The organism is Brevibacterium sp. VCM10 (assembly GCF_000583215.1).
Taxonomy (GTDB): Bacteria; Actinomycetota; Actinomycetes; order Actinomycetales; family Brevibacteriaceae; genus Brevibacterium; species Brevibacterium linens.
Genome location: NZ_JAJB01000049.1, coordinates 1 through 57671 on the forward strand (window position 1 = coordinate 1; position 57671 = coordinate 57671).

Annotated in this window: 51 protein-coding genes, 1 tRNA gene and 1 pseudogene (1 of these 53 running past the window's edge); 16 read left to right on the top strand and 37 right to left on the bottom strand. The window is 66.2% G+C overall.

What is annotated here, in order from left to right; all coding sequences use genetic code 11:
- The coding region (locus AD89_RS20185) for a hypothetical protein (protein WP_025780057.1) at positions 1-390 on the top strand (390 nt) is incomplete at its 5' end.
- The gene (locus AD89_RS0114430) at positions 390-1673 is read left to right on the top strand and encodes a polyprenyl synthetase family protein (protein ID WP_025780059.1); all 1284 of its coding nucleotides are present in this window, start codon (positions 390-392) and stop codon (positions 1671-1673) included. The genes AD89_RS20185 and AD89_RS0114430, both read left to right, overlap by 1 nt.
- Positions 1674-1715: 42 nt before the next feature.
- On the opposite strand, the gene AD89_RS0114435 is transcribed toward AD89_RS0114430, so the two are convergent.
- Positions 1716-2066 (bottom strand): Rv2175c family DNA-binding protein, encoded by a 351-nt coding sequence (locus tag AD89_RS0114435; protein WP_025780061.1) that lies wholly within the window; start codon positions 2064-2066, stop codon positions 1716-1718.
- Positions 2067-2196: 130 nt separating this feature from the next.
- On the opposite strand from AD89_RS0114435, the gene AD89_RS0114440 reads away from it, so the two are divergent.
- On the top strand, positions 2197-3297 hold the full coding sequence (locus tag AD89_RS0114440) for a lytic transglycosylase (RefSeq protein ID WP_025780063.1): 1101 nt from the start codon (positions 2197-2199) through the stop codon (positions 3295-3297).
- The gene (locus AD89_RS0114445; RefSeq protein ID WP_025780065.1) at positions 3294-5396 is read left to right on the top strand and encodes a protein kinase domain-containing protein; all 2103 of its coding nucleotides are present in this window, start codon (positions 3294-3296) and stop codon (positions 5394-5396) included. Before AD89_RS0114440 ends, AD89_RS0114445 begins: the two co-directional genes overlap by 4 nt.
- 135 nt (positions 5397-5531) lie before the next feature.
- Here the strand turns inward: AD89_RS0114445 and AD89_RS0114450 are convergent, their stop codons facing one another.
- The 4 genes from AD89_RS0114450 to gcvH are packed head-to-tail and all read right to left on the bottom strand — an operon-like array spanning position 5532 to position 8850.
- Complete coding sequence (locus tag AD89_RS0114450; protein ID WP_025780067.1) at positions 5532-6926, bottom strand: class II 3-deoxy-7-phosphoheptulonate synthase; 1395 nt, start codon at positions 6924-6926, stop codon at positions 5532-5534.
- A gap of 10 nt (positions 6927-6936) precedes the next feature.
- Entirely contained in the window at positions 6937-7422 is a 486-nt protein-coding gene (locus AD89_RS0114455; RefSeq protein ID WP_025780069.1) for a bifunctional nuclease family protein, read from the bottom strand.
- 10 nt (positions 7423-7432) lie between these two features.
- Positions 7433-8446: an FHA domain-containing protein gene (locus tag AD89_RS20575; protein WP_025780071.1), complete on the bottom strand. Its 1014-nt coding sequence runs from the start codon at positions 8444-8446 to the stop codon at positions 7433-7435.
- Positions 8446-8850 carry a glycine cleavage system protein GcvH gene (gene gcvH, locus AD89_RS0114465; protein ID WP_025780073.1) on the bottom strand — a complete coding sequence of 135 codons (405 nt, stop codon included), beginning with the start codon at positions 8848-8850 and terminating at the stop codon, positions 8446-8448. Before gcvH ends, AD89_RS20575 begins: the two co-directional genes overlap by 1 nt.
- A 230-nt stretch (positions 8851-9080) precedes the next feature.
- Here gcvH and AD89_RS0114470 point away from each other — a divergent pair.
- Positions 9081-9157: transfer RNA gene (locus AD89_RS0114470), tRNA-Pro, on the top strand.
- 84 nt (positions 9158-9241) lie between these two features.
- Here the strand turns inward: AD89_RS0114470 and AD89_RS0114475 are convergent.
- From AD89_RS0114475 to AD89_RS0114490, 4 genes are all read right to left on the bottom strand, one after another.
- The gene (locus AD89_RS0114475) at positions 9242-10480 is read right to left on the bottom strand and encodes an MFS transporter (RefSeq protein WP_025780074.1); all 1239 of its coding nucleotides are present in this window, start codon (positions 10478-10480) and stop codon (positions 9242-9244) included.
- Complete coding sequence (locus AD89_RS0114480; protein WP_025780075.1) at positions 10477-11868, bottom strand: sodium:proton antiporter; 1392 nt, start codon at positions 11866-11868, stop codon at positions 10477-10479. The genes AD89_RS0114475 and AD89_RS0114480 overlap by 4 nt, the downstream gene beginning before the upstream one ends.
- A 219-nt stretch (positions 11869-12087) precedes the next feature.
- Positions 12088-12591, bottom strand: a complete 504-nt coding sequence (locus tag AD89_RS0114485) for a DedA family protein (RefSeq protein ID WP_025780077.1) — start codon at positions 12589-12591, stop codon at positions 12088-12090.
- A gap of 260 nt (positions 12592-12851) precedes the next feature.
- Positions 12852-14066: a metal-dependent hydrolase family protein gene (locus tag AD89_RS0114490; protein ID WP_025780079.1), complete on the bottom strand. Its 1215-nt coding sequence runs from the start codon at positions 14064-14066 to the stop codon at positions 12852-12854.
- A gap of 148 nt (positions 14067-14214) precedes the next feature.
- On the opposite strand from AD89_RS0114490, the pseudogene AD89_RS0114495 reads away from it, so the two are divergent.
- Both AD89_RS0114495 and AD89_RS18760 read left to right on the top strand, forming a co-directional pair.
- A pseudogene (locus AD89_RS0114495) lies at positions 14215-15966 on the top strand (amino acid adenylation domain-containing protein); the annotation flags it as partial.
- A gap of 7 nt (positions 15967-15973) precedes the next feature.
- Positions 15974-16675: a M1 family aminopeptidase gene (locus AD89_RS18760; protein ID WP_331279729.1), complete on the top strand. Its 702-nt coding sequence runs from the start codon at positions 15974-15976 to the stop codon at positions 16673-16675.
- Here AD89_RS18760 and AD89_RS19375 read toward each other — a convergent pair.
- Both AD89_RS19375 and AD89_RS0114510 read right to left on the bottom strand, forming a co-directional pair.
- A complete protein-coding gene (locus AD89_RS19375; RefSeq protein ID WP_025780086.1) occupies positions 16603-17505 on the bottom strand; it encodes a GNAT family N-acetyltransferase in 903 nt (300 codons plus the stop codon). The genes AD89_RS18760 and AD89_RS19375 overlap by 73 nt on opposite strands.
- Entirely contained in the window at positions 17502-18818 is a 1317-nt protein-coding gene (locus AD89_RS0114510; protein WP_025780087.1) for an MATE family efflux transporter, read from the bottom strand. The genes AD89_RS19375 and AD89_RS0114510 overlap by 4 nt, the downstream gene beginning before the upstream one ends.
- Positions 18819-19186: 368 nt before the next feature.
- On the opposite strand from AD89_RS0114510, the gene AD89_RS20190 reads away from it, so the two are divergent.
- Entirely contained in the window at positions 19187-22084 is a 2898-nt protein-coding gene (locus tag AD89_RS20190) for an HNH endonuclease (RefSeq protein WP_025780089.1), read from the top strand.
- 222 nt (positions 22085-22306) lie between these two features.
- Here the strand turns inward: AD89_RS20190 and AD89_RS0114520 are convergent, their stop codons facing one another.
- The gene (locus AD89_RS0114520) at positions 22307-23506 is read right to left on the bottom strand and encodes an acetyl-CoA C-acyltransferase (protein ID WP_025780091.1); all 1200 of its coding nucleotides are present in this window, start codon (positions 23504-23506) and stop codon (positions 22307-22309) included.
- 51 nt (positions 23507-23557) lie between these two features.
- Complete coding sequence (locus AD89_RS0114525) at positions 23558-24301, bottom strand: SDR family oxidoreductase (RefSeq protein ID WP_025780093.1); 744 nt, start codon at positions 24299-24301, stop codon at positions 23558-23560.
- A 447-nt stretch (positions 24302-24748) separates the two neighbouring features.
- On the opposite strand from AD89_RS0114525, the gene AD89_RS0114530 reads away from it, so the two are divergent.
- From AD89_RS0114530 to AD89_RS0114550, 5 genes are all read left to right on the top strand, one after another.
- The gene (locus tag AD89_RS0114530) at positions 24749-25966 is read left to right on the top strand and encodes an ABC transporter substrate-binding protein (RefSeq protein ID WP_025780094.1); all 1218 of its coding nucleotides are present in this window, start codon (positions 24749-24751) and stop codon (positions 25964-25966) included.
- An 87-nt stretch (positions 25967-26053) separates the two neighbouring features.
- Entirely contained in the window at positions 26054-26920 is an 867-nt protein-coding gene (locus AD89_RS0114535) for a branched-chain amino acid ABC transporter permease (RefSeq protein WP_025780096.1), read from the top strand.
- A gap of 5 nt (positions 26921-26925) precedes the next feature.
- Positions 26926-28032 (top strand): branched-chain amino acid ABC transporter permease, encoded by a 1107-nt coding sequence (locus tag AD89_RS0114540; RefSeq protein ID WP_231488710.1) that lies wholly within the window; start codon positions 26926-26928, stop codon positions 28030-28032.
- Entirely contained in the window at positions 28029-28802 is a 774-nt protein-coding gene (locus AD89_RS0114545) for an ABC transporter ATP-binding protein (RefSeq protein ID WP_197021774.1), read from the top strand. The genes AD89_RS0114540 and AD89_RS0114545 overlap by 4 nt, the downstream gene beginning before the upstream one ends.
- Positions 28802-29506, top strand: a complete 705-nt coding sequence (locus AD89_RS0114550; protein WP_025780102.1) for an ABC transporter ATP-binding protein — start codon at positions 28802-28804, stop codon at positions 29504-29506. The genes AD89_RS0114545 and AD89_RS0114550 overlap by 1 nt, the downstream gene beginning before the upstream one ends.
- A gap of 184 nt (positions 29507-29690) precedes the next feature.
- On the opposite strand, the gene AD89_RS0114555 is transcribed toward AD89_RS0114550, so the two are convergent.
- The 24 genes from AD89_RS0114555 to AD89_RS0114675 all read right to left on the bottom strand — a co-directional run bounded on the left by AD89_RS0114555 (position 29691) and on the right by AD89_RS0114675 (position 54755).
- Positions 29691-30317: an L-threonylcarbamoyladenylate synthase gene (locus tag AD89_RS0114555; protein WP_025780104.1), complete on the bottom strand. Its 627-nt coding sequence runs from the start codon at positions 30315-30317 to the stop codon at positions 29691-29693.
- Positions 30318-30458: 141 nt separating this feature from the next.
- Positions 30459-31880 (bottom strand): AI-2E family transporter, encoded by a 1422-nt coding sequence (locus tag AD89_RS0114560; RefSeq protein ID WP_231488713.1) that lies wholly within the window; start codon positions 31878-31880, stop codon positions 30459-30461.
- Positions 31881-33392 (bottom strand): ribosome biogenesis GTPase Der, encoded by a 1512-nt coding sequence (gene der / locus AD89_RS0114565; protein ID WP_025780108.1) that lies wholly within the window; start codon positions 33390-33392, stop codon positions 31881-31883.
- A complete protein-coding gene (cmk, locus tag AD89_RS0114570; protein ID WP_025780110.1) occupies positions 33389-34048 on the bottom strand; it encodes a (d)CMP kinase in 660 nt (219 codons plus the stop codon). The genes der and cmk overlap by 4 nt, the downstream gene beginning before the upstream one ends.
- Positions 34045-35133: a prephenate dehydrogenase gene (locus AD89_RS0114575; protein WP_025780112.1), complete on the bottom strand. Its 1089-nt coding sequence runs from the start codon at positions 35131-35133 to the stop codon at positions 34045-34047. The genes cmk and AD89_RS0114575 overlap by 4 nt, the downstream gene beginning before the upstream one ends.
- The gene (locus tag AD89_RS0114580) at positions 35130-35990 is read right to left on the bottom strand and encodes a pseudouridine synthase (RefSeq protein ID WP_025780114.1); all 861 of its coding nucleotides are present in this window, start codon (positions 35988-35990) and stop codon (positions 35130-35132) included. Before AD89_RS0114580 ends, AD89_RS0114575 begins: the two co-directional genes overlap by 4 nt.
- Positions 35991-36007: 17 nt before the next feature.
- Positions 36008-36673, bottom strand: a complete 666-nt coding sequence (gene scpB, locus AD89_RS18775) for an SMC-Scp complex subunit ScpB (RefSeq protein ID WP_025780116.1) — start codon at positions 36671-36673, stop codon at positions 36008-36010.
- Positions 36670-37488 (bottom strand): segregation and condensation protein A, encoded by an 819-nt coding sequence (locus AD89_RS0114590; RefSeq protein WP_025780117.1) that lies wholly within the window; start codon positions 37486-37488, stop codon positions 36670-36672. The genes scpB and AD89_RS0114590 overlap by 4 nt, the downstream gene beginning before the upstream one ends.
- Positions 37489-37556: 68 nt before the next feature.
- On the bottom strand, positions 37557-38426 hold the full coding sequence (locus tag AD89_RS0114595; RefSeq protein ID WP_025780119.1) for a ParA family protein: 870 nt from the start codon (positions 38424-38426) through the stop codon (positions 37557-37559).
- A gap of 38 nt (positions 38427-38464) precedes the next feature.
- Complete coding sequence (gene xerD / locus AD89_RS0114600) at positions 38465-39415, bottom strand: site-specific tyrosine recombinase XerD (RefSeq protein ID WP_025780121.1); 951 nt, start codon at positions 39413-39415, stop codon at positions 38465-38467.
- Between the two features lie 6 nt (positions 39416-39421).
- A complete protein-coding gene (locus tag AD89_RS18780; RefSeq protein WP_081770500.1) occupies positions 39422-40204 on the bottom strand; it encodes an NUDIX domain-containing protein in 783 nt (260 codons plus the stop codon).
- Positions 40205-40322: 118 nt separating this feature from the next.
- Positions 40323-42002, bottom strand: a complete 1680-nt coding sequence (locus AD89_RS0114615) for a CTP synthase (protein WP_025780125.1) — start codon at positions 42000-42002, stop codon at positions 40323-40325.
- 8 nt (positions 42003-42010) lie between these two features.
- Entirely contained in the window at positions 42011-43147 is a 1137-nt protein-coding gene (locus AD89_RS0114620) for a glycosyltransferase (protein WP_025780127.1), read from the bottom strand.
- A 33-nt stretch (positions 43148-43180) separates the two neighbouring features.
- A complete protein-coding gene (locus tag AD89_RS0114625; protein WP_025780129.1) occupies positions 43181-44329 on the bottom strand; it encodes a glycosyltransferase family 4 protein in 1149 nt (382 codons plus the stop codon).
- Positions 44326-46107, bottom strand: coding sequence for a murein biosynthesis integral membrane protein MurJ (gene murJ, locus AD89_RS0114630; protein WP_025780131.1), 1782 nt, complete (start codon positions 46105-46107; stop codon positions 44326-44328). The genes AD89_RS0114625 and murJ overlap by 4 nt, the downstream gene beginning before the upstream one ends.
- Positions 46104-46973, bottom strand: a complete 870-nt coding sequence (locus AD89_RS0114635) for a hypothetical protein (RefSeq protein WP_025780133.1) — start codon at positions 46971-46973, stop codon at positions 46104-46106. The genes murJ and AD89_RS0114635 overlap by 4 nt, the downstream gene beginning before the upstream one ends.
- On the bottom strand, positions 46970-47962 hold the full coding sequence (locus AD89_RS0114640; protein WP_025780135.1) for a copper transporter: 993 nt from the start codon (positions 47960-47962) through the stop codon (positions 46970-46972). The genes AD89_RS0114635 and AD89_RS0114640 overlap by 4 nt, the downstream gene beginning before the upstream one ends.
- Positions 47959-49194, bottom strand: a complete 1236-nt coding sequence (gene steA, locus AD89_RS0114645) for a putative cytokinetic ring protein SteA (protein WP_025780137.1) — start codon at positions 49192-49194, stop codon at positions 47959-47961. The genes AD89_RS0114640 and steA overlap by 4 nt, the downstream gene beginning before the upstream one ends.
- A 15-nt stretch (positions 49195-49209) precedes the next feature.
- Positions 49210-50913, bottom strand: coding sequence for a DNA repair protein RecN (gene recN / locus AD89_RS0114650; protein WP_025780139.1), 1704 nt, complete (start codon positions 50911-50913; stop codon positions 49210-49212).
- On the bottom strand, positions 50914-51855 hold the full coding sequence (locus AD89_RS0114655; RefSeq protein WP_025780140.1) for an NAD kinase: 942 nt from the start codon (positions 51853-51855) through the stop codon (positions 50914-50916).
- A complete protein-coding gene (locus AD89_RS0114660; protein ID WP_025780142.1) occupies positions 51852-52658 on the bottom strand; it encodes a TlyA family RNA methyltransferase in 807 nt (268 codons plus the stop codon). Before AD89_RS0114660 ends, AD89_RS0114655 begins: the two co-directional genes overlap by 4 nt.
- The gene (locus AD89_RS0114665; protein WP_025780143.1) at positions 52655-52873 is read right to left on the bottom strand and encodes a hypothetical protein; all 219 of its coding nucleotides are present in this window, start codon (positions 52871-52873) and stop codon (positions 52655-52657) included. The genes AD89_RS0114660 and AD89_RS0114665 overlap by 4 nt, the downstream gene beginning before the upstream one ends.
- The gene (locus AD89_RS0114670) at positions 52870-53847 is read right to left on the bottom strand and encodes an HAD-IIA family hydrolase (RefSeq protein WP_025780145.1); all 978 of its coding nucleotides are present in this window, start codon (positions 53845-53847) and stop codon (positions 52870-52872) included. Before AD89_RS0114670 ends, AD89_RS0114665 begins: the two co-directional genes overlap by 4 nt.
- Positions 53844-54755, bottom strand: a complete 912-nt coding sequence (locus tag AD89_RS0114675; RefSeq protein ID WP_231488715.1) for a hypothetical protein — start codon at positions 54753-54755, stop codon at positions 53844-53846. Before AD89_RS0114675 ends, AD89_RS0114670 begins: the two co-directional genes overlap by 4 nt.
- Between AD89_RS0114675 and AD89_RS0114680 the strand changes: the two genes are divergently transcribed.
- The 3 genes from AD89_RS0114680 to AD89_RS0114690 form a co-directional block, all read left to right on the top strand.
- The gene (locus tag AD89_RS0114680) at positions 54687-55436 is read left to right on the top strand and encodes a hypothetical protein (RefSeq protein ID WP_025780149.1); all 750 of its coding nucleotides are present in this window, start codon (positions 54687-54689) and stop codon (positions 55434-55436) included. The two genes, AD89_RS0114675 and AD89_RS0114680, sit on opposite strands and share 69 nt — an antisense overlap.
- 674 nt (positions 55437-56110) lie before the next feature.
- On the top strand, positions 56111-57589 hold the full coding sequence (locus AD89_RS0114685; protein WP_025780151.1) for an aldehyde dehydrogenase family protein: 1479 nt from the start codon (positions 56111-56113) through the stop codon (positions 57587-57589).
- A 46-nt stretch (positions 57590-57635) separates the two neighbouring features.
- Positions 57636-57671, top strand: partial view of a GMC family oxidoreductase gene (locus tag AD89_RS0114690; protein WP_025780153.1) — the start only. 1527 nt of this gene lie beyond the right edge of the window; only the first 36 of its 1563 coding nucleotides appear in the window; the start codon lies at positions 57636-57638; the stop codon falls past the right edge of the window.

Below are 57671 nucleotides of genomic sequence, written 5' to 3' on the forward strand. Positions count from 1 at the left end.
TCGGCCGAAGCGTCGACCGAGGCCACGGGTTCGGATCCTGATACATCGAACGATGTCAAGGATCTGCCCGAGTACATCAAGCCGTACCCGGATTCCGAGGTGCTCTCCGCGTCGATCGTCAAGGCCCACAACGACAAGGACAAGAAGCTGCCCGAACAGGTCAGCCTCACCCTCCGCGCCGAGGCCGATGCCAAGGACGTCTTCGCGTTCTACGAGAAGGAGCTCGGCAAGGCCGACTTCGAACGCCTCGGGGATGAGGTGAAGACGAAGAGCGCCCGTGTGGTCAACTTCAAACACAAGGACAATGACAGCGTCCTCGTCGTCACGGTCGCCGAGGATTCCGAGGACAAGGCGAATTCGATCGTCACCGTCGGCGGAAACATCGGTTGATGACCTCACATCGTTCTGCGACGCCCGGAGACTCCCCCGAGTCCGCTCCGTCCGCTGCGCCCTCGTCGACGGCCGCGCCCTCGTCGTCCGCGGCGACGGGTGCCCCTCCCGCCGTCGTCGAGTCCCTCGACTCTCCCGAATCCATCGCCGCCGAGGTGTCAGTCCAGCTCGAGGCCTTCCTCGCCGAGAAGGCCGCAGAGTTCGAGGCGATCTCACCCGATGCGACAGCGATCGGCGACGCTCTCATCGAGTTCACCCGCGGCGGCAAGAGGATCCGTCCCGTCCTGCTGTGGTGGGGCTTCCAGCTCGCCGGCGGAGACGTCCGCGCCGGCGCGGACACCGGCCCCTCCGCCGACGTCATCGCGGGCCTGGCCCAGGCGGCAGGGTCGCTCGAGCTGCTCCATGCCGCCGCGCTCATCCATGATGACGTCATCGACAATTCGGACACCCGGCGCGGCCGGCCCGCCCTGCACCGTCAGTTCGAGGCCCGCCATCAGCGCTCCGGCTTCCACGGCGACGGCGCCTCCTTCGGGGTCTCCGCCTCCATCGTCATCGGCGATATCTGCCTGGCCCTGAGCGAGGAGCTCTTCGAACGCTCGCAGGAGAGCCTGGGCGACAGCGCCTCGGCACGCGAACTGCGCGCGGTCGTGCGCCGCGACGTCATGGTCGGCCAGTACCTCGATGTGCTCGCCGAGGTCATCCCCCTCGGCGACGCCCGGATCGCCGATCGCGCGTGGGAGGTGCTCAGCTTCAAGTCCGCGAAGTATTCGGTCGAGCAGCCGCTCCTGCTCGGCGCGGCCCTGGCGGGAGCGGACGATCGGCAGCTGGCGGAGATCTCCGCTTTCGGTCTTCCCCTCGGTCAGGCGTTCCAGCTGCGCGACGATGTCCTCGGCATCGCCGGTGACCCCGAGGCCACGGGCAAACCCGCCGGCGACGACATCCGCGAGGGCAAGCGGACCGTGCTCATCGCCGAGACGGCCTCTCGGATCCCAGCGGACCGGCTCGAGGTCCTCGCCGCACGGTTGGGCGATCCGGATCTCACCGACGCCGAGGTGGCCGAATGCGTCGGCATGATCACGGACTCGGGCGGTCTCGCCGCCGTCGAATCCTTCATCGCGGACAAACATGCCCACGCGGCGACGATCGTCGATACGTGGGCAGGAGACGGCGCGGCGACCGATTCAGCGACCGGGGCGGCCGCCTCGGCGCCAGTGCGCATCGGTCCGGCCGCACAGGAGCGGCTCAAGGCATTCGCGAGGGCGCTGAGCTACCGCTCCAGCTGAACCCGACGAACGGGCCTGCTCACCTCGAGCGGGCGGCGCAGATCAGAACGCCAGCGCCTGAGCGCGGCGGCGGACTTCCTTCTTGTTGCCGGCGCGAAGCAGGTCGATGGGCCGGCCCGGCAGGGAATCGTCGTGGGTGAAGAGCCACACGATGGCTTCCTCGTAGTCGAATCCGGCGTCGTAGAGGGTATGCAGAGTGCCCTTGAGCGGTTTGACGACCTCACCGTCGACGAAGAAGGCCAACGGGACCCGCAGAACCTTCGGATCGCCGATCTTGATTCCGCAGATGGCGCCGTCTTCGAGCAGCCTCCGTACCTGGGAGATGCCGAGCCCGGTGAGTTCTGCGATGTCGGGCAGCGGGGCCCAGTCCTGAACGAGTTCTTCGGTATTCACGCCCCCAAGCGTAGCAATATTCGGCAGAAACACCCCGCCATGCGGCGCCGAATGCTCGGGTCGAGCCCGCCCACTCGTTAGGCTGGGAATCGCAGCTTCCCCCATTCGACATGAAGTCAACAGGTGACAGATGACACGACCGCGACGGCACAGGCCCGTCACCGCCGCTCCTGACATCCGCGCCGCATCGAAGGTGAATTCGACCGGTCCGATCCCAGGAGCCGAACGGGTCGACCCCGAAAACGAATCCCCCACCGAGGTGGCCCCCACCACCGAATCCGACCACGACTCCGATGACGACGCGGACACGGCTGCCAGCACCGGCCCACAGTGGATCTCGGGGACCGCGAGTGCGACCGTGCCCGTCTCCCACGGCGGCCGCACCTACAAGGTCAAGCAGGGCGACACCCTCTACGCGGTGGCCAGCAAACACGGCGTCTCCGTACCCGCACTGGCCGAACTCAACCGCATCTCGCCGCGTCAGAACCTTCACCAAGGGCAGGTTCTGTCTCTGCCGGAGAAGAACGATCTGCCCGATGATGATCCCTCGCACGTCGTCGCCCCCGGTGAGACCCTGCAGGGAATCGCCGCGCGCCACGGAATCTCTCCGGCAACCCTGCGGCGGGCAAACGCCATGGGCGATGACTCGCTCATCACGGTCGGTGAACTCCTCCTGTTGCGCCCGTCGACGGCGCGCCCGCGTCGCACCGCACCCGAAGCCCCGCGTGACATCCCCCGCGTCGCCGCCGGCGCGCAGGTCGAGGGCATCCGCCCCGCGGTGCTCCACGCGGCACGGCTGAACAAATACACCCTGCTGCACCGTCGCCATCCGGCACCGGCGCAGGCGAAGCTGCTCGTCGCCTCGCTGGCCGCCGAGCTCGGTGCCGATCCTGCCCTCATGCAGGCCGTCGCCGCTGCCGAATCCGGTTTCCAGCACACGACCGTCTCGGCCGGCAATGCGATCGGCATCATGCAGATCACTCCCCGTTCCGGTCGCTGGGCGTCCGATATCGTCGGCCGCGGACTCGATCTGCTCGACATCGAAGACAATATCGTCGCCGGCACCGTCATCCTCGGCTGGCTGATGGAAACCGCCGAGTCGGAGAACGAAGCCATCGCCGGCTACTACCAGGACCTGCGCTCGGTTCGCGCCGACGGACTGCTGCCGGAGACGAAGGCCTTCGTCCGCGGTGTCCAGCTGCAGCGTGCACGTCTGCAGGAGGCCCTGTGACAGCCCGCCGAGATCCCCTCATCGGCACGGTGCTCAACGACCGATACCGCATCGATGCCAAGATCGCCCGCGGCGGCATGGCCATGGTCTACCGCGGCACCGACCTGCGTCTCGACCGTGAGATCGCGATCAAGGTCATGCACGAACACCTCATCTCCGATGACACCTTCGTCGAACGCTTCCGCCGGGAGGCCATCAACGCCGGTCGCCTCACCCACCCGAACCTCGTGGCCATCCATGATCAGGCCCGCGACGGCGATATCGTCTACCTCGTCATGGAGTACCTGCCGTCGGTGACGCTGCGCCGTGAGCTCAAGCACCGCGGCAGCTTCACCCCCAGACAGGCGATCGTCGTTCTCGACGCGATCCTCGCCGCACTCGAGGCTGTGCATTCGACGGGCATCATCCACCGTGACCTCAAACCCGACAATGTGCTGCTGGGCACCGATGGACAGGTCAAGCTCGCCGACTTCGGTCTGGCGCGCGCCGTGACCACGGCGACGACGACGAAGACCCTCATCGGCACCGTCGGCTATGTTGCACCTGAGCTCGTCACCCGGGCCGGAGCCGATGCCCGCACCGACCTGTACACGGTCGGCATCATGTTCTACGAGATGCTCACCGGCGCTCAGCCCTACACCGACGATGTGCCGATCCAGGTCGCCTACCGGCACGTCCACGACACGGTTCCGCCGCCGTCGGAGGTCGTTGCCCGCCTGAGCCCGCGCCTGGACGCGCTCGTGCTGTGGGCGACGTCGAAAGATCCCGAGGACCGCCCTGCCGATGCCGCCGAGTTCCGACTGGCGTTGGCCGAAGCACGTGCGGAGATGACCGAGGCCGAGCTCGACCTCGGAGATCCGCAGGTCTCGGCCGGTGAGCATTCTCCCATGCTCACCGCGAGCATCGATCTCGGCGAGGAAGTGCCGAAGGAGAAGCGCTCCCGCACCGACGAGATCCCGTATCTCGAAGGCGAAGAAGAGGACGACGCCGAGGCGGACACCGGTGACACCGATCCCGACGAAGGAGACGACGACCCGGACGATGCCGCCGCAGCGCCTGCCATGACTGCGGCCGGAGCCGTCGGTGGCGGTGCCGCAGCGGCAGCAGCCGGAGTCGGCGCCACCGCCGACTCCCCCGACTCCGATGCTGCGGACTCCGCCGTTGCCGACGAGCCTGCCGACTCGGACGATTCCGGTGATCGAGACGACTCCGAGGCCGAGCAGGAATCGGAGGATTCGGAATCCGATCGGCGTGGCCCGGCTGCGGTCGTCGCCGGCTCCGCGGCCGCCTCGGCGAGTCAGTCCCCTGTCCGACGTCGCCGACGTCGCGTGCTGACGGGACTCGTCGCCGTCGTCGCGGTTCTCGCTCTGGTCGCCTGGTTCGTCATCGCGAACCTGCCGGCACCGACCTCCATCGTCCCCGGCGAACTCGCCGGCAAACCCGTGGACGAGGTCACCTCGCGGTTGGAGGACAACGACCTCAGGGCCGAGCCCAAGGAGGTCTTCGACGACAAGGTGCCCGCCGGTACGGTCATCGGCACCGAACCCGTCAGCGGTGCAGAGCTCGCCCCCGACTCATCCGTCACGGTCGTCGTGTCCAAAGGTGAGGAGAAGTTCGCTGTGCCGAAGCTCCCAGGCATGAGCCGCGACGAAGCAGAGGACGCGCTGCAGAAGGTCAACCTCGCCGTCGGCAAGGTCGAGGAGGAGTACAGCGACACGGTCGCCGAGGACACCGTCATCTCGGCGTCGCAGAAAGCCGGGACGAAGCTGTCGAAGGGCGAGAAGATCGACCTGGTCGTGTCCAAGGGCGTCGCTCCGATCCCGGTTCCCAACGTCGAGGGGCTGACCTTCGACGCTGCCTATGCGACCTTGGCCAAGCGCGGATTCCGCGTCGGCAAGGACGAGGTGTTCTCCGACGACGTGCCCAAGGGCAAGGTCGTCTCTCAGTACCCGAAGAGCACCGAGGCGAAGCCGGCGAATTCGCTCATCATCGTCCGCGTCTCCAAGGGCAAGGAGAAGACGGACGACTCCGATTCGAAGGATGACAAGAAGGACGATTCGGCGGACACGAAGTCCGAGGACGAGAAGAAGGACGACTGAGCCACATCGGACTCGTCGGTCAGGCACGACGATCAGTCGGACGACGATTCCCGTCGGCCGAACGCGTGGCCACAGAGATGCCGGGGGCTGCGCAGAATCTCTGCGCAGCCCCCGGCATTGTGTCAGCTGTGGCCGTTACTTCCGGCGAGTCAGGTATTCGGCGACCTGGAAGGCCATCTCCAGCGACTGATCGTGGTTGAGACGCGGGTCGACGAGGGTCTCATAGCGGCGACGCAGACCTTCGTCGTCGATCTCCGTGGCTCCGCCCATGATCTCGGTGACGTCATCACCGGTGAGTTCGATGTGCAGACCACCGGGGATCGTGCCCGCATCGGCATGGGCGGTGAAGAATCCCTCGACCTCGGCCATGACGTCTTCGAAGCGACGGGTCTTGTACCCGGTGTTCGAAGTGATCGTATTGCCGTGCATCGGGTCGCAGACCCAGGTCACGTGCGGCAGGCGGTCGCCGATTCCCGACAGCAGAGCCGGCAGCGACTCACCGATCTGGCCGGCACCCATGCGGGTGACGAAGGTCAGGCGGCCCGGCTCGGCGTCCGGATCGAGCTTCTCCGCCAGCGCCAGAGCGTCGTCTGCCGTGGCCGTCGGCCCGAGCTTGACGCCGATGGGGTTGCGCACCTTCGACAGGAAGTCGACGTGGGCACCGTCGATCTCGCGGGTGCGCTCACCGATCCACAGGAAGTGGCCGGAGACGTCGTAGGCTTCACCGGTGCGCGAGTCGATGCGGGTCAGTGCCCGTTCGTATTCGAGCAGCAGCGCCTCGTGGGCGGCGTAGAACTCGGTGGTCTTGAGCGCGTCGAAGTCGGCTCCGCAGGCATCCATGAAGCGGATGGCACGATCGATCTCGGCAGCGGTCTGCTCGTAGCGCTGGTAGCCGGGATTCGAGGCGAGGAAACCGCGGTTCCAATCGTGGACGAACCGCAGATCGGCGAAGCCGCCCTGGGTGAACGCACGGATGAGATTCAGCGTGGAGGCGGAGATGTGGTACGCCTTGAGCAGACGCTCCGGATCGTGACGGCGGGATTCCTCGGTGAACTCGTAGCCGTTGACGATATCGCCGCGGAACGACGGCAGGGTGACCCCCTCGCGGGTCTCCGTATCGGCCGAACGCGGCTTCGCGAACTGACCGGCCATCCGGCCGATCTTCACCACGGGCATCGAACCGCCGTAGGTGAGCACGGCCGCCATCTGCAGAACCGTCTGGACTCGGGCCCGGATCTTGTCCGCCTGGGCGCCGTCGAAGGATTCGGCGCAGTCTCCTCCGGCCAGCACGAAGGCCTCACCGCGTGAGGCGGCGGCGATCCGCTGCTTGAGCACATCGGCCTCACCGGCGAAGACCAGCGGAGGAGAGCTGCGCAGGTCGGTGAGCACCTCGTCGAGTGCGGCACTGTCGAGATACGTCGGCTGCTGCTTCGGATCCATCTCTCGCCAGTCGTCGAGACCGCGGAGATTGTCGTGGCCGGCAGCGGCGATTTCTCTGTTGGACAGGACCGGATCGGTGTGGAGACTCACTGTTTCACTTTCATGGGTTTTCGGTACCGGTCTCGAAATCCTCGGCCGAGACGTTGTCGAGGAAGTCTCTGAACTGTGCGACTTCCTCTTCATCGGCCTCGGGGGCTTCGATTCCGGACTCTTCAAGCAGTTGTGTTTCGACGAAGACGGGGCAGTGCGCTGTCAGCGCCAGAGTCACCGCGTCCGAGGGGCGCGCGGAGATCGACTTCCCGTCGTTCGTGTGCAGCTCGGCCAGGAAGATCTGACCGTCCTTGCCGGTGATCGTCACATCCTGCAGCTCGGCGTCGTACTTCTCGAGGACGTCGAGCAGCAGAGCATGCGACATGGGGCGCGGCGGGGTCAGCCCCCGCTGCGCGATCGACAGCGCATTGGCCTCGATCGCACCGACCCAGATCGGCAGGTAGTAGGCAGGTTCGCTGGCCTTGAGCAGCAGAATCGGCTGGTTGGCTGGCATTTCGATGCGGACGCCGACAACCTCGACTTCGACTTTTGACATCATCCCCCGGTCAGGAGCGCGGACGCTGCTGGAAGATCATTCGGAACTTGCCGATCTGCACATCGGCTCCGTTCTGCAGGTCGATGGAGTCGATGAGCTGACGCCCCACATAGGTGCCGTTGAGCGAGCCCGTGTCGCGCAGCGTGAAACCGCTGGGCGTACGGATGAACTCGGCATGCTTGCGCGAGACGGTGACGTCATCGAGGAAGATGTCGGCGTTCGGGCTGCGGCCCACCGTGACCACATCGGTGTCGAGCAGAATCTGCGAACCGGAGTCCGGCCCGGAGACGACGACGAGCAGAGCATCGGCGTCCTGCAGACCTTCGAGGTCGGGCACCGGGTGGATCTCACCGGTATGCGGATCCAGGATTCCCTGGAACTGCTGGCTGCCCGAATCATTCATCGGATCCTGACCGCCGCCCGACGGCGCACCCTGTGGCTGACCGGACTGGGGCTGACCGTACTGGCCGGGGCCGGGCTGGCTGCCCTGCTGCTGGTTGGGATCGAACTGACCGTACTGGCCGGCGCCGTTCGAGCCGTACTGCGGCTGGCCGCCCTGCTGCGGCTGGTTTCCGTACTGCTGCTGACCTTGGCTGCCCTGGGGCTGGCCGGATTGCGGCTGGCCGAAGTTCTGCGGCGGATACTGATTCTGCTGAGGCTGATATTGGGGCTGGCCCTGGCTGCCCTGTCCCTGTCCGGCATAGGGCTGGTTGGCCGGCTGGGACGCACCATAGTTCTGCCCGGCCTGCGGGGTGCCGCCGTAGTGCTGTCCGCCCTGCGGGGTGCCCCCGTAGTGCTGTCCGTTGCCGTACTGCGGCGCCTGCGGGGCTCCGTCAGCCGGCTGCTGCGTAACGGGCGGGGTGTTCCCCTGGCCGTTCTGGTCGACCTGAGGGTTCATCCGAGTCGCCGACTCGTCACCGCCGTTGCCGGCTCCGAAAGGGAACTTCTTCGACTGCGGGACCTGCCCGTTGTCATACCAGGGCTGCGAGGGGGTCGGACGATTCTGATCGTGATTCTGCGACATTACGCCTCCTCGCTCTGAATGAGCTCTTCGTACGCTTCGCTGTCCATCAGCGATTCGAGCTGTGCGGGGTCACTGAGTTCGACGAGATACATCCACCCGTCCTCGAAGGGCGACGAGTTCACGGTCTCAGGTGAATCGTCGAGCGAGTCGTTGACGTCGGTGACGGTCCCCGACACAGGTGCGATCAGGTCGGAGACACTCTTCGTGCTCTCGACTTCACCACAGGACTCCCCTGCGGTGACCGAATCCCCGGCTTCAGGCAGGTCGACATAGACGACGTCACCCAGCTGTTCCTGGGCGAAATCAGTGATACCCACACGGACTACTGCGTTGTCTTCCGTGGTCGCAACCCACTCGTGGTCGCGTGAGTACCGCAAAGATACTGGATAATCCAGATCTGCCATGTCGACTCCTCTAGTTTGTCGGTGTACCAAGCATAGCCGCCTGAGCCACGTTCATAACAATCACGAAACGGAAATGTTACCGAGTCAGCCTGACAGGCCACTGCATGTCCCGCTTCTTCGGTATCCACCTGGGATGATACCTGTTTTTCGAAGGTCACGGAACGCGGTTTTGGCAGTTGACCCCCGATCGGTATAAGCTAGTCCTCGTTGCCCACGAGGGAGTACGGTAACGGGCTATGGCGCAGCTTGGTAGCGCGCTTCACTGGGGGTGAAGAGGTCGTGGGTTCAAATCCCGCTAGCCCGACCACCAGGGTCACCACCCGCTTCTGAGAGAATGTGCCGCCACTTCGTCCATACGAAGGAGCGGCACGTTTTTCGTTGCCTGAGAAGATCATCGTTCATCGCTTCTCACGCCCAGGCGGTGCGCGAAGACCATCGTCACGATGCCGATGAGCACGAGGACGCCCAGACCCCATCGCAGTCCGGCTCCTGCGGCGACGACCCCGACCAGCGGACTCGTGCCGAGGTAGCCGACTCGCATCAGCCAGTTCACCAGCGTCACTCCCCCGGCCCGCCCGACGCCGGGCAGTCGACCGGCGGCGCCGAGCGCACCGGGCACGAGCGTCGCCGAGCCGAATCCGAGCGCCCCCATCGCGACGAGCAGCAGAATCGGCTCCTGGGCCGCGATGACGCCGACCCCGCCCACGGCGATGAGTCCGCCCCCGAGGCGCGCGATCCGGCCGGCCCCGAACTTCGCCACGAGCACGTCTCCACTGAATCGTCCGAGGCATTGGCTGCCGATGACGATGCTGAAGGCGATCCCCGCCGAGGCGGCCGGAACGTCCGCGAGCTCGACCGCGGCCAGCCCCGCCCAGTTGTTCGCAATGTCTTCGACCGCGGCGCCGCAGATCGCTACGATCGCCAGCGGCAGCGCCGCCGCCATGATCGCTCGCTTCGAGCGGCCCGCCGCCCCGTCTCCGCCGCGTCTCCCACCGTCGAGACCGGAGCCGCTCTGCTCGGCAGTACGGGAGTCCGTTTCGCTCCCACTCGCCGAATCGGCATCGGAGCCGGCGATCCGCCTCGGTGAGGCAGAGCCGCCGATGAGGCGCCGTCCCACGAGGGTGACGAGCACGGTCGTGACGCCGATGAGCGCCAGCCACGCCCGCATGTCGGCGCCGGAGCTGGCGGCCGCGGTCGCAGCGGCTCCGCTGAGCAGTCCGCCGAGACTCCACAGCGCATGCATCGATGACAGGATCGTGCGGCCTGATCTCTCCTGGACGGAGATGCCGACGACGTTCTGCGCGACGTCGACGATCGCATCGCAGCAACCCAGCAGGAGCAGACACATCGCCATCATCACGCCATTGACCGACCAGACCGTCGCGCAGGCGGCCGCACCGAGCATCACAGTCCCTCCGATGACGACTCGATGGGCTCCGAACCGGGTGATGAGCGCGGCAGGCAGGGCCGAGGACAGCAGCGACCCGACGGCGAAGCAGGCGACGACAAGGCCGAACTGCCAGGAACTCAGCCCGAGTCGGTCGACCAGCAGCGGATACCACGGCAGGAGAGCCGCGAAGACGGCCCCGTTGCCGGTGAAGTAGAGCCCGACTCCGGCCGCGGCCCTCATTCTGTCTCGACGATGGTCGCTGCGCGCAGGTCTCGCCCGGCCTGTCCGAGGATCACGAGCGCGAGAAGGACTCCGAGCAGGCTCCACCACAGCGAGTCGGTCATGAAGACGAGCACCATCGAGGCGAGGATCGGGACGAGGCGGCGCAGCGACCACCACACATAGCCGCCGAAGCTCGGCATCGCCACGTTCGCCGAATCCGCGACGGATTTGACCATGAAGTTCGGCCCGTTGCCGATGTAGGTGATGGCCCCGCCCATGACGGCACCGAGCGAGACCGCGATGAGCAGCGTCTCGGACACTCCCGCCACTCGCGGTTCGCCCGGCACCTGAGCGGCCATCTCGAAGAAGGTGACATAGGTCGGGGCGTTGTCGAGGACGGAGGAGAGACCGCCGGTGAAGACAAATAGGGAGATCTCGCCCAGCGGGATCTTGTGGGCGACCTGGCCGAGGTAGGCCAGGGCCGGCATCATCGTGAGGAAGATGCCGATGAAGAGCGCTCCGACCTCGAGGATCGGCGTCCACGTGAACTTGTTGAGGTTGAACCGGGCACCGCGATCACCGAGGAGGAACGATGTCGCCGCGGACACGAGCATGACCAGCTCGCGCCACGGCACGAAGTCCGAAGCACTCGCATGTCCTGTGTCGATCGCGTGCAGGTCGACCGAGGGGATGAACGCGACGGCGACGATGATGATCGCCAGGAACAGCAGACCGCTGGCACCGCGCAGGCTGATTTTCGTCGCATGCTCGGCGTCCTTGGCCAGGGCCTCGACCGGTTCCTTCGCATACATCTTCGTATCGAGGGCGAAGTAGCTGATGAGCAGCAGAGCATTGACGAACAGCCAGTACGGCCACAGCCCGAACGTCCATTCGAAGGGGACCCCACGCAGCATGCCGAGGAACAGCGGCGGATCGCCCAGCGGTGTGAGCAGACCACCGCAGTTCGCGACGATGAAGATCGTAAAGATGACCGTGTGGGTGCGGTGCCTGCGGTCCTGGTTCGTGTTGAGGATCGGGCGGATGAGCAGCATCGCCGCGCCCGTGGTGCCGATGAACGAGGCGAGCACACCGCCGACGGCGAGGAAGATCGTGTTGTTCCGCGGTGTCGCCTTGATGTCGCCGACGAGGAAGATCCCGCCCGAGGCGACGAAGAGGCTGCCGATGAGCATGATGAATTGGAAGTACTCGAGCAGCGCGTGGATGACGGTCGCCGACTCCCCGCTGAGCAGGAACCACACGGCGATCGGCACGCCGAGGACGAGGGCGACGATGAGCTTGACGAGGTTGCGGTCCCAGATCGTCTCCGTAGCCGGGATGAGCGGGAGCACCGCGATGCATCCGAGAAGCAGAACGAACGGAATGATGCTCCACCAGGCCACGACCATCCGGGGACTCCTTCACTCACTGTCGACGAGCAGACTCGTCCCATCGACCCTGACGCTGTCCCACTTTACTGAATTCGTACACTGTTTCGGATCACGGCCTGCCACACGGACACCGAGAACTGCGGACCACGGACCTTCAGTCGGACCAAGGGCCTTCAGTCGGCCGCCAGCTGCCGGCGAAGGCCCGCCAGTTCGCCGCCGGCTGCGGGCGAAGGCCCGTCAGTTCGCCGAGGCGGTGGTCGACTCTTCGGCGGGGTCGCGGTCCCTGCGCAGTCCGATGAGCAGACCGATGATCGCGATGACGAACACGAGTCCCAGCCCGACGGTCAGTCCAGGTTCGGCCCGGTAGGCCCGCGCCACCGCTGTGAAGCCGAGGAACCCGACGGTCGAGTAGATGAGCGCCCACAGCGATCCGCCCACGACGAGCGCCGGGATGTAGCGGCGGTAACGCATCCCCGTGGTTCCGGCCGCGAGGTTGACCACCGTCTGCAGCCCGACGGTGAGGAAGCTCAGTGCCACGACGGGAGCCCCGAAGCGGTCGATCGTGTCCTCGGCGCGGCGGTATTTGGGCCCGGCCATGATCCTCTCGACCCGGGCGAATCGGCGGATTCCCCTGCGTGCGAAGCGACCGAGCAGGAAGGTGCCGCCGGCGCGGCAGATGATGATGCCGAACATGATCAGCCAGGTCACGGCGATCGGGAACGACCAGTCGAGCGGATTCATCGGTGCGGGCCACTCCTCCCTCCGGGCGTTCTCGCCGCAGTGACGTGCTGCGGACTGATGGATCGGTCGCTCCCATCATAGCCTCATGAGGTTAGGTTTGCCTCACTGAACATTCGGTCGAGACCGATCTCACTCGCCGAGGCGGCTCCGATCTCACTCGCCGAGGCGGCTGTGCCCTCGCAGCCGGACGATCCGGGGGTACCGCCTCGGCGACGTTGCTCGTCGGCGATCCTCGGCGACGATGCTCGTCGGTCAACCGCTCAGACGAGCGCACCGTCGAGGTAGACGGAGTTGACCCGGTCCTCGATTCCGCGGACGTCGGCTGTGCGCAGGTCACCGTCCACGACGACGAGGTCGGCCGGTCCGCCCTCGCTGATCCGCCCGGCCTGATCGTCGTCGAGCAGCCGGGCCGCCACGGACGTTCCGGCGGCGAGCGCCTCCGTCGTCGACAGTCCCACCTCGGCCAGCAGGCTGATCTCTTCGAGGTTCTGCCCGTGTGGGCCGACTCCGGCATCGGTGCCCAGGGCGATCGGGACTCCCGCCTCGTGGGCCCGGGCGATCGACTCCTGGTGGGCGTCGACGACGCGACGGGCTTTGTCCACGACGGAGGCGGGCAGACCGGCCCCGGCATCGGCGGCCTTGATGACGGCCTGCGGAGCCTGCAGGGTCGGGACGAGGTAGGTGCCGTGCTCACGCATGAGGTCGATGGCTTCGTTGTCGAGGTAGATGCCGTGTTCGATCGACCGCACCCCGGCGCGCACGGCGTTCTTGATTCCCGGTGCGCCCTGCGCGTGGGACATCACATGGGCACCTTGGGCGGCCGCCTCGGCGACGATGACGGAGATCTCGGCTTCTGTGAACTGCGAGTGCCGCGGGTCGTCCCGCGGGGACAGCACTCCCCCGGTCGAACAGATCTTGATGTGGTCGGCCCCGGCCCGCAGCAGCTCCCGGGCCTTCTTCTGCACCTCTTCGAGTCCGTCGGCGACTCCCGACGGCCGGCCCGGGTGCGGGGCCAGGAACGGGGATTCGGCTCCGGAGACGAGGTGGAAGTCCCCGTGCCCGCCGGTCTGGGACATGATGTTCACGGCGATCGTCAGTCGCGGACCGCGCACCACACCGGTCTCGACGGCGACTTTCGCGCCGAGATCGGTGCCGCCGGCGTCGCGCACGGTCGTCACTCCGCCCTTGAGGGTGGCTTCCATATTCTTCACCGAGTTATAGAACTGCAGCGAGAACGGATCGTGGAAGTTCGAGGTGGCTGCCGCGCCGGAGCTCGTGAGGTGGACGTGGCAGTCGATGACTCCGGGAATGATCGTCTGTCCCGTGCAGTCGATGTGGTTGTCTCCGGCGTTGTGCGAGCCCTGCCCTCCTTCGGTCACCGCGGCGATCCGACCTCCGTCGACGACGACGTCCCGGGTGCCGGGCAGGAAGCGGGTTCCGTCGAAGACTGTAGCGTGGGTGAGTACTGTGACCATGGGCGTGCTCCTCATCATTGAAAGTCAGCTGGTCGACCGTGGACGGTCGTCTACTCACATCTATCACGGACGACCGCTCCGTGACGATCTGCACGCTGATCACGAGAACGCTGACGATAGGATCGGACCGCTGAACCGGAACGCGCACATGAGGCGTCCCGACCCGAGTTCACGTCCGCGACACCTTCATCGGCTACGTTCACCGGCGGTGCCGGTCGCCCCGGCACCAGTCAGCGCCCGATCGCCCCGGAAGACAGGTGAATACGCACCGCAGTTCCCATCCCCCGTACGTCCCCGTGAGGACCGCACCCTCATCGACGTCCTCCTCGAGTCGGCCGCTGCTCATCCCGATCAGCCTGCCCTCGACGACGGCGCTCGGGTGCTCAGCTACTCTGAGCTCATCACCGCGATCCGCGATCTCGCCCTGGAGATGGCCGCTGCCGGAATCGGGCCCGGGGACAAGGTCGGCATCCGTGTCCCCTCGGGGTCCGTGGACCTGTACCTGGCGATACTGTCCACGCTCATGCTCGGCGCGGCCTACGTTCCCGTCGATGTCGACGACCCGGATGAACGCGCGCGCACCGTCTTCGCCGAGGCGGCCGTGACCGGGGTGATCACCGCCGGACCACACATCGAATCCCGCACCGACCGCGGGCCCCTCGATCGCTCGGAGCTGCGGTCGCCCACTCCCGATGACGACTGCTGGGTGATCTTCACCTCCGGATCGACGGGCACCCCGAAGGGCGTTGCCGTCACTCACCGTTCGGCGGCGGCCTTCGTCGACGCGGAGGCGGCCCTGTTCTGTGTCGAGGAGCCGCTGGGATCCGGCGATCGCGTGCTGGCCGGACTATCCGTGGCCTTCGACGCCAGCTGTGAGGAGATGTGGCTGGCGTGGAGGCGCGGCGCGTGCTTGGTCCCGGCCCCACGTGCACTGGTGAAGTCCGGGATGGATCTGGGTCCGTGGCTGTCATCGCGGCAGATCACCGTCGTCTCGACCGTGCCGACCCTGGCCGCACTGTGGCCGGCGGAGAGTCTCGACAACGTCCGCCTCCTCATCTTCGGCGGAGAGGCCTGCCCGCCCGAGCTCGGCCGCCGGCTGCGCGACGACGACCGCGAGGTGTGGAACACCTATGGCCCCACCGAGGCGACCGTCGTCGCCTGTGCGGCCATGCTCGACGGGTCCGAGCCGGTGCGCATCGGCCTGCCCCTCAAGGGCTGGGACCTCGCCGTCGTCGATGCCGCGGGAGTACCCGTCGCCGCAGGCGAGACCGGCGAACTCATCATCGGCGGGGTCGGACTGGCCCGCTACCTCGATCCGGCGAAGGACGCCGAGAAGTTCGCCCCCATGCCGAGCCTCGGCTGGGACCGGGCGTACCGGTCCGGCGACCTCGTCGTCAACGATCCGGCCGGGCTCATCTTCGTCGGCCGTGCCGATGAGCAGATCAAGCTCGGCGGCAGGCGCATCGAACTCGGCGAGATCGATGCCGCCCTGCAGGCCCTGCCCGGTGTCGAGGGAGCCGCGGCCGCGGTGAAGAAGACCGCGGCCGGCACGGACGTCCTCATCGGCTATCTCGCCCCCGGTGCCGGTGCCGGCGAGGCCGACCTTCCCGATTGGGAGGCGCGGCTGCGCGACGAACTGCCGGCCGCGCTCGTTCCCCGTCTGGCTCTCGTCGCGGACCTGCCCACGAAGACCTCCGGCAAGGTCGACCGCAATGCCCTGCCCTGGCCGCTCGACGCGGGCACCGAGGCGGCCGGATCCGATGAGGTCTTCGACCAGGACACGGAGTGGGTCGGGCAGCAGTGGGCCGCGGTCCTCGGTGCCCGTCCGGGCAGCGATACGGACTTCTTCACCGCCGGCGGCGGTTCCCTGGGTCGGCCCCTACCCGTTCGACGTCTACGACGTGGTCGTGACCGATGACGTGCTCGAGATTCCGCTCGAGTCGCAGCCCCTGTCAGTGCTCGTACCCAATCATCTGGGTCCCGAGTGGGAGGCCGAGCGCCTCGTCGCCCACGAGATGGCGCACCAGTGGTTCGGAAACTCGCTCACCCCGTCACGCTGGCGCGACATCTGGCTCAACGAGGGCTTCGCCTGCTACGCGGAATGGCTGTGGTCGGAGGAGTCCGGGCGGGCGAGTGCCGATGAACGTGCCAGGCAGTGGTGGGAGGAGCTGTCCGCTCAGCCGCAGGATATTCTGCTCGGCGACCCGGGCGGGCCGGACATGTTCGACGACCGCGTGTACAAGCGCGGCGCCCTGTGCCTGCATGCTCTGCGACGCGAGCTCGGTGATGCGGACTTCTTCGCCGCCGTCGGCGAGTGGACGAAGCGGTACCGTCATTCGTCGGTGAGCACCGAGGAGTTCATCCGCTGCTTCTCCGAGTCGACAGAGCGTGCCATCGCCGAGGTGGTCCGTCCTTGGCTCGACGAGCTCGAACTTCCCGAGCTTCCGTGGAGGGGTTCCGGAGCTTCCGTAGAAAGGTCAGGGGCTGACTGCGCCTCAGCCGAGGCCCGCCTGCTTCGGGCGGGGCCGGCTGCGCCTCAGCCGAGCTTGCGGACGAGCACGTCCGAGTCGCCGTTGCGTCCGACGGGCTCGAATCCGTGGTCGGCGTAGAGCTTCGCCGCCCCATTGCCGTCTTCGACTGACAGACTGACCGCAGGGAAGCCGCTCATCCGGGCCAGCGCGCAGACCGTGTCGAGAAGTGCTCCGCCGATGCCCTGCCCCTGGTGGTCGGGCAGCACTGCCATCGAGAGTTCGGGGATGTCCGCCGCCACCCAGCCATAGCCGGTGAAGGGCATCTGTTCATCCGACGGCGCCTGTTCATCCGACGGCGTCAGATCGGCGGCTGCTGGCTCGGAGCCGGTCGGCTCGGCAGTTGAGTCGTCGGCCTGACCGCCCTGACCGGTTTCGGGGCCGGCCCCGGCCTCCGCATCGCGCTGGGCCTCCGCATCGCGCTGGGCCTCAGCCGTCGCCCCGGCATCGCCGTCGGGTACGACTTCGCTGCGGACCACCTCGGTGCCGCTCTTGTCCAGGGCAGAGGCGAAGTCTCCGCCCACCCGCTCATCGGCTTTCCCGATGACGTCCTCGATATCTGCCAGACGCACCCACGCAAGTCCGACGATCGGCGACTGCGCATCGGCTTCGGCGTGTGCGGCGACGGCGATATCTCCCTCGCGTCCCCAGCCGCGGTAGTAGAAGACGGCATCGCTGCGGTGGCGGAGGTCCTCGAGCTCGATTCGGGGTCTGTCCATCGACCAGTTGAAGCACAGATCGAGGAACGGCAGGAAGGTCTCGTCATCGGTCTCGGCGGCAAGCGGACGGATCCGACCGCGCAGGGAGGCCGCGACCGCCTCGGCGGGGGTGTCCCGCGAATCAGCGGAAGTGTTCTGCGAGTCAGCGGAGGTGTTCTGCGAATCATGAGCGTCAGTGTGGGCAGCGTTCATGAGATTCCTTTCTCGACGGCGCGTTCGATCCACGCCCGGTTGCGTACTCGCCAGCCCAGGGTCAGGGCGCGGAAACCGACGAATCCGATGCAGAAGCCGGCCCAGAGCCCGGGTGCTCCCGGCCAGATGCTGATGATCGGGATGAGCAGAATCGCGTATCCGATCACAGCGACCAATTGTGCCAGAGCCAGGTATCTCGCGTCCTCGGCTCCCATCAGCACGCCGTCGAGGACGAAGACAAAGCCTGCGATCGGCATGCTCAGTGCCAGGATCGGCAGGAGGGCGGCCAGCGCCGACACCACGGCGGGGTCGGAGGCGAAGGCACGGGGGATGATCCCGGACCCGGCGAACAGGACGACGCCGACGACGATGCCGAAGACGATCCCCCACAGGCACAGGCGGCGGTTGATCGCAGCGACCGCCGAGGTGTTCTTCGCGCCCAGCTCGAGGCCGATCATCGCCTGGCCGGCGATGGCCAAAGAGTCGAGGGCGAGCGCGAGTGCGAAGAAGATGCTCTGAGCGACTTGGATCGCGGCGAGGTCCGTCGTGCCCATCGCCGTGGCCAGGAAGACGAGCAGGATGAGTGCGGCACGCAGCGAGGCATTGCGCACCAGCAGCCACCCGGACGTCTTCGCCGAAGTGAACACGCCGGTCCAGTCGGGGCGGATGCCGGCGTGGAGGCGGCGGGCCGCGCGGACGGAGATGGTGAGGTAGACCGCGCACATTCCGGCCTGCGCGAGAACCGTGCCCATCGCCGATCCCGCGACCCCCATACCGACCCCGTAGATGAAGAAGGCGTTGAGGCCGATATTGGCGATGCACCCGGCAGCGGCGACGACCAGCGGGGTCTTCGTGTCTTGGAGTCCGCGCAGCAGTCCGGTGGCCGCGATGACCATGAGCATGAATGGCAGCCCCCACCACGAGATCGCCAGGTAGGAGTGTGCGCCCTCCGTGATCGCCGGATCCGGGTCGAACGCCTCGATCGCAGTTTTCAGCAGGGGCAGCCCGACGATGATGAGCAGGATGGACGTGCCCAGTGCCAGCCAGATTCCGTCGAACCCGGCCGTGATCGCGCCCGGTCGGTCCCCCGATCCCATCCGTTTGGCCACACGCGGTGTGGTGGCATAGGCGAGGAAGATCATCAGACCGAGCACCGTCTGCAGGATCGTGGAGCCGATCGCCAGCGATCCCAATGCACCGGCACCGAGGTGGCCGACCATGGCCGTGTCCGTGAGCAGGAAGATGGGTTCGGCGATCAGGGCTCCGAGTGCGGGAAGAGCCAAACGGAGAATGTCTTTGTCGATCGCTGCCACGTCCCCGATTCTAGCGAACCGGTTTCGCTGGGCCCGAGTGCCGCGGATCGCCCCTGCGCGAAGGTGGGCCGAATGGTTCCGAGGACCGCCCCTGTGCGAAGGCGTGCCCGAGCGCCGAGGAGCGCCCCTGCGGGAAGGCGGGCTCACCTCGATCGCACTGTCGTGTCAGTGCCGAACTGTAGAGTCGGAGGACAAACAGAGCAGCATCGCCGAGGATGAGAATGAATAGGTCACGGTCGATCTATAATCGTCTTTTGTTCGATTTGTAATCGTATTGTGACATCAATATGTACCTGCAGATCATATAATTGAGATAGGCGATTTCCCGACGAGCGACTTCCACAGAGGCGTGGAGAGGTGAGACACCGATGAAGGACATCGGAGACAACGACGGACGGACGTCGCTCCTGCCTGCCGCTCCCTCAGCAGAGGCGGACAGTCGGACCCTGTCCCAGTTCCGTCGTGCGCACGGGCGTCGCATGGAAGAGGCCGAAGACAGTGACCTCGTCGACCTGCTCGATGCCTATACGCAGAGCAGCCTCGCGCAGATCCACTCCATGGTCGCCACCAGCCGTGCCGTTGCACAGGATGTTGCCTATGCTCTCGGCCTCCTGGGATGCCATCCCGACGCAGTCTATGAGTTCGCATCATTCACCGAGACCTGTACCCGTCACTCCTCGCCTGAAACCGCCAGAACATCTGCTGCCCTCGGCGAGAAGAAGGCTCAGACCCAAGCAACCGACGGTGCCGTCGCCTCGCACCGAAGCCACGACTGCGACGCCATCGACCAGAAGATCTGCGCAGTCGACCTCCCTTCCGACGACCTCTTCTCCACGCGCAGAACCTGGACCAACCGAGAGAATCTGGCGTGGACACAAGCTGTCGCTCAGGTCGAAACCGAATCGGGCACGAAGATCGGCATCAGCGCTGGGCCGAAGAAGGACCGTGCCGCCGGTCGCCGTCTCCGTCGAGTCCGGAAGTTGGCCGAGGAGTTCCTGTCCGATCCTGCTCTGCTGCCTGACTTTCCAGGCTTTGACCCGGAAATGACCTTCTTCGCCTGGCTGCGCAGCAATATCGAGCCGACTGAGGCTGGCGTGTACTCGACCCTGCTCGGTGCGACCACGAGCAGATCGCTCCAGCACATGACGTCGTCGATGACGCTGGCGCACGGGCTGCCGCGATTCCTCAAACGCTGCCTGGATGGAGACTTCACGATCGAGCATGTCGATTGTGTGACCCGCGCGTGCCGAGACCTGCACTTCGAGCATCTGCCTGCGCTCGACGACTATCTGGCTCACAGGCGCGCCGACATCACGATCGAGACGTTCAAACGTTCGGTCGCGCTGAAGATCGCCGCGCTTCAGCCGGCCGAGGATACGTTGAAGAGCGTATCGCTGCGGCGTCGGGTCGACTTCAGCACCGGCGACGACGGAACTGCCTACCTCACTCTGACCGGTCCCGCTCCGGAACTTCAGGCCTGCTTCAGGAGGCTCGATGCCTTCTGCCGGGCAGTGCATAAGAACAATACGAGTGCGTTCACGAGCCAGCTCAAGGCAGGGGACTGCTTCGATGAGGAACGGTCGATCTCTGCCCTGATGTTCGACATCCTCACGCGCACGCGTCCTCAGCTGAAGCTGCGCATCATCAGCACCAATGACGCAGACGGCTCGTCGACGAGTTCCGACTTCTCCCTCGATGGCCTCTTCGCCGGCCCCGACGGCACCCCGATGCACGAAGGCGAGGCCCTGCTCGATTACATCGAGCGGGTATTCGACGACATGGACAAGAACGGTTACGAGGCACCGACGCAAGCCGCGTCGGCCGATTCGGGGGCCACAGCACAGAGCGAATCCCGCCCCAAGGCGCCGATCACTCCGGCAGGACGCACGTTCGAGTCCCAGCTGCTCGAAGCCATCCTCAGCAGCAACAGCACGACGGATCCTGACGCGGCCGAATCACTTTCGACTCTCATCGGCTCGCGTGCCAGTGGAGCTCGCCCCGTCGCCGAGGGCTCCGAGTCTGCACCAGCAGGCGCTGTCGACGCATTCGGCAATCCCATCCTCGATGCCGGCGAGCGCCGCATCAGCTTCGAATTCCTCCTGGACATGCCGACCAGCGAGTATTGGCTGGCGAATCAGGCCAGCACATTCGTCACCGTTCCTCTGCTGACGCTGCTCAGCCAATTCCAGTCGGAAGACGGCAATCCTCCGCTGCGGCCCACGGATCCCCCGGGTGCACCGCCGCCGAGCAGCGATCCCCCAGGTGCACCACCACTGACCGGGGAAGCCTCAGATCCGCCGCTTCCCACCGAGTCACCAACACCCCCGATCACCCCAAGAGCAGAGCCCACAGGCTCTGACGTACCGCTGACCTCAGGTGAGGTGTGCGATCTGGCGGGTATGCTTCCAAACGGGTCGCCGATCCCTGCCGACATGGCACGACGGGTCGCCGGCTACTCCACCACATGGACCAGGTTGCTCACCGACCCGGCGACCGGGACACCTGTCGACGCGAAGGCAACGTCCTACGCGATTCCCAACAGCGTGCGCAAGACACTTGTTGCTCAGTTTGCGACGTGCACATTCCCCGGCTGCACTCAACCAGCTGAGGTGACAGAGGTCGATCACATTGACCCGTTCAATCACTCCGACCCTACCCAGGGCGGACTCACTCGGTTCGGCAATCTCCACTGTCTCTGCAAGGCGCACCACCAGCAGAAGACCAACGGCAATTTCGACGTGCGGATGACCGAACCCGGCCACTTGGAGTATGTCTTCCGCACGGGTGTCACCGCGGAGGTCGTCTCACCGGACAACCCCATCAGCGTCGAGCATGCCCGACTGTTCCTCGAACGATTCGGCAGTGGCCTCGCACGACAGTGCCGAGCAGTCACAGTGGAGCAGTCGAGCACAGAGGATCCATCTGCCCACGACCATGCGCCAACGCCAGAAAGTCATACTGGCGCTGAGCGTGACTCTGCCATTGAGCGGGGATCTGGCACCGAGCCGTCGACGGCCCAGAGCGGCGGTGCAGATGAGAAGCACCCGGCTCCCGGCGATCGGAAACGGGCGCGGGAATGCCCTGAACCGGCGGCAGCCGAAGGCACCCCCGGCTGGAGGGAACTCGTTGCCGGGGATCTCTGCGCATTCACACCGGTGTCTGCGCCGAGCAGAACCGGCGGACCGTCCGGCGCCCTGCCAGAAGACGAGGACGGCCCGGAGCTGCGCGATTGGTTCTGGGACTCCGGCGAACCTCCACCATTCTGAAAGGTGTCCTGCGCGGTGAGCCTTCGTTGACGTCCGACTACGACGACTTCACGACCGCTGACGGCTCACTGTCGGCAGTCCACCGGCGAGAAGTCGGCACACCACCGGCGAGAAGTCGGCATCCACACCGTTGGTCAACGCAGAAAGGGCCGACGACATCCGGTCAGAATCGACTCGAATATCGTCGGCCCTTCGCTCTTGCGCAGCTGCCGAGGGAATGCCTCAGCAGACTTCGAACAGTCCGGCAGCTCCCTGTCCCCCGCCGATGCACATCGTGACGACGACGTACTTCACTCCGCGACGGCGTCCCTCGATGAGGGCGTGTCCGACAAGCCGGGCACCGGTCATTCCGTAGGGGTGCCCCACAGAGATGCCGCCGCCGTCGACGTTGTATTTCTCCGGGTCGATGCCGAGCCGGTCGCGGCAGTACAGCGCCTGAACAGCGAACGCCTCGTTGAGCTCCCACAGCCCGATGTCATCGATCGACAGACCATGGGTCTTCAGCAGCTTCGGAATGGCGAACACAGGTCCGATGCCCATCTCGTCCGGCTCGCACCCGGCCACGGCCATGCCGCGATAGACCCCCAACGGTTCGAGCCCGCGACGGCTGGCCTCTTCGCTCGACATGACCACCGAAGCGGAGGCTCCATCAGAGAGCTGAGAGGCGTTGCCGGCGGTGATGCTCGGAACCTTCGACGCCACACCGGGCTCGAGAACCGGGTTGAGTCCGGCGAGGCTGTCGAGCGTCGTCGACGGCCGATTGCCCTCGTCGGCTTCGAGAAGCACATCCTGACGCGAGGTCTCCTTCGTCTCCTTGTCGACGACGACCTTCGTCGTCGGCAGAGGCACGATCTCGTCGTCGAACCGACCGGCTTCCTGAGCGGCGGCGGTGCGCTGCTGCGAGGACAGAGAATACTCGTCCTGCGCCTCACGGCTGACACCGTAGCGTTCGGCAACGACCTCGGCGGTCGCCAGCATCGGGTAGTAGATGCCCGGGACGCGCTCTTCGAGCCACGGATCCTTGGCCCGGAACATGTTCATCTTGTCGTTCTGGACCAGCGACACCGACTCCACGCCACCGCCGACGGCGATCTCCTGGCCGTCGAAGAGGACCTGCTTCGCCGCGGTGGTGATGCCCATCAGCCCGGACGAGCACTGCCGGTCGATCGACATTCCGGGAACCGTGACAGGAAGTCCCGCACGCAGTGCCGCCTGCCGAGCGACATTCGTACCTTGGCTGCCCTGCTGCAGAGCGGCACCGAAGACGACGTCTTCGACCTCGCCTCCTTCGAGGCCGGCCCGTTCCACGGCGTGTCTGATCGCGTGGCCGGCCAGCTCCTGAGCCTGGGTGTCATTGAAGGCACCACGGTAGGCCTTGCCGATCGGCGTGCGGGCCGTCGACACAATGACTGCTTCTCTCATAGTTCTCACCTTTCGAAGATGTTCGTGAACCCGTCGCGAGGACGGCGGCGATCAGTCCTTCGGACCGCCGGCAACGTAGATGACCTGACCGGAGACGAAACCGGCTCCCTCGGAGGCGAGGAACGATGCCGTGTGAGCGATATCCTCGGGCTTTCCGGAACGGGCCACGGGGATCTGCTTGACCGAAGCTTCGACGAAGTCGTCGAACCCCATCCCCACGCGCTCGGCGGTGGCCTTGGTCATGTCGGTTTCGATGAAGCCGGGAGCAATGGCGTTCGCGGTGATGCCGAACTTGCCGAGCTCGATCGCCCAGGTCTTCGTGATGCCCTGGATACCGGCCTTGGCGGCGGAGTAGTTCGTCTGGCCGCGATTGCCCTGCGCCGAAGTGGACGACATCGAGATGATGCGGCCGAACTTCTCGTCGACCATGTAGGACTGCACGGCCCGCGCCATGAGGAAAGCTCCGCCGAGATGGACGGAGAGGACCTTGTTGAACTCCTCGTACGTCATCTTGAACAGGAGGTTGTCGCGCAGAATACCGGCATTGTTGACCAGGACGGTCGGCGCGCCGAGTGTCTCGGCAACCTGCTTGACCGCGGCATCGACCGAGTCCTCGTCGGAGACGTCGGCCTCGAGGCCGAGAGCTTCGCCGCCGGCGCCCTTGATGGCGGCAACGGTCTCGTCGGTCGGACCCATATCGAGAACGGCGACCTTGAGTCCGTCGGCTCCGAGTCGCTTGGCGATGGCGGCTCCGATGCCGCGGCCTCCACCGGTGACGATTGCTGTACGAGTCATGAACACGCTCCTAAAGATGATGTTGCGTCATTGCCGAAGGGAACCGAGTCATCAACTGCGGTTCGCGTCCGCATCGGACCTGATGTGACACAGATCTCGCATGCAGCTATGCCCACTGTAGACCAGATCCGCCACTGAACGATTGTTTGCTCACCTTTCAGACAGAGAGCCGCCTCGAACGCGTCAGCGCCCCGAAACATCTCCCGACGTTTCTGCGCACAAGTCGCCCGACCTCGTCTTATGCCCTCCGGGCCACATCCGATCCCGAAGATTATCGAACGTTCAAAAATCTAGCTCAAAACCATTGACTTCACCAGAGTGATTTGGAAGTGTTCACATCAGTCGAAGTCCACTACGGATTGACGACGACTCCGAGCACGGTCACTGACGACGGCTCGGGAAACGTGTGGAGCAAACGTGTTCCAAGAGCTTTTCGAAGGAGAAAAGATGAACTCTGTCTCGCGAAGTCGCCGCCGCAGACTATCGGCAGCCGCAATCATGGGTGCCATCGCCTTGACCGCCACCGCGTGCGGCGGCGGTGGTAGTGGCTCGGGTGAGGGCGACTCAGTCGTCATCGGCTACACCGGACCCCTCAGCGGAGGAGGCGCCGCATACGGTGAGAACGTGAAGATCGGCCTCGAAATGGCCATCGACGATCTCAACGCAGACGGGGTCGAGGTCGATGGCGAACCCGTGACTCTGGAGCTGAAGTCCCTCGACGACAAATACGCACCGTCCACCGCCGCGAGCAATGCTCAGCGGTTGGCCGACCAGGACAAGGCCCCTGTGGTCGTCTCCCCGAACGCCGGAGCAATCAAGGCGATTCAGCAGATCAACAGCGGCAGGTCGAACTTCCTCATCTCTGCGTACACGTCCGATCCCGCGATCGTGCAGGCGGACAACCCCCTGACGATGATGATCCCTCCGAATTTCGAATCCTATGCTGAGGAATTCTCCGAGACTGCCATGGAGCACGGAGGCAAGAAGCTCGCTCTGCTCGGAACTCAGAGTGAGTACGGGCAGCAGTGGACCAAGTCGATCAAGGACGCATGGAGCGAAGCCGGCGGAAAGGTCGGCGGAGACAACAGCATCGACTACGCCACTGTGTCCGATTTCGCGGGCCCTGTCTCGAAAGCCCTGGCCGAGAAGCCCGACGCGATCTTCGTCGGCGGACCATCCCAACCGACCGCTCTGATCATGGAAGAAGCTCGCAAGCAGGGCTTCGAAGGCAGCTTCCTCGTCATGGACCAGGCGAAACTGGATGAGATGGCGACGGTGACGGAGCTCGACAATCTCAAGAACTCGGTCGGAGTTCTGCCCGTCTCCGAATATCAGGATCCGGGCACCGAAGACTTCCTGAAGAAGTTCGCCGAGAAGGCCGGAGAGAAGAAGGTCCCGACCAGCGAAACGGCACTGAACTACCAAGGGATTGCAATCATCGCCAAGGCGATGGAGGTTGCAGGCACGACGGACGACCCCGAGAAGATCAGGGAAGCCATCGGTGAAGCACTGCCGGAGGTCGATGACAAATACAAAGTCAATGGCTTCCCCGATGAGATCACGGAGCAGGGGCACCTCCTCAACCCCGACCTGGAGGCAACTTTCCTCGATGAGGACGGCGAGTACACGAAGGTGCCGATCGAACAGGCATCCGACGACAAGTAATCTCCGTCAGCGGCATCTCCCAGGGGTGAGGCGCGTCCGTGCGCCTCACCCGGGCCGCACTCATGCCTGCAGAGGACCCGATTCATCATGACCCTCTTCATCCAACAGCTCTTCAACGGCCTTGCGCTGGGCGGCGTCTACTGCCTGGCCGCGATCGGTCTGACCTTGGTGTTCGGAGTGCTGCGCATTCCCAACCTGGCTCACGGTGCGCTGTATATGCTCGGCGCCTACATCACCTACTTCTTCCTCACAACTGTCGGTGTTCCCTATATCGCGGCGATCGGCATCGCGGCGCTCGTGCTCTTCGTCGTCGGCGTCGGGCTCGAACGTCTCGTGTTCCACCCCTTGCGCAACTCCCCGCACACTCACCACATGATTGCGGCAGTCGGTGCGATGTTCTTCTTCCAGGCTCTGGCTCAAGCGATCTGGGGCGCCGACTTCCGCCGCATGGACACTCCGATCACCGGCGAGCTGCGAATACTCGGCGCCGAGATCTCTGCGCAGCGCATCGTCATCATCGTCACCGCTGTGATCGTGCTGGCGCTGCTGGCGTGGTTCATCAAACGATCCATCCACGGTCAGACGATCGAAGCGATCGAACAGGATCGCGTCGGTGCGTCGCTCGTCGGCATCAACCCGTCGATGGTCGCGATGCTGACGCTGGGCCTGTCCGCCGTGCTCGCAACCATCGCGGCGGGACTCGTCGCACCGATCAACCTCCTGTCACCGACGATGGGAGACGCCCTCAACCTCAAGGTGTTCGCCATCATCATCCTCGGCGGACTCGGATCTCTTCCGGGGGCCATCGTCGGCGGTTTCGCACTCGCGATCGCCGAGACGATGACAGCGACCTACATCTCCTCAGCGGTCGGCGAGGCCGTGGCATTCGTCGTTCTCGTGGCCGTGCTGGCCATCAAGCCCAACGGACTGTTCACGAAGGCGGTGCAGCGATGAACTCCATGAAGAATCCTCGAATCATCGGCACCATCGCCGTCATCATCCTGCTCGGCCTCACGCCCCTGGCGTTCGGGCAGGAGAACTACACGATGCGGGTGATCACCGTAGGCATGTGTGCGGCGATCGCCGTCTATGGTCTCAACATCATCCTCGGCTTCACCGGTCAGCTGAATCTGGCTCAAGGCGGATTCTTCGGCATCGGCGCCTACGGGGTGGGGCTGCTCACCACCGACTACGATTGGTCCTTCTGGGCTGCCTTCTGCGTGTCCGTGATCGGCACCGCTGTCATCGGCTACCTCTGCGGGCTGATTGCGCTGCGGACCAAGGACGAATACTTCGCCATCTTCACCATGGCCATCGGCTTCATCATCTTCCTCGTCATCAGCCGCTGGGAGTCCGTCACTCATGCACATTCCGGAGTCAACAATGTGAAGTTCCCCGAAGGCGGAGGACTCATCGACTTCGAATCGCCCACTGCGATGTTCTACCTCGTCTTCGCCGTTCTGCTCGTCTGTGTCTACACGACGTACGCGATTCGGCGCTCGAGCGTGGGCCGCACGCTGCTGACCATCAGAACGAGTGAAGATCTCGCGGATGCGATCGGTGTGCGTGTCGGCTTCAGCAAACAGCTCGCCTTCGCGGCATCCGCTGTCTTCGGAGGGATGGGCGGAGGTCTCTACGCATCCGTGGTCGGCTTCATCGGACCCGATTCGGCGACGATCGACAAGACCTTCGAATTCCTCATGTTCATCCTCGTCGGAGGAATGGGCACTGTCGCAGGTCCCCTGCTCGGGAGCATGATCGTGACATTCCTGTTCGAACTGTTCCAGGACTTCCAGGCGTATCGATTCATCGTTCTGGGCCCCATCATTGTCGCCCTCGTGATCTTCGCACCGCGGGGAATCGTCGGTTACCTCGGCGGTATCGTCGACAGACGCAATCGACGACGCAGGGCCGAAGCTGCCCGCGGTGCCGATGATGATCATGAATCGACAGATGCTTCGACCTCCGGCGGAACGGGCGACCACCGCGCACGGCGCGTCGCCGACGGAGTCGACTCGAGTGTCGGCCGGACCGGAAGCACCCCGTCGTCCGAGGAGACGAAATGACAATGCTGGAAATACGAGACCTCGGTAAGCGCTTCGGCGGACTCGATGCGGTCAAGGACGTCGACCTGGACGTCGAGGCGGGCCAGATCACCGCTGTCATCGGTCCCAACGGAGCAGGCAAGTCGACGCTGTTCAACCTCGTCCATGGCTTCTATCGACCCACCGCGGGGACCATCACTTTCAAGGGTGACGACATCACTCATTCGTCCCCGCACCGTACGGTGGCCGGCGGTATCGCGCGCACATTCCAGACGACGAATCTGTTCGACGACAGCACCCTGTTGGAGAACGTCCTGGCCGGTCGGATCGTCCGTTCGAAGTCCACTGTCTTCGACGCTGTCTTCCACACTCCTCGCCACCGTCGTGAATCACGGATCAACGAGGACAAGGCGATGGAAGCTCTCGAGTTCTGCGGAGTCGCGGACTATCGGCACGATCTGGCGTCCAATGTTCCGCAGGAGGTGCAGAAGCGCACCGCAGTGGCCATGGCACTGGCCACGGAGCCTGAGCTGCTGCTGCTCGACGAACCGGCCGGCGGCATCCCCGAAGAGGAGACCGTCGACTTCGGCAACCTCATCCGCTCCCTGCCGCAGCGAGGGGTCTCCGTCCTGCTCGTCGAACACAAGATGACGATGATCATGGACCTCGCGGACACGATCCTCGTCCTCGATCACGGGCAGAAGCTGGCGCTCGGTGCACCGGCGGAGATCCAGTCGAATCCGGATGTCATCCGTGCCTATCTCGGTTCGACAGCACAGGAGGAGGACTGATGCTCACTCTCGACAATGTCAGCACCGGATACGATGCCGCCGATGTGCTCCACGGCGTGAGCATCACTGCGCGGCCCGGAGAGCTCACCGTGGTCCTCGGCGCGAACGGATCAGGCAAGACGACTCTCTTCAAGACCATCAGCGGACTGATGCGGGTCCGTACCGGCTCGATCACCTATGAGGGACGGCCGCTGCATCGAGCACGCGCGAATGCCATCGTCAAGGCCGGTATCGCGCACTGCCCCGAGGGCCGTCACCTGTTCGGGAAGATGTCGGTGGAGAAGAATCTGCGTCTGGGGTCATATCCTCACCGGAACGGTTCTCGTACCGAAGAGATCTACTCTGACGTGCTCGATATGTTTCCGATCCTCAAGGAGAAGGCCAGACAGCCGGCAGGCTCGCTGTCGGGCGGGCAGCAGCAGATGGTCGCGATCGGCCGAGCACTGATGTCGGATCCGAGTCTGCTGATCTTGGATGAGCCGTCGATGGGCCTGGCGCCCATCATCGTCGAGCAGGTCCTCGAGTCGGTCGCCCAGATCAATCGCAACGGCATCGGAGTTCTGCTCAGTGAGCAGAACGCGAAGGCATCACTGGCAATCGCCCACAGGGGATACGTCCTTGCCGAGGGGCGGATCGTCCTCGCCGATGATGCCTCCCGGCTGCTCGACAATCCTGACGTGCAGGCGGCCTACCTCGGACTCTGACGGGCGCACGGGGCCCACCCGTTGAGACTGACACCGGTGCGGATGAGATCTCGCCGAGGCGGCTCGGCCACCTCGGCGAGAGTTCGCTGAGTTCGTCTTCCGGTTCGTTCCGGTCTGTCGGTCCGGCGTGTGATCAGCAGTGAATCGGCAGTCCGGCCAGCTCAGTGCGACCGACCTTGCCGGCTCACTCGTCGAGGAACCGCGAGACGTCTCCGGCTCCGACGCGAGCCACCTCTGGGTACTTGCCGGTGAAGTCGATGACCGAGGTCGGCACGACTCCGGGGACTCCGGACTCGATGACGATGTCGAGGTCATTGCCGAGCTGGTCCATGACATCCTCGGCGTGGGTCAGCGGATCCTCATCGTCGGGCAGCAGCAGCGTCGAGGACAGGATCGGCTCCCCCATCGCCTCGACGAGTGCGAGTGCCGTGACGTTCTGCGGGATCCGGGCTCCGACCGAATGCTTCTTCGGGTGCATCATCCGGCGCGGAACTTCCTTCGTCGCCTTCATGATGAACGTGTACGGTCCCGGCGTCATCGACTTGATGGCACGGAAGTCGGAATTGTCGACGATGACGAACTGACCCAGCTGGGCGAAGTCGTGGCACATGAGTGTGAAATGGTGCTTCGAACCGAGTTGTCGGATGCGAGTGATCCGCTCGATGCCGTCCTTGTTGTCCAAGGCGCAGCCGAGGGCATAACAGGAATCCGTGGGATAGGCGATCAGGCCACCGTTCCTGAGTGACTCAGCGGCCTTCTCGATCAGTCGGTCCTGCGGGTTCTCCGGATGGATATTCAGTAGTGTCGCCATACTTCATGCTAACCACTCTGCCGTCACAGTGCGAGGGCTCGAGGCGACAAGCGGCCGGAAAAGCGAGAATATGGGATTCACCGGACCGCGGGCAGCGTCAGACCGAAGCCGCCGAGCGCTTCCGCCGCCCCCGCTGACTCGTCAGTGCGCAGCCTGATGCTTCTTCAGGCCCTTGAGCAGTTCGGCGCGTCCGGTGTCCGGATCGGAGGCGAGAAGGATATTGACCCACCTGGCCTTCGGGTCAGCGTCGACCAGCAGGGCCTTGATCAGCAGGGTCGCCGGCAGCGCCAGCAGGGCGCCGAGCCAGCCGAGGATCCACACCCAGAACAGCAGGGACAGGAACGAGATCAGCGGGGTCACACCCACCGACTCGCCGGTGAACTTCGGTTGGATGATCGCCTGGATGACGAAGTTGAGCACGCTGTAGGCGATGACCACCCACAGCGCCGACTGCCAACCGCTGTCGACCAGCGCCAGCAGAGCGGGCGGGATGAGACCGATGACGAAACCGATGTTCGGAATGTAGTTCGTCAGGAACGCGAGCACACCCCACACCCAGATGAGCGGGACGTCGATGATCGCCAGGGCGATGACGTCGAGGAATGCGACGATGAGGCCGAAGACCGTCGCCACCACCCAGTAGCGGCGGACGCCGCTGGCGAAGTCGCCGATCGACGCCGACAGTGACGGCTTGACGTCGAGCAGCATCGCCATCCGCTTGTCGATGCCCATCGAATCCATCGCCACGAAGAACACCGCCATGATGACTGTGGTCAGCAGGCCTGCCACCGACGACAGATTCGTCAGCAGCGGGTAGATGGCGTCGAGCACGGAACGGACATCGAAACCGGAGAGCTGCTGCTGGATCACCGAGGACGTCACTCCGATGTCCGACAGCAGCGCCAGCGCGTTCTGGTACGTGGCGGCGAGTTCGTAGCTGTAGCTGGGGATGAGGATGACGAGCTCGGCGACCGACCACGCGGTGAGGCCGAAGAACGCGAAGATCATGCACAGCACGAGTACGACCGAGATACACGCCCCGATCGCCCGCGGCACCTTGATCCGAGTGAGCAGCCGCTGCACCGGGTAGACGACGATATAGAAGTTCAGGGCGAGGAACACCGGGGCCACGATGTCCTGGAGTCCGCGGAAGAACATCAGCGCATAGGCCAGCCCCGCCAGCGTCACCGCGATCATCAGCGCTCGCGCCGGCGGCCGCGCATGCCAGGGTCGTGGCTCGCCTGCCATGCCGGGTTCGGAGCCGGGTGCGAAGCCAGGTTCCACCGTCACCGAGGCGGCCGAACCGGGAGCGTTCCCCACCGAGGCGGCCGAACCGGGAGCGTTCCTCGCCGAGGCGGCCGGTGCGGCCGTCCCCGACGCAGGGTCCGCGCCTGCGGGCTTCGAGGCCGACGCAGAGTTCGACGCAGGGCCCGCGGGCTCGGAATTCGCGCCGGGCACCGGTCGTGAGGACGGCGCAGACTCGGCCGGGCGTGCGGCATCGCCGGGAGATCCGGCCGCGCTGTCAACGGCGCCCGATGCACTCGTCTGCTCGTCCTCGTTCATTCAGCGTCCCCGACGCTTCTCACGGATGCGCATCGAAACCTCGATGGGGGTGCCCTTGAAGCCGAAGGTCTCGCGCAGACGACGGATGATGAACCGACGATAACCGGGATCGAGGAAACCGGTGGTGAAGAGCACGAACTTCGGCGGACGCGACTGCGCCTGAGTGCCGAAGAGGATGCGCGGCTGCTTACCACCGCGCACCGGGTGCGGATTGGCTGCGACGAGTTCACCGAGGAACGCATTGAGCCGTCCCGTCGGAATGCGGGTGTCCCAGCCGTCGAGAGCGGTCTCCATCGCCGGCACGAGCTTCTCCGCGTGACGTCCGGTCTTCGCCGAGATGTTCACGCGCGGTGCCCACGCCACATGTCCGAGGTCCCGTTCGATCTCCCGCTCGAGGTAGAAGCGGCGTTCGTCATCGAGCAGATCCCACTTGTTGAACGCCAGCACCACGGCGCGTCCCGCCTCGACGGCGGTCGTGACGATACGGACGTCCTGCTCGCTCAGCGGCTCCTGCACTTCGAGGAGGACGAGGGCCACCTCGGCGCGTTCCAGTGCGGTCTGTGTCCGCAGCGCGGCATAGAAGTCGGCGCCGCTGGCCTGATGGGCACGACGACGGATGCCGGCAGTGTCGACGAAGCGCCACTGCTTACCACCGAGCTCGATGAGCTCGTCGACGGGATCACGAGTGGTGCCGGCGACATTGTCGACGAGCACCCGGTCGGTGCCGATGAGCTGGTTGAGCAGGGAGGATTTGCCGACATTCGGACGACCGACGAGGGCCACCCGACGCGGTCCGCCCTCTTCGACACGGGTGTCGACGGCCGAGACCTCGGGCAGGATCGTCAGCACTTCGTCGAGCAGATCGGCGACTCCCCGACCGTGCAGCGCCGAGACGGTCCACGGCTGGCCGAGGCCCAAGCCCCAGAGTTCGGCGGCCATGAGTTCGCCGCGTTCGTCGTCGACCTTGTTCGCGGCCAGCAGGACCGGCTTCTTCTTCCGGCGCAGCATCTTCACGACCATCTCATCGGTCGAGGTCGGACCGGTCGTGGCATCGACGACGAGCAGGACGGCATCGGCCATGTCCACGGCGACCTCGGACTGGATCGCAATCCGCGAGGCCATGCCCTTCGAGTCCTGATCCCAGCCGCCGGTGTCGACGAGGGTGAACTCCTTCGTGTTCCATTCCGCCCGGTAGCTCACCCGGTCACGGGTGACTCCCGGAACGTCCTCGACGACGGCTTCGCGGCGGCCGAGGATGCGGTTGACCAGCGTCGACTTGCCGACGTTGGGGCGACCGACGACGGCCAGCACCGGTGCGGCGCCGAGGGCCTCGTCTTCGTCGTCGTCGAAGCCGTAGGCACGCAGCAGCTCACGGTCCTCGTCTTCGAGCTCATAGCTTTCGAGTCCGGCCTCGAGCGCGGTCGCCCGCTGCTCGGCCTCCTCGTCGCTGATGCTCTCGACACGGTCGACGAGGTCGTCGTCGGGTGTCTCATGGAATTCGGATTCGCTCATTGTGAGTCCTTCACCAGCTGCAGCACCGTCTCGACCACCTGGTCGAAGTCGATGTCGCTGGTATCGAGTGTGAACACTCCGTCGGCGGCCTCTAAGAAGCTCGTCGTGGCGGAGTCCTTGGCGTCACGGCCCGTGACGAGGTCTTGGGTGGCGGCGATCGCCTCGGCGTCGGCATTGCCGTGCACTTCCTTCGCCCGGCGGGCCACACGGACCTCGTCGCGGGCGGTCATGAGGATGCGCACATCGGCGTCGGGGGCTACCACGGTCGTGATGTCCCGGCCTTCGACGACGATGCCCTCGGGCGCGGCGGCGATATAGGCCCGCTGCATGTCGATGAGCTCCTCGCGGGCGTCGACGACGCCGGAGACCGTCTGCACGTTCGCGGACACGTCCGCACTGCGGATATCCTCGGTGACGTCGATGTCGTCGACGGAGACGAAGAATTCGTCGGGGCTCAGCGAGATCTCCAGATCCGCACCGCGCACCTGCTCGAGCACGTCGACGGGGTCGGTGACCCCGCGGTTGAGGCACAGCCACGCCATCGCCCGGTACATCGCACCGGTGTCCAGGTACTGGAAGCCCAGCCGACGCGCCACCTCCTTGGCGGTGCTCGACTTGCCCACTCCGGACGGTCCGTCAATGGCTACGACGCTCATGCAGTTCCTTCTTTCTCGATGGCGGATTCGGGGATCTGCCATCCCTTCGACAGCAATCCGATCTCCAGCTCCTGCTGGATGGCCGGGACCACGGACACGTCGACCATGCCCAGTTTCCGACCGGAGGCGTGATCCATCCGGAAATCCTCGACATTGACGCCGAGGTCGCCGATGTCCTTGAACAGCCGGGCCAGCATTCCGGGCGTATCCGGAACCAGGATCGTGACAACAGCATAGGTGGTCGGCGGCTGCCCGTGCTTGCCGGGAATCCGGTCGTGGCCTTCGTTGCCCAAAGCGATCGCCTTGGCGAGCAGTCCAGTCGACCCGGGTCCGAGTTCGAGTGCGCCGATGACCTCGTCGAGTTCGGTGCGCAGAGCGACGAGCACGGAACGGACCTCCTCGGCGTTGCCGGTCAGGATCTGCGTCCACAGGCCCGGGTCCGAGGCGGCGATGCGCGTGACATCGCGCAGTCCCTGTCCGGCCAGCGAGATCTCCTCCAAGGGCGCATGCCGCAGCTGCGAGGCGACCAGGGAGGAGACGATCTGCGGCACGTGCGAGACCTTCGCGACCGCGGCATCGTGGATGCGCGGATCCAGGTGGAGCACGGAGGCGCCCGTGTCCTCGGCCATGGCGATGACCTCGCCGAGGCGGTCGGCCGGGGTGTCCTCGTCCGAGCAGATCACCCAGGGTCGGGCCGTGAACAGGTCCGATTGGGCGGCGATCGCCCCGGACTTCTCCCGTCCGGCCATCGGATGGCAGCCGATGTAGCGATCGAGCTGAGTGCCCGTGACCAGTTCGCGCACCGCTTCGAGCAGACGGGTCTTGACGCTGGCGACGTCCGTGACCGTGGCGTTCGGGTAGTCCTCGAGGGCCGCGGCGATGACGCGGGCGGCGACGTCGGGCGGGGTGGCCACGACTACGATGTCCGGGTGTTCGGGTGCACCGACCTGACCGGCACCGAGGTCCGCGGCGAGCTGCTGCGCGGTCGGCGACGTGTCTTCGAGACTCACATGATGGCCCTGGGCACTCAGCGCCAATCCCAGGCTGGCACCGAGCAGGCCGGTGCCGATGATATGGACTCTCACAGACCGACGGCCTCGAACAGTGCGCCGACCTCGTCGGAGCGCAGCGGGCGGATCTTGCCCTGCTTCTGCTCGTCGAGGACGATCGGTCCGAACTTCAGCCGCACGAGGCGCTCCACCGGGTGGCCGATCTCGGCCAGCAGGCGGCGCACGACGCGGTTGCGGCCGGAGTGGAGGGTGAGTTCGACGACGGACTTGCCGGGAGTCGAATCGACGAGCTTGAAATCATCGACCTTGACGAAGCCGTCCTCGAGGTCGATTCCGGCCTTGAGGATGGCTCCGGCGTCCTTCGCCAGCTGGCCCTTGACCTTCGCGAGGTAGGTCTTCGGAATCTCGTAGCGCGGGTGGGCCAGCCGGTTGCTCAGCTCCCCGTCGTTGGTGAGCAGGATGATGCCTTCGGTCTCCGTGTCGAGACGGCCGACATGGAAGAGGCGCTCGTTGTTGTTGCGCACATAGTCGGCCAGGCAGGGCCGGCCCTCTGGGTCGCTCATGGTCGACACGACTCCTGCGGGCTTGTTGAGCACGAGGTAGACCTTCTTGGTCTGTGTCGAAATTCTCACTGTGTCCACGTACACGGACTGCGTTTCCGGGTCGATCCGGGTGCCCAGCTCGGTGACGATGCTGCCATCGACCTCGACGCGACCGTCGACGATGAGCTGCTCACAGGTACGACGTGATCCCAGACCCGCCTCGGCGAGCACTTTCTGCAGCCGCACACCCCCGCTGACGTGGGCGTCCGATGTCTGCCCGGCACCCGACCCGCCGCTGCTGGAGGCGTGATTGGCCGTCGCTGCGCGTTGTTTTCGGCTGGGTCGGTTCTGGCGCCCGCCGGGGGCGCGGTGATCACGGTAGGGACTCATACATCCATTCTCTCAAATCAATCAGCGACTCGTGACATCTCAGCGGTCGAATCGGAATCGGCGTCGAGATCGTCGTCGGAATCGTCGTCGAGGGCGCCGTCGATCTCGGCGAGCACCTCGGTGTCCTGCGCGCCGAGTTCGGCGACGTCGGCGTCTTCGGGCAGATAAGGGGCGATGTCCGGCAGATCGTCGATCGCGTTCATGCCCATCGTGTCGAGGAACGTACGTGTGGTGGCATAGAGCAGCGCCGAGGTGGTCGCCTCCCTGCCGGCTTCGACGATGAGTCCGCGCAGCAGCAGAGTGCGGATGACACCGTCGACGCTGACTCCGCGGATGGCGGCGATGCGGGGCCGGGAGATCGGCTGCCGGTAGGCGATGACCGCAAGCGTCTCGAGTGCGGCTTGGGAGAGTTTCGCACTCTGCCCGGCGGTGAGGAAGTCCTTGACGACTTCGTGGTAGTCGCCGCGGGAGAAGATGCGGAAACCCCCGGCGACGTGACGGATCTCGAACCCGCGCTGGCGGTGGTCCTCATCCCCGTCGTAGTCGGCTTTGAGGATGCGGATGGCTTCGAGGACGGTGTCTTCGTCGAGGCCGAGGGAGCCTGCGAGGTCGGCGGCGGTCACGGCCGAATCGGTGATCATGAGCACGGCCTCGATGCCGGCGAGGATCTCGTCATCGATCATTCCGCACTCCCCTCTTCTTCTTCGACTTCTTCTTCATCGCCGCTCCAGTCGCCTTCGGTGCGCAGGTCGACTCCGTCTTCGTTCATCTCGGTCCGGTGGATGAGCAGCCGCCCCAGGGGTTCGGGCTGGTCGAAGTCGCAGAGGCCGACCTTGAACAGTTCGAGCAGGGCGAGGAATCTCGCGACGACGACCAGGGTGTTCTCGGCCGTTTCGAGCAGGTCCTGGAAGTCGACGTCTCCGACGCGCAGCAGGGACAGGATATGCCCGCGCTGCTCGGAGACGCTCACGAGCGGCAAGTGGATATGATCGACGGCGACGCTGGGCGGGGTGTGATCGCGTTGGAGCACGGTGGCGAAGATTCCGGCCAGTTCGCCGGGTCCGATGTTCAGTTCCAGCGGCGGCAGCACGTCTTGGAACTGGGGCTCGAGGTCGACATCGCGGGGGGCGCGGCTGGAACCGGCGGCCATCGCCTCGGCCAGGTAACCGGACACGGACTTGTATGCCTTGTACTGCAGCAGCCGGGCGAAGAGGAGGTCTCGGGCCTCGAGCAGCTCGAGGTCGAGGACCTCTTCTCCCTCTTCATGCGGCAGCAGCCGGGCCGTCTTGAGGTCGAGCAGGGTCGCGGCGACGAGGAGGAACTGGGAGATCTCGGCGAGGTTCGCCTGATCCTTGAGCTCGGTGGTGTAGGCGATGAACTCATCGGTCACCTCGGCCAGCGCGATCTCCGTGACGTCGAGGCGACGTTTCGAGATCAGACCGAGCAGCAGATCGAAGGGTCCGGTGAAGTTCTCCAACCGCACCTGGAAGCCCTGCACGGCGTCATCGCCGGAGTCGGCGTCGGTAGGAACGGGGGCCGCCTCCTCCTCGTGGACTGCGGAGTCGCTCAGGGTGCGCCTCCGCGGGCGATGAGCTCCCGGGCCAGTCGACGGTAGGCTTCGGACCCGGCATGCTTCGGGGCGAAGCTCGTGATCGGTTCGGCGGCCACGGAGGCGTCGGGGAACTTCACAGTGCGGTTGATGACGGTCTCGAAGACCTTGTCGCCGAAGGCTTCGGTCACGCGCGACATGACTTCCTTCGAGTGCAGGGTCCGCGAGTCGAACATCGTGGCGAGGATGCCGTCGACCTCGAGCGAGGGGTTGAGTCGGTCCTGAACCTTCTCGATGGTCTCGACGAGCAGGGCGACACCGCGCAGGGCGAAGAACTCGGTCTCGAGCGGGATGACGACGCCGTGGGCGGCGGTCAGGGCGTTGACGGTGAGCAGTCCCAGCGAGGGCTGGCAGTCGATGAGGATGACATCGTATTCGTCGGCGACCTTCGACAGGGCGCGGGCGAGCACCTGCTCGCGGGCGACCTCGCCGACGAGCTGGACTTCGGCGGCGGAGAGGTCGATATTGGCCGGCAGGATGTCGATGTTGTCGAAGTCCGTTCCCACGATGACTTCGTGCGGGTCCAGGCGCGGGTTCATCAGCAGGTTGTAGATGCTGATGTCGAGTTCATAGGGGTTGAGTCCCAGTCCGACGGACAGTGCGCCCTGCGGGTCGAAGTCGACGAGCAGCATCTTGCGGCCGTACGCGGCCAGGGCTGCACCGAGGTTGATCGACGAGGTGGTCTTGCCGACCCCGCCCTTCTGGTTGACCATCGCGATGATGCGGGCAGGTCCGTGCGACGCCAGGGGTGCCGGCTCCGGGAAGTCCTGGGGCTCGCCTGCTGCCGACTTCTGTTGGGGGATATCCAACGCCTCTTGCGTATTCATCTCTCGGATGGCCACCTTTCGTTGCTCTGCGTCCAACCCTACCGCGCCCGAGGGTGCGAGGTCGCGTACACTTCCCGCAGTGTGTCCTCGGAGACTTTCGTATAGATCTGCGTCGTCGTCACCGAGGCATGGCCGAGCAGCTCCTGGACGACGCGGATGTCCGCTCCGCCCTCGAGCAGATGCGTGGCGAACGAGTGCCGGAAGGTATGCGGAGACACCTCGGTGCCGATGGCCGCCGCTTCACCGGCGTCCTTGACGATCTGCCATGCCGAGACCCGGGAGAGTCGGGTGCCGCGGGCATTGAGGAACAGGGCCCCGGCCGGAGCCGAGGATCTCGCTTTCGCCGCCATCGACGGCCGCACCCGCGACACCCAGGCCCCCAGGGCTCGGGCGGCGTGGGATCCGACGGGCACGATCCTCTCCTTCCCGCCCTTTCCGTAGAGCCGGACGAGCCCGGAGTCGAGGTCGAGATCGTCGAGGTCGACGCCCACGGCTTCGGAGATGCGCGCCCCCGTGGCGTAGAGGAGTTCGAGAAGGGCCGCGGCCCGGATCTGGACGGGTTCCTCACCGTCGGTGGTCGCGATCATCGCTTCGATCTCGTCGAGCGCCAGGGCCTTGGGCAGCCGCAGTCCTTCCTGCGGTGGGCTGACCTCGGAGGCCGGATCCGTGGGCGCGAGGTTCTCCCCCAGTGCGAAGGTGTGGAATCGGCGCACCGCAACGAGTGCGCGTGCCCGGGTCCGCGGTGCCAGTCCCGAATCGAGCAGGTGGAGGGCGAAGTTCTCCACCTGCCGTCGATCGACGTCGCCGAGGCGGCTCACCCCGTCGTCGGTCAGCCAGATTCCGTATCGGGCGAGGTCACGGGCGTAGGCGTCGATCGAGTTCATCGACAGTCCCCGTTCGAAACGCAGGGAGGCGAGATAGGACCCGAATGCGCGCCGCAGGTCCTCGGGAAGGTCCTCCGGCAGCAGTTCGGCGCCGTGCCGAGCCATAGGGTCTCAGTCCTCGCCCGCGCCGGTCTGTGTCGACGGTGAGTTCCCGTCACCGGCACCGGTCGTCTCGGCCATGGCCGAACCGGTGGTCTCGACGGTGGCACCGCGGCCGAAGTCGGGGCGACCGTCGACGAGTCGCCTCGGCGCATCGACGGCACGCAGTTTGACCGGTGCTCCCGCTGCTTCGGCGCGCAGCACGCGGTCGACCTGGAAGATCGCCAGCTGGGCGATCGCGTTGGTGATCCGCCCGTCGGCCACGGCCTCGAGTGCGTCGTCGATGCCGACCCAGGCGAAGCGGAACCCTGCCTCTTCCTCGCCCCGTTCGTGACGGTCGGCTTCGGGCACGTAGGACAGCCCGCGGGCGAGGTAGAGACGCATCGTCTCGGAGCTGCCGCCCGGGGTCAGGCAGGAGTCGCTGAGCACGTCCCAGTGTGCGGCCGTGAGGTCAGCTTCCTCGATAAGTTCCCTCTTCGCCGCGTCGAGCGGGTCCTCGCCGGGGATGTCGAGCAGACCGGCAGGCACCTCCCACAATCGGGCGCGGACGGGGTGCCGGTACTGCTGGGCCAGCAGGATCCGCTGATGCTCGTCGACGACGGCGATGCCGACGGCCCCGGTGTGCGCCATGAGATCGCGGACGAGCCCGGAGGCCTCGGGCAGGTCGAAGGTCTCCTTGCGGATGTCCCACACCGCGCCTTCGTAGACGACCTCGGCGGAGGTGATCGGCGGGATCACCGGTTCGTCGGCGAGGGGCTGTTCATGGTCTGTGCTCATCTCATGGTCTGTGCTCATCGGCGCTCTCCCTGAAATCGACGGTGGTGAACTCACTGGTGCTGAACTCGACGGTGACGGAACGGCGAATGCCGCCGGCGCTGGCGCCGACGGCATTCGCTGTGAGGATGGACAAAGGTCACTGACGCTCGAGTGCGGCGGCGACCAGACCCGCGAACAGCGGGTGCGGTGAGGTCGGCCGCGACTTCAGCTCGGGGTGCGCCTGGGTGGAGACGTAGAACGGGTGCGACTCTGAAGGCAGCTCGACGAATTCGACGAGCTCACCGTTCGGTGAGGTTCCGGAGAACTCGAGCCCCGCCTCGGCGATCTGCTCGCGGTAGGTGTTGTTGACCTCGTAGCGGTGACGGTGCCGTTCGCTGATCGTCGTCTCCCCGTACACGCCGGCCACGACGCTGCCTTCGGTGAGCTTCGCCTCGTAGGTGCCCAGGCGCATGGTGCCGCCCAGGTCGCCTTCGCCTTCGACGATCGAGAGCTGCTCGGCCATGGTCGCGATGACCGGAACCGTGGTCTCGGGATCGAACTCGGACGACGACGCGGCTTCGAGTCCGGCGACATTGCGTGCGTATTCGATGACCATGCACTGCAGACCCAGGCACAGGCCCAGGGTCGGAATGCCGTGGGTGCGGGTGTACTCGAGTGCGCCGAGCTTGCCTTCGATGCCGCGGATGCCGAAGCCGCCGGGCACGCAGATCGCGTCGAGGCCGGACAGGGCCGCTTCCGCGCCGGCTTCGGTGGAGCAGTCATCGGACTGGATCCATTTGATCCTGACCTTCGCGTCGTTGGCGAAGCCGCCGTGGCGCAGGGCCTCGGTGACGGAGAGGTAGGCGTCGGGCAGGTCGATGTACTTGCCGACGATGCCGATGGTGACGTCCCGGGACGGGTTGTGCACGCGTTCGAGTACCCAGTCCCACTTCGTCCAGTCGACGTCGCGGAAGGGCAGGTTGAGGCTGCGGATGACGAACACGTCGAGGCCGCCGTCGTGGAGGACCTTCGGGATGTCGTAGATGCTCGGGGCGTCGACGCAGGAGACGACCGCGTCGGTCTCGACGTCGCAGGCTCCGGCGATCTTCGCCCGGATCGAATCCGGCAGCTCACGGTCGGAGCGGAGCACGATCGCATCGGGCTGGATGCCGATGGAGCGCAGGGTGGCCACCGAGTGCTGGGTCGGCTTCGTCTTCAGCTCCCCGGAGGGCCCGAGGTAGGGCACGAGGGAGACGTGGATGAAGAACACGTTGTCCCGGCCGATGTCGTGACGGACCTGGCGGGCCGCCTCGAGGAAGGGCTGGGATTCGATATCGCCGACGGTGCCGCCGATCTCGGTGATGATGACATCGGGACGGTCCGCCTCGGGGCGTTCGGCCTGAGCACGCATCCGCGCCTTGATCTCGTCGGTGATGTGCGGGATGACCTGGACGGTGTCGCCGAGGTATGCGCCGCGGCGTTCCTTCGCGATGACCGAGGAGTAGACCTGACCGGTGGTCACATTCGCCGCACCGTCGAGGTCATTGTCGAGGAAGCGCTCGTAGTGGCCGATGTCGAGGTCGGTCTCGGCGCCGTCTTCGGTGACGAAGACTTCACCGTGCTGGAAGGGGTTCATGGTGCCGGGATCCACGTTGAGGTAGGGATCCAGCTTCTGCATGGCCACGGTGAGGCCGCGCTGAGTGAGCAGATGGCCGAGGCTCGATGCCGTCAGACCCTTGCCCAACGAGGAGGCGACGCCTCCCGTGACGAAGATGTGCTTTGCCGTATGTGTGCCGCCAGGGCCAGTTCGATTCACCACGGAATTTGATTCTATCAAAGTCCGGCTCACGAATCCGAGACTGCTTCGACCTCGGCATACAGATCGAGCAGCGTCTCCGAGATCGCCGCCCCGTTGCTGACGTCGATGACCCGCTTCTTCGCCGCCACGGCGGAGGTTCCGCGTCCGGCCGGGTCATCGAGAAGATGATTGATCTCACGCAGCAGCGCTTCCGTGTCGTCGGCGGGAACGGCCTGCGCGGCCTCTCCCCAGATGCCGGCGCGGCGTTCGCTGCCGATGAAGACCGCCGGCTTCGACAGCTGCATGAGGTCTTCGTGGGACAGACCCGTCATGGTTTCGCTGGCGATGACGACATCGGCGGCGGCCGCGACATCGACGAGGTCGCCGGCCGGCGCCACGAGGACTCCGCGATCGGAGAATTCCCGCGAGATCGTCGAGCGGTCCTTGCCGGTGCCGGTGAGGACGAAGACGACCTTGCGGTCGCGGCGACGCTGGTTGATCTGGTCGGCGGCGTCGAGGACGGTCGCCAGGGCCGTGTGGTCACGCAGCGCGATGGGGCTGGCGACCATCCAGGTGCCTTCGCTCAGCCCGAGTTCGCGGCGGACCTCGGCCCGCGGTGTCCGCACGGTGAGGTCGACGTCGATGTCCGGGTGGACGAGTTCGGCGCGTTCGACGACCGGAACGCGGCCGCCGTAGTAGTCGACGACGGGTTCGGTCGTGCCGAGGACCGCGGTGGCCGTGCGGCCGACGATCTCGGCTCCGGTCTTCTCGATGACGTTCGCGGAGTCGAAGGATTCGACGGTGGCGACGACCTTCGGGTGCAGTCGTGCCGGCAGACCGGTGAAGGCCAGCCCGGCGAGCGTCGCCGCATGCAGTCCGTGTGCGTGGACGATGTCGACGTGCTGGTAGTACTTGTGAAGGGTGAAGGCGGAACCGGGGTCAGCGGTCGTGAGTCGACGACGGGCGGTGAGCTCGATCTCGCGGAATTCGCCGGCCAGCTCCTCCGGGACGCCGAAGGTCCCCAGCAGAGACCGGTGTGCGGCGACGGCGACCTTGAAACCGGCCCGGAGGTGACCGAGCACGGCGAGCTTCGCCACTTCGACGACGGGACCGGTGGTGTCGGCGAGCACGTGCAGAATCCTGGTGTCTGCGCTCAGTGGGTTGACCTCGCCGGATTCGCTCATTTCCTCATCCTCTTCTTTCGTTCGACGCTGGTTCTAGCCTACCTGGGCAGACACGAGTTCCGTGTAAAGACCTGCGAGTTCTTCGGCGACTTCCCTCTCAGCGGGAAGCTCCGCTCCGCGTGCCCGGGCTCTCGTCCCGAGTTCGGCGCGGCGGGCGGGATCGACGGCGAGTTCGGCCACGGCTGCGGCGAAGGCGGCGTCGTCATCATGGTCGATGAGCATCCCCGCGTCGCCGACGAGTTCGGCGGTGCCGCCGGTGGCGGTGGCCACGATCGCCTTGCCGGCCATCAGTGCCTCTTGGAGGACCAGCGCCCGGGCCTCCCAGACGCTGGTGAGCGCGTAGATGTCCGCGGCGGCCGCGAGTTCGGCGACGTCGTCGCGGGGTCCGAGGAAGTGCAGGGCCGGAATCGCCGAGGCGGCTGCCGCCTCGGCGTACTGAGCGCGGACGTCGGCGAGCACCTGATCGTCGGCGGCACCGGCGATGAGGGCGACGATCTCACCCTGCCGGTCCCCCGCCCCGAGGCGGGCGAGGCCGCGCACGAGCATCGGGTAGTTCTTCTGTCTGGCGACGCGTCCGACGGCGAGGACGATGAGGGCCCCGGGGTCGAAGTCGAATTCCTCGGCCAGTCCCGCACGGGTGGCGGCGGCCGCCTCGGCGGACACCTGAGTCACCTCGGGAGCGGCGGCCGGGAGGAAGCGTGCGGTCTGCGCGCCGAGTTCGCGGGCACGGTCGACGAGGTCGGTGCTGGCGCCGAGGACGAGGTCGGCTCCGCGGGCGAGCATCGTCTCGACCCGGGTTTCGACCCGACCGCGCAGTCCCTGTCCGCTGGCCTGGTTGTGCAGGCTGAGGACGAATGCCGGGCGGGTCTTCAGTGTGCGCAGGGTCAGCAGGGTGATGAGCCCGGCCCGGAAGCCGTGGGCGTGGACGATCTGCGGGGCGAAGCTGCGCAGGAGTGTGCGCTGTCGGCGGACGAGGGCGGCGTCGGAGGCGCCGATTCCGGTGCCGAGTTCGAGGACGCCGAACCGGACTCCGGGCAGCAGGGAGAAGCCGAAGTGTTCGTCGGTGGCGGCCGGTCCGATGACGCCGATCTCGTGGCCGGCGGCGGCGAGGTCACGGGCGAGTGCGTGCACATGGGTGCCGACTCCCCCGGTCGAGGTGCCGATGGCGAAGACGATCCTCATGAGTCTTCCTCCCTGTCGGTGTCGTGGGGTCCACAGTCACTGCGGCTGGATCCATGGTCGCTGCTGCTGAGTCCGTGGTCGGTGGTGAGCGTGCCGGTCGCGTGCGCGGTCGTCTCGTCGTTGACGCCGGCCCGATTGCGGTCGGCCAGCAGACGGCGGACTTCGCCGAGGAATCCGCGGTCGATGACGAGCACGATGAGTCCGAAGACCACGCAGCCGAGGAGGGCGGCGATGATTCCCGCGATGACGGCCGAGCTCGCGGAGTTGTCGAAGAGTCCCCCGAGCCACTGCGAGGTCACGACTCCGGCGGTGCCGGCGACGACGGCGGCCCCGAGCGCGAGCAGCGACCGCCGCCCGACGAAGGCGAGTCCGGTGGGACCGAGGACGCGGCGCATGTTCACGAGCAGGAACACTCCGGCCACGGTCATGCCCAGCACATAGCCGCTGCAGATGCAGATGAGGGTCAGCCCGGGGTTCCCGTTCGCACCGGCGACCAGGATGGCGCCACACATGCCGACGATGACGAGGATCCACCCCGTCGTCGTGGCGGCCGCCGAGTGGCGGGAGCGTTCGAGGGCGTAGAAGACGCGAGTGCCCCAGGCGACGAAGGACCAGCCCGGCACGGCCAAGGCCATGACCATGATCGCCGTCGCCATCGAGTCGAAGGGGGCGGCGGATTCGCTTTCGGCGTCGATGGCGATGAAGAAGGTCTGCAGCGGCCCTGCCGCCGAGAGCAGGATGACGGCGCCGAGTCCGCCGATGGCGATGATGAGAGCCGTCGTCGTCGAGGTCACCGAGCGCAGTCGCACCCCGGCCTGTCCACGTCGCTCAGCGGTCGCCTCGGGGTCGGTGGATCGTCCCACCCAGGTCGACAGGGTCGGGAAGATCACGGTCGCCACGGTCACGGCGAGCACGGCGTAGGGCAGGAGGTAGACGGCGTTGATGTAGCTGAAGAGCACGAGCGTGCCGTCCCCGCCCGAATGGTTCGCCAGGCTCAGGGTCGCGAGCACCGCGGCCTGCTGGGCGAGCAGGGCGGACATTCCGGCTCCGGCCAGGCGCAGCGCACGGTGGGCGACGCCGGGTGGGAAGGAGAAGGTGGGGCGCAGCTTCAGCCCGGTCGAGGCCATCGGCAGGGCCAGCGGCAGGGCGAGGGCGGCGACGCCGCCGGTGGTGCCCCAGCCGAGCCAGCCCAGGTGGGACTGCCAGGTGTCGTCGCTGCCGCCCACAACGCTGTAGGCGATATAGCTGCCGATGACGACGAGGCTGGACAGCAGCGGGGCGAACGCCGGCCACAGGAACTTGCGGTGGGCCTGCAGGACTCCGGTGAGCACGGCGCCGATTCCGTAGAGGACGAGCTGCGGGGAGAACATGAGCAGCAGCTCGACGGTCGCCTGCACTCCCGCGGCGCTCGTCTGCTCATCGACGAGGATCCTCGCGATCTGCGGGGCGAAGACGGCCAGCAGGATCGACAGCGGCAGCGTCACGCTGATCGCCCAGGTCAGCAGGCCGGAGGCGATGCGTCCGGCGGTCTCTCGGTCCGATCTGGCCAGCGGCACCGCGAGCAGCGGGATGACCGCTCCGGCCAGGGCCCCGCCGGCGACGACTTCGAAGAGGATGTTCGGGACCTGGTTGGCGCTCTGGTAGGCGGTGCCGACGGTGCCGGCGCCGACGGTCGCCGAGAACACCAGCCAGCGTAGGAAGCCGACCAGTCGGGTCAGCAGGGTGATGATCGATACGAGCAGCGCCGTGGCGGCGAGGACTCGAACGAGCTTGTTCACTGAACCTCGCGGCCGAACGAGTCGATCTCCCGCAGACCCGGGGTCGATTCGATGACGGAGGTGAAGGACACTTTCTCACTCGCCAGGGTGAGTCCGGCGAGGACGGCGAGGATGAGGCGCCGCTGTGCCGGGGTGGCGGTTTCGGCGAGGATCACGCCGATCGCCGCGCCCAGGGCGTTGGCGCCGGTGTCGCCGAGCATCGCATCACCGGCGAGGTCGTCTGGCCAGGCCGCGGCTGTGGCTCCGGCGATCGCCCCGGCAGGTGCCCAGGACACGCGGCGGTCGTGGTCGGTCAATGCCAGGGTCAGCGCTCCGGCCTTGAGCGCCCGACCGGGACGCAGATCGAGGAGGTTGAACAGGTTCGCCGAACCCGCGATCACTCCCCCGGTGACGACGATGTCCGCGGCGGCTGCGTACCAGGGCCGGTCGGCTGTCGAGTGGGTGGAGCCGAAGAGCCCGGTCGGGCGGGTGCGGCTGCGCAGGATCGCGGCGGCGGCGATCGAGGCGAGTGGGATGCCGGTGATCTTGATCGTCCCGGTCGTGATCTGACCGCGGGCCAGCGCGGACAGGTGCCCGCGCAGTCCCTTCGAGGACCCGGATTCGCAGAAGTCGTCGACCGCCCCGAGGCCGCCGGCCGCGGCCGTGGCCAGCAGGGTCGCAGCCTTCTGGCGGGAGTCTTCGATGAGCAGGCTGCCGGCCAGCAGTCCCGTCGCGACGGCGGGGCCTTCGGCGAGTGAGACGTCGTATCCGGCGTGGTTGGTGCGTACCACGGAGTCGTGGGTTCGCAGTCGCGATCCGAGCACGGCCTTCGTCGCGGTGAAGCCGGCGAGCCCGGCGACGGCGGTGCTGACGATGGAGCGGATCATTCCTCGTCTCCCTTCTGCGTGTCCTCCGACGACGTCTCTTCGGTCTTGGCCGGCAGGATGCCTTCGGCGTCCTCGGCGAATCCGAAGTGTCCATGGCTTCCAGCCTCTCCGGAGGCCAGGGCCCGGACGGTGATGACGGGGCCGGCGCCGAGGCCGAGTCCGTCGACCGTGCTGGCGCGGGACTTCTCCGTCCGCAGCACGTTGACGAGTCCGTTCTGTGCTGATCCGGCGTCGCCGGCGACGACCACCGAGGTGGCTTCGGCGGTGAGTGCGGTGATGAAGTCGGTGACGAGGGTGCGGGTGCCCTTGTCGTCGGAGTTCTGCGGGCTGGGCTCGGTATCCTCGGCCAGGGTCGAGTTCTCATCGTCGATGACGATGAACAGCGAGGTCGTCTTGTGGTCCGTGTCGGTGCGCAGTCGGTCGGCTTCGACGAAGGCGTCGTAGAGCTTCGCCGCCTGCTTCCCCGCATCCGCCTGGTTGTCCTCGTCCTCGAGCATCGAGGCATCACCGGTCAGGGCGATGACGAGGGCGGCGCGGATCGCGGTCGAATCGTCCTTCGGCAGGCTGGGCACGAGGGTCCGCAGCGTCTCGAGGAACGCAGCGGAGTCTTCGAGGCTGAGTGTGTTCGGCACGAACGAGACGTCGCCGGCGATGGTGCCGTCGGCTTCCTTGACCCGGTTGCTGACCTCTTCGACCTGTTCGGAGTCCGCGTCGGGGGCGGCGATGATGCTCACTTCCCGCCCGTCGAGGATGCCGCCGATGAGTTCCGGGGCCGCGGCCGTGACGAACTCGTTCTGCTTGTCGATATTGCCCTTGGCCGCGTCGAGGTCCGAACGCAGGTTGTCGCGGTCGGTGCGCAGGGCGTCGACCTGGCTCTGCAGGGACTCCCCGATCGGTTCCTTCAGCGGTCCCGCGCCGAGGACGATGCCGACGGCCAGCGCCAGGAACACCGAGACGAGGGAGACGAGGTGGTAGCGGAAATCAATCACGGGTCTAGTCCTTGGATGAGGCCGACGGAGTCGGTTGATGCTGCGGGGTCGCCGCCGAAGAGGGAGCCGAACCAGCCGAAGAGGCCGTCGAGTTGGGCGCCGATGAGGCCGAGGAAGGTCTGTCCGGCCGAGGTCGCGGTCATCGCCACTCCGAGGGCGACGAGCCCGGCGACGACGAGCACGGCCAGCTGCAGGCTGGAGATGCGCTGCCGATAGAGCAGGGACACGCCCTTGGCGTCGATGAGCTTCGATCCCACGCGCAGGCGGGTGATGAAGGTCGAGGCCATGCCCTTGCGGCCCTTGTCGAGGAACTCCATGACGGTGTCGTGGGTGCCGACGGCGACGATGAGTTCGGCGCCTTTGTCATCGGCGAGCAGCATGGCGATGTCTTCGCTCGTGCCCGAGGCCGCAAAGGCCACGCAGTCGACTCCGAGGGCTTCGACCCGTTCGGTGCCCGGTGCCGTGCCGTCACGGTAGGCGTGGACGACGATCTCGGCGCCCGAGGTCAGGGCGGTGTCGGACACGGAGTCCATGTCGCCGACGATCATGTTCGGCCGGTGGCCGGCTTCGATGATGGCGTCGGCTCCGCCGTCGACGCCGATGAGCAGCGGCCGGTATTCGCGGATATAGGAGGCCAGCATCGCCAGATCCTCCTTGTAGTGGTATCCGCGGACGACGATGAGCACATGTCGGTCGGTGAACGTCGTCTTCACCTCGGGCACGACGAGTTCGGCCGAGAGCAGGTCGGAGTCCTTGCGGATGTATTCGACCGTGTTGTCGATGAAGTCCACGAGCACGGAGTTCATTCCCGCCTCGGCGGCGTGCATGTCCTCGGCGATCGACTCGGCCGTCTGCAGGACGCCCGTGGCCACCTCGGTCTCACCCGCGTAGACGGTGGCACCGTCGATGGAGATCTCGGCGTTCTCGTCGACCGTGTCGAAGATCTCGGCTCCGGCGGCGTCGATGAGGGGGATGCCGGCGTCGACGATGATACTCGGGCCCAGATTCGGGTAGCGGCCGGAGATCGATTTATCGGCGTTGATCACCGCTGCCGGCCGGCACGCGACGAGGGCTTCGGCGGAGATGCGGTCGATATCGGAGTGTTTGATGACGGCGATGTCGCCGGCCTGCAGGCGCTTCGTCAGATCCTTTGTGCGTCGGTCCAGACGGGCAGGGGCGGGACCGGACCGGGTGGGTGCGGTGAGGTTCTCACGGTGTCTGCGCACTTTCATGGTCCGCTCATTGTCTCATCTGCTGCCAACGCCGGCCTCCTTGACCTGCCGTGCATTGTCGAGCAGTTCGGCCGCGTGGGCCTTCGCCGAGGCGGAGTCGTCCATGCCTGCCAGCATCCGGGAGAGTTCGACGACGCGTTCGGAATCGGTCAGTTCCGCCACACCCGAGCGCACGGTCTCGGCGTCATCGTCCTTGACGATGGTCACATGGGTGTCTGCCCACGCGGCGACCTGGGGCAGGTGGGTGACGACGATGACCTGGGCATTCCGGGCGAGCTTGGCCAGGCGGCGGCCGATCTCCACGGCCGCCTTGCCGCCGACTCCGGCGTCGACTTCGTCGAAGACGTAGGTGGGGATGGATTCGCTGGCGGCTCGGACGACTTCGATGGCGAGCATGACGCGGGAGAGCTCACCGCCGCTGGCGATCTTCGCGATGTCGTCGGGGAGGGAGGATTCGTGGGCGGCGAAGGTCAGCCGCACCTCGTCGGCCCCGTGGGTGGTGGGTTCGCGTTCGGAGATCTCGAAGGCCACCGATGCTTTCGGCATCGACAGGGCGGCGAGTTCCTCGCTGACGGCGGCGGAGAATTCGTCTGCGGTGGCCCTGCGGATCTCGGTGAGCGCCGAGGCCGCCGCCTCCATGGTCTCGCGGGCCTCAGCGAGCTCGGCGTCGAGTCCGTCGAGGTCACGGTCCTCGGCTTCGAGTTCGGCGAGTTCCGCGGCCGATCGGGTTTCGAAGTCGAGGACTTCGGCGACGTCCTGACCGTAGGGGGCCAGAGTCCCGAGTTCCGCGCGCCTGGCCTCGGTCTCCTCCAGGGAGGTCTCGCCGAGTTCGTCGAATCCGGAGAGGTAGTTCGACAGTTCCGCGGCGGAGTCAGACAGCCGCAGCACGGCGTCGCCGAGGGCTTCGCGGATGGTGACGAGGTCCTTGTCGGAGCCTTCGACATCGGTGATCGTGCTGATGGCCTGGTGGACGAGGTCGACGGCGGCTCCGGCATCGTCGAGCTCCGAACCGAGCAGCAGGTCGTGGGCGGCGCCGACGGCCCGGGTGATCTCGGCGGCGGCGCCGAGCTTCGCCGACTGTGCGGCCAGGGTCTCGTCTTCGCCGGGTTCGGGGCGGACCTTGTCGATGGCCTCGAGGCAGCCGCGCAGCCACAGGATGCGTTCGCGGCGGGCGGCGGTGGAGTCCTTGATGCGGCTGACGCGGGCTTCGGTCTCGCGCCAGGTCTCGAAGGCGGCACGGTAACGCTCGGCCACCTCGGCCAGCGCCGGCCCACCCGCGGCGTCGAGGAGCTGCCGCTGTTGGGCGGCGCCCTTGAGGCGCAGCTGTTCGGACTGGCCGTGGAGGGTGATGAGGTCCGAGGAGATGTCGGTGAGCACGGAGATCGGCACAGTGCGTCCGCCCGCCGTCGCCCGGGCGCGGCCTTTCAGCGCCACGGTGCGGGAGATGATCGCCTCGTCGTCGGCGCTGCCGCCGGCTTCCTCGATGCGCTCGCGCACGGGGTCGGAGACTCCGGTGAAGATGCCTTCGACCTCGGCCTTCTCCGCGCCTTTGCGCACGACTCCGGAGCCGACCTTGCGGCCCATGAGCAGGGACAGAGCGGAGACGAACATGGTCTTGCCCGCACCGGTCTCACCGGTGACGACGGTGAAGCCGGTGTCGAGTTCGACGGCGGCTTCGGCGATGACGCCGAGGTGGGAGATGCGCAGTTCGGAGATCATTCAGGCCTCCTTGATCGGTCCTCGCCAGCCGGAGACGGGCAGGCGGAACTTCGCGACGAGTCGGTCGGTGAACGGGCCGGTGTGGAGGCGAGCGAGCCGGATCGGCGACTTCGACCGGGTGGCTTCCACGCGGGCCCCGGACGGCAGTTCGAGGGCGCGGCGGCCGTCGCACCACAGCACGGCGGAGAACTCGGGGTTCATCTGGGAGATCTCCACGCCGAGGCGGGAGGTCGGGTTGACGACGAGCGGTTTGGAGAACAGGGCGTGGGCGGAGATCGGCACGAGGATGAGCGCTTCGACCTCGGGCCAGACGATGGGCCCGCCGGCGGAGAACGAGTACGCGGTCGAGCCGGTGGGGGTGGCGAGGATGACGCCGTCGCAGCCGAAGGAGGACACGGGGCGGGCGTCGACACCGAGGACGACGTCGATCATCCGGGACTTCGAGGTCTTCTCGATGGTTACCTCGTTGAGTGCCCAGGCGTTGAAGATGTTCTCACCTTCGTGCCACACGGAGACGTCGAGGGCGAGCCGCTCTTCGACGGAGTAGTCGCGTTGGGAGGCACGGTGGACCGCCTCGGCGAGGTCTTCCTTCTCGCTTTCGGCGAGGAAGCCGACGTGGCCGAGGTTGATGCCCATGAGCGGGGCGCCGGAGCCGTGGAAGCGTTCGGCGGCGCGCAGGATCGTCCCGTCGCCGCCGAGGACGATGACGAGTTCGCAGGCGCTCTTCCACTCCCCCAGCTCGGAGGGGTCGATGATCGTGCAGTGGTTGAGGATGGGTTCGTCGTCGACGGCTTCGGCCTGGCGGGCGCGGATGCCGACGATCTCGTCGGAGAGGACGACGGGGGTGACGCCGTCGTCGAGGAGGGCCTTGAACACGCTGACGGCGGCCACGGCCGACTCATCACGTTGGGGGTGCAGCAGCACCATGATGTGTCTGGTCACGACTCTCCTCTCATCATTTCGTCCAGGTGGGCGGGGATGTCTGCTTTGTCGAGCCTATCGGACTGGTGATGTGTTCGGCCTGGGCGAACACGCAGGAAGTACTCTCGGTTCCCGCTGGGGCCCGGCAGCGGTGAGGGGGCGATGTCGGTGACGCGGGCACCGTTGTCAGTCACCGCTTCGAGGACGGAGTCGATGGCGCGGCGGCGTCTGTCCCGGCTGGTGACGACGCCGTGTTTGTCCAGGGACGCACGGGCGAGTTCGAACTGGGGTTTGACCATGAGGAGGAGTTCCCCGTCCGCGGCGGTCGCGGCCAGCAGCGGGCCGATGAGCAATCGCAGGGAGATGAAGGAGACGTCGGCGACGACGAGGTCGACGGTGGGCACGTCGGAGTCGGCGAGTTCGCGCAGATTGAGTCCTTCGCGGACGTGGACGCGCGGGTCGTCGCGGAGGATGGGCGCGAGTTGGTCGTGGCCGACGTCGACGGCCCAGACGTGCGCGACTCCGTACGTGAGGAGGACTTGGGTGAAGCCTCCGGTGGAGGCTCCCGCGTCGAGGGCGGTCAGACCCTGAAGTCGGTCGGTGAGGTCGAAGGCGACGAGGGCGCCGAGGAGTTTGTGGGCGCTGCGGGCGACCCAGGGGTCGGGTTCGGTGACGGTGATGTCGTCGACGTCTCTGACGTCCTGGGAGGCTTTGGTCGCGGTGCGGCCGTTGACGCTGACGCGGCCGGCGGCGATTTCGCGGGCGGCGCGGGAGCGGGAGTTCAGCAGCCCGCGGTCGACGAGTGCCCGGTCGAGTCGGCTCACAAGGAGCCCACCTGGGCGTCGAGGTCGTCGAGCAGGGAGTCCAGCTGTCCGTGGCGCTCGGCTGCCGGTGCCTCTCTGGCTGCGGCGAGGTTGGCCCGCCACGTCTCGACCGGGACGTCCCCACTCACCGAGGCGGGGGTCGGCGCGGGGGTCGGCGCGGAGTTCGTGCCGGGATTCGTGCCGGGTGTCGGGGTCGGTCGCGGGGTGTCGCTCATGAGTCCTGACCGATCCGGCGGGGCAGGTGACCGTCGGCCAGGACCGCCTCGGCGTCGGTCTCGCCTGCGTCGATGGTTGCCCAGGCACGCCGGAGTTCGGCTTCGATCCGGGCGGACTCACCGCGGTCGGCTCCGGTGATGAGGGCTTCGAGTCCGCGCAGATTCGGCAGGATGAAGGTCGGTCGGCTCTCGGGTCCCGCGCGCAGGGCATCGTGGATGTCGTGGATTCCGGTGAGGACGAGTGCCGTGTCGATTCCGGCGGCACAGCCGCCTTCGATGTCGGTGTTGAGGCGGTCGCCGACCATGAGCGGGCGGTGCGCACCGAGGCGGCCGGCCGCGAAGTCCATCATGTGCGGGGCGGGTTTGCCGACGATGACGGGGGTGGAGTCGGTGAGTCGGGCGATGAGATCGACGAAGGCACCGTTGCCGGGGACCTTCCCGGTCTCCGTGAGGAGGGAGAAGTCGGGGTTGCTCGCCCACCATTCGGCGCCGGAGCGGATGATCTCGCAGGTGCGGACGATCTTCGCGTAGTCGATCTCCGGGTCGAGTCCTTGGGCGACGGCGACGGGTTCCGCGCCCGGTGAGTCCGTGATGTCGAGGCCGGCGTCTTCGAGTGCGATGCGCAGTCCGGTGGTGCCGAGGAGGTGGACGCGCGCACCGGGTCCGAAGCGTTCGGCCAGGCGTTCGGCGAGCACCTGCGCCGAGGTGGTCACCTCGTCCGCGGAGGCGTCGACACCCATTCCGGTGATCTTCTCGGCGGTGGCGGCGGCGGTGCGGGTGGCGTTGTTCGTGACGTAGCTGACCGGGATCGACTGGGAATGGAGCCAGTTGATGCCGTCGGCGGCTCCGTCGATGGCGTGCGTGCCGTGGTAGACGACTCCGTCGAGGTCGAACAGTACGCAGTCGATGGGCGAGCCCGGGGACTCGGGCGGGCGCCCATCTGCTGTGCTGTCCTGTTCGGCGGTCAGTGTCACTGGTCTCCGTCGGCCTCGGCTGCTGTTGTCTCAGACGCGGTGTCTGCGTCGGAATCGGCGTCGGCGTCGGCGAGGATCTCGTCGAGTTCGGCTTCGATCTCATCGTCGGTGACTGTGACCGACTTCAGCTCCTTCGCCGAGACATGCGTCTTCGACTTCGGTGCTGCTGCCGGAGCGTCGGTCTCCGGCTCGGCGTCCTCGGCAGCATCGACTTCGGGTGCAGAGATGGTCGCATCGGCTTCGGGCGTCGAATCGGTCGCAGCTTCAGCAGTCTCGGCCTCTGCGGACGCATCGGCAGCTGCGGGTTCGTCGTCGACCTCGTCGACGGTTTCGATTTCGACTCCGGCGTTGAGGTCCGGCATCTCGTCGCCGAACAGGGTGCCGGTCGCCTTGGCGGTCCGGCGGGAGAGCTCTTCGTATTTGTCGGCGAGTTCGCCTTCGCCGTCGATGCGCAGCACCTCGGCGTAGGCGGCCATGAGTCGGACGAGTCCGCCGCTGGGCTTCTGAGTGAAGTCCTCGGCTTCGATGAGTCGGCGCGCACCGACGATGTCATCGAGGTCGGATTTGGCGCCGGCCGCGACGATGACGAGTTCGGTGCGGGTGTCCGTGTCGAGGTCGAGCTCCGCGGAGGTCTTCAGCAGCTCGAGGGCCTTCTCCGGCTTGCCGCGGCCGCGTTCTGCGTCGGCGATCAGCGCGATGTTGTCGTTCGAGCCGGAGATGCGACGGTGGGTGCGCAGTTCGCGGACGGCTTCGTCGTAGTTCTCCACGTAGTACGCGGCGATGCCGAGTGCTTCGCGGACGACGGCAACACGACCGGCGCGAGCCATGGCGGCCTTGGCATGCTCGTGGGCGCGTTCCGGGTCGAGGTCGAGCAGCCCGCCGGCGGCGACGAGGTGCTTGGCGACCATATCGGCGTTCTCTTTGTCGAGGGTGCGCAGCTGAGACGAGATCTCTTTGTCGAGCTCGCGACCGGTGACGCCGTCGGGAATCTCGGGTTCCTGGATCCGTGGGCGGCGGGCGCGCTGTTCGCGTGCGTAGTCGCCGGTGTCGGTCTTGCGAGAGGCACGACGATCATTGTCGCCCCGACCGTGGCCGCCGCGTCCTCCACGGTTGTCGTCCCGTCGATTTCCGCGGTAGCCACCGCGACGGTCGTCACCGTCACGGCGGTCACGGTTGAAGCCGCCCCGGCGGTCATCGTCGTTGCGACGGTTGCCCTGGTAGCTGCCTCGGCGATCATCGTTCCGGCGGTTCTGGCCGTGGCCTCCGCGACGGTCGTCATCGCTGCGGCGGGTGCCCTGGTAGCCTCCGCGACGGTCATCGTCGTTGCGACGATCACGGTTGAACCCACCGCGACGATCGTCGTCATTGCGCCGGTTGCCCTGGTAACCGCCTCGGCGATCGTCATCTCGGCGGTTCTGTCCGTAGCCACCACGACGGTCATCGTCATCGCGACGGTCACGGTTGAAGCCGCGACGACGGTCGTCGTCGTTGCGACGGTTGCCCTGGTAGCCGCCTCGGCGATCGGACTGGCGTGGCCCGCGACCGTCCCGGTTGTCCGGTCGACGGTTGCGATTGTTGTCGCGATCTGAGCGGCGACCGCCATCTGCGCGGCGGTTGTCCTGGCTGTCTCGCGAATCCCCTTGGGCCACGATTCTCCCTATGAAGTCTTTTCGGTGTTCCGCTCCAGTCTAGTCCACTCACTGCTTCGTCGCCGTGTGGGCGGGAACACGTCAGCGCTCCGTTCACGCTCGCCGTCGCGTCATCGTCGTGTTCGCTGCGATGTGCGCCGAGGCCCAGGTCACCGCCTCAGCGCTCTGTTAGAATCAAGGCGAATCCAGTGGAAAGGCCGACGGCAATCGCAGACGTTCGGCGGCAGCGGGTGCCCGCGCCGCCTCGACACCAGGGGATGAATGACACCTGACGTGGAAGCTCATTGTGCGGATGACGGATGTCTCCGCGATTCCACGATCAGAATTTTCGGCCTGGATGCTTCACTGTCCCCCATCACCTCCCATGTGGCGATGACCAATCTCACCGGCCTGTGTGACCAGCATCATCGGATTGCGCGTTCGGCCCCGGTCTTCGCCTATTGTGATTTCCGGAAGCATGCGAGTCGGCACCCCGGAACCCCGTCATCGCGCAGGTCAGACGGCCGTCGCGCATCAACTGTCGGCTCTGCAGCAGCTGCTGTGACTCCGGACCGCACAGACCGCTCGACTCAACAGAACTGCTACTCGTTCACCCGCTAGGAAAAGGAGAAATCGTGCCGAACACACTCTTCATCGACGGACAGTGGGTTTCAGCCGTCAACGGTGGAACCCGGAAGATCCACAACCCGGCCGACGGCAGCTTCGTCGCCGAGGTGGACGAAGCCAGCCCCGCTGACACCGAGCTGGCGATCAAGGCCGCCCGCCGCGCCTTCGACTCCGGCGTCTGGTCATCGGTTCCCGCCAGCGAACGCGGCGACCTGCTGCTGAAGTTCGCCGCCGTGCTGCGTGAGCGCAAGGACGAATTCGCGCGCGCCGAGTCCCTGGACACCGGCAAGCGCTTCGTCGAATCGCAGATCGACATGGACGACATCGCGAACTGCTTCGACTACTTCGGCAAGCTCGCCGCAAACGATGCCGGTCGCGTCGTCGACGCCGGAACCGACACCGTGGCCTCGAAGATCGTGCACGAACCCCTCGGCGTCTGCGCGCTCATCACCCCATGGAACTACCCGCTGCTGCAGGCGGCATGGAAGATCGCTCCGGCCATCGCCGCCGGCAACGCCTTCGTCCTCAAGCCCGCCGAGCTCACCCCGCACACCGCGATCCTCACCATGCAGGTACTTGAGGAACTCGGTCTGCCGGCCGGAGTCGGCAACCTCATCCTCGGTGCGGGTGCCGATGCCGGTGCCCCGCTGTCGACTCACGAGGACATCGACATGGTCTCGTTCACCGGCGGACTCGTCACCGGTCGCCTGCTGGCACGCAACGCCGCGGACACGATCAAGAAGATCGCCTTGGAACTCGGCGGCAAGAACCCGAACGTCGTCTTCGCCGATGCCGACTTCGAGGCGGCCCTGGACAATGCGCTCAACGCCGCGTTCGTCCACTCCGGTCAGGTGTGCTCGGCCGGTGCCCGACTCATCGTCGAAGAATCCATCGCCGAGGAGTTCGTCAACCGCCTCGTCGAGCGTGCCGAGCAGATCCGCCTCGGCGGTCCCTTCGATGACAACGCCGAGACCGGTCCCCTGATCTCCGCGGCACACCGCGACAAGGTGCATGCCTATGTCGAGAAGGGTGTGGCCGAAGGTGCCCGTCTGCGCTGCGGCGGCAAGTTCGGCGAAGGCGATCTGGCCGACGGCTTCTACTACCTGCCGACCGTGCTCGACCAGGTCAAGCGGGGAATGTCCGTCGTCTCCGATGAGGCCTTCGGTCCCGTCGTCACCGTCGAAACCTTCTCCACCGTCGACGAGGCCGTCGAGATCGCCAACGACACCTACTACGGTCTGGCCGGAGCCGTGTGGAGCCAGGACGCGGGCAAGACCCAGCTGGTCGCTCAGCGTCTGCGCCACGGCACCATCTGGATCAACGACTTCCACCCCTACCTGCCGCAGGCCGAATGGGGCGGGTACAAGCAGTCCGGCTTCGGTCGCGAGCTCGGCCCCACGGGTCTGGCCGAGTACCAGGAAGCCAAGCACATCTACCAGAACCTCGAACCGGCCGTCACCGGTTGGTTCCCCGACCACACCAAGTGATCAGTCGCAGACTGCAGACGCCTACCTCAACAAGGAGAGATGAACAGTGAAGACTACTCATAGCTTTGACTACGTCGTCGTC

Bases quoted from the DNA above. Each gene is read 5' to 3' on its own strand.
- AD89_RS0114430 (WP_025780059.1), top strand. From the start codon at position 390: ATGACCTCACATCGTTCTGCGACGCCCGGAGACTCCCCCGAGTCCGCT.
- AD89_RS0114440 (WP_025780063.1), top strand. From the start codon at position 2,197: ATGACACGACCGCGACGGCACAGGCCCGTCACCGCCGCTCCTGACATC.
- AD89_RS0114455 (WP_025780069.1), bottom strand. From the start codon at position 7,422: ATGTCAAAAGTCGAAGTCGAGGTTGTCGGCGTCCGCATCGAAATGCCA.
- AD89_RS20575 (WP_025780071.1), bottom strand. From the start codon at position 8,446: ATGTCGCAGAATCACGATCAGAATCGTCCGACCCCCTCGCAGCCCTGG.
- gcvH (WP_025780073.1), bottom strand. From the start codon at position 8,850: ATGGCAGATCTGGATTATCCAGTATCTTTGCGGTACTCACGCGACCAC.
- AD89_RS0114475 (WP_025780074.1), bottom strand. From the start codon at position 10,480: ATGAGGGCCGCGGCCGGAGTCGGGCTCTACTTCACCGGCAACGGGGCC.
- AD89_RS0114480 (WP_025780075.1), bottom strand. From the start codon at position 11,868: ATGGTCGTGGCCTGGTGGAGCATCATTCCGTTCGTTCTGCTTCTCGGA.
- AD89_RS0114485 (WP_025780077.1), bottom strand. From the start codon at position 12,591: ATGAATCCGCTCGACTGGTCGTTCCCGATCGCCGTGACCTGGCTGATC.
- AD89_RS0114490 (WP_025780079.1), bottom strand. From the start codon at position 14,066: ATGGTCACAGTACTCACCCACGCTACAGTCTTCGACGGAACCCGCTTC.
- AD89_RS19375 (WP_025780086.1), bottom strand. From the start codon at position 17,505: ATGAACGCTGCCCACACTGACGCTCATGATTCGCAGAACACCTCCGCT.
- AD89_RS20190 (WP_025780089.1), top strand. From the start codon at position 19,187: ATGAAGGACATCGGAGACAACGACGGACGGACGTCGCTCCTGCCTGCC.
- AD89_RS0114520 (WP_025780091.1), bottom strand. From the start codon at position 23,506: ATGAGAGAAGCAGTCATTGTGTCGACGGCCCGCACGCCGATCGGCAAG.
- AD89_RS0114525 (WP_025780093.1), bottom strand. From the start codon at position 24,301: ATGACTCGTACAGCAATCGTCACCGGTGGAGGCCGCGGCATCGGAGCC.
- AD89_RS0114530 (WP_025780094.1), top strand. From the start codon at position 24,749: ATGAACTCTGTCTCGCGAAGTCGCCGCCGCAGACTATCGGCAGCCGCA.
- AD89_RS0114535 (WP_025780096.1), top strand. From the start codon at position 26,054: ATGACCCTCTTCATCCAACAGCTCTTCAACGGCCTTGCGCTGGGCGGC.
- AD89_RS0114540 (WP_231488710.1), top strand. From the start codon at position 26,926: ATGAAGAATCCTCGAATCATCGGCACCATCGCCGTCATCATCCTGCTC.
- AD89_RS0114545 (WP_197021774.1), top strand. From the start codon at position 28,029: ATGACAATGCTGGAAATACGAGACCTCGGTAAGCGCTTCGGCGGACTC.
- AD89_RS0114550 (WP_025780102.1), top strand. From the start codon at position 28,802: ATGCTCACTCTCGACAATGTCAGCACCGGATACGATGCCGCCGATGTG.
- AD89_RS0114555 (WP_025780104.1), bottom strand. From the start codon at position 30,317: ATGGCGACACTACTGAATATCCATCCGGAGAACCCGCAGGACCGACTG.
- AD89_RS0114560 (WP_231488713.1), bottom strand. From the start codon at position 31,880: ATGAACGAGGACGAGCAGACGAGTGCATCGGGCGCCGTTGACAGCGCG.
- der (WP_025780108.1), bottom strand. From the start codon at position 33,392: ATGAGCGAATCCGAATTCCATGAGACACCCGACGACGACCTCGTCGAC.
- cmk (WP_025780110.1), bottom strand. From the start codon at position 34,048: ATGAGCGTCGTAGCCATTGACGGACCGTCCGGAGTGGGCAAGTCGAGC.
- AD89_RS0114580 (WP_025780114.1), bottom strand. From the start codon at position 35,990: ATGAGTCCCTACCGTGATCACCGCGCCCCCGGCGGGCGCCAGAACCGA.
- scpB (WP_025780116.1), bottom strand. From the start codon at position 36,673: ATGATCGATGACGAGATCCTCGCCGGCATCGAGGCCGTGCTCATGATC.
- AD89_RS0114595 (WP_025780119.1), bottom strand. From the start codon at position 38,426: ATGAATACGCAAGAGGCGTTGGATATCCCCCAACAGAAGTCGGCAGCA.
- xerD (WP_025780121.1), bottom strand. From the start codon at position 39,415: ATGGCTCGGCACGGCGCCGAACTGCTGCCGGAGGACCTTCCCGAGGAC.
- AD89_RS18780 (WP_081770500.1), bottom strand. From the start codon at position 40,204: ATGAGCACAGACCATGAGATGAGCACAGACCATGAACAGCCCCTCGCC.
- AD89_RS0114620 (WP_025780127.1), bottom strand. From the start codon at position 43,147: ATGAGCGAATCCGGCGAGGTCAACCCACTGAGCGCAGACACCAGGATT.
- AD89_RS0114625 (WP_025780129.1), bottom strand. From the start codon at position 44,329: ATGAGGATCGTCTTCGCCATCGGCACCTCGACCGGGGGAGTCGGCACC.
- AD89_RS0114635 (WP_025780133.1), bottom strand. From the start codon at position 46,973: ATGATCCGCTCCATCGTCAGCACCGCCGTCGCCGGGCTCGCCGGCTTC.
- steA (WP_025780137.1), bottom strand. From the start codon at position 49,194: ATGAAAGTGCGCAGACACCGTGAGAACCTCACCGCACCCACCCGGTCC.
- recN (WP_025780139.1), bottom strand. From the start codon at position 50,913: ATGATCTCCGAACTGCGCATCTCCCACCTCGGCGTCATCGCCGAAGCC.
- AD89_RS0114665 (WP_025780143.1), bottom strand. From the start codon at position 52,873: ATGAGCGACACCCCGCGACCGACCCCGACACCCGGCACGAATCCCGGC.
- AD89_RS0114680 (WP_025780149.1), top strand. From the start codon at position 54,687: ATGCTCGTGGGCGCGTTCCGGGTCGAGGTCGAGCAGCCCGCCGGCGGC.
- AD89_RS0114675 (WP_231488715.1), bottom strand. From the start codon at position 54,755: ATGGTCGCCAAGCACCTCGTCGCCGCCGGCGGGCTGCTCGACCTCGAC.